Raw genomic sequence first — 57,671 nt, forward strand, 5'->3', positions numbered from 1 at the left:
CCTTCTGCTTAGCGGGCCGCGCTGATCAGTCCCGACGGATGAGAAATCCGGTCGGAATCGGCGCGGCGTCCCCTCCTGTGCGAGGGGTTTTTTCGTTCACGGACCGGCACGGCGTTCGCCGGGCGCCGGAGCAGAGCCGAACCGCCGGCAGAGACGATCGATGGAGCTTCAGAGGACATGAGCGAGACGAATCCCGCTGCCGCCGAGCCGGCAGCGCCGCACCGCTACACGGCCGAGATGGCCGCCGGTATCGAGGCGCGCTGGCAGGACTTCTGGGAGGCCGAGGGGACGTACGAGGCGCCGAACCCCTCGGGCGAGCTGGCCGGTGACCCGGAGCTGGTCGCCAGGCCCAAGAAGTTCATCATGGACATGTTCCCCTACCCGTCCGGCGCCGGTCTCCACGTCGGACATCCGCTGGGCTATATCGCCACCGATGTGTTCGCCCGTCATCAGCGCATGACCGGCCACAACGTCCTGCACACACTGGGCTTTGACGCGTTCGGCCTGCCCGCCGAGCAGCACGCGGTCGCCACCGGCACGCATCCCCGGGTCTCGACCGAGGCCGCCATGGACAATATGAAGTCCCAGCTCCGCCGGCTGGGCCTGGGGCACGACAAGCGGCGGTCCGTGGCCACGATCGACCCGGACTACTACAAGTGGACCCAGTGGATCTTCGTACAGATTTTCAACTCCTGGTACGACAAGGACGCCGACCGGGCCCGCCCCATCGACACCCTGGTGGCGCAGTTCGAGAGCGGGGAGCGCGCCACTCCTGACGGGCGCCCCTGGAACGCGCTGAGCGCCCCCGAACGCGCCGACGTGCTGGGCGAGTACCGGCTGGCGTACGCCTCCGACGCGCCCGTCAACTGGTGTCCCGGACTGGGCACCGTCCTGGCCAACGAGGAAGTCACCGCGGACGGCCGCTCCGAGCGCGGGAACTTCCCGGTCTTCAAGGCGAAGCTGCGCCAGTGGAACATGCGCATCACCGCGTACGCCGACCGGCTGCTGAACGATCTGGACGCCCTGGACTGGCCCGAGGCCATCAAGCTCCAGCAGCGCAACTGGATCGGCAGGAGCGAGGGCGCGCGCGTCGACTTCCCGGTCGGTGACGCCGGCGCGATCACCGTCTTCACGACCCGTCAGGACACCCTGTTCGGCGCCACCTACATGGTGCTGGCGCCCGAGCACGACCTGGTCGAGAAGATCGTCCCGGCCGCCTGGCCCGAGGGCACGCACGAGGTGTGGACGGGCGGTCACGCGACCCCCGCCGACGCCGTCGGCGCGTACCGCAAGCAGGCCGCGTCCAAGTCCGATGTCGAGCGGCAGGCCGAGGCGAAGGACAAGACCGGTGTGTTCACCGGCGCGTACGCCACCAACCCGGTCAGCGGCGAGCCCGTACCCGTATTCATCGCCGACTATGTGCTGATGGGGTACGGAACGGGCGCGATCATGGCCGTACCGGCGCACGACAGCCGGGACTTCGCGTTCGCGCGCGCCTTCGAGCTCCCGATGCGCTGTGTGGTGGAGCCCTCGGACGGGCGCTCCACCGACCCGGCGGAGTGGGACGACGCGTTCGCCTCGTACGACGCGCACATCGTCAACTCGGCGGGTACGGACATCTCGCTGGACGGCCTGAGCGTGACCGAGGCCAAGGCGAAGATCACCGAGTGGCTGGCCGAGCGCGGTATCGGCGAGGGCACGGTCAACTTCCGGCTGCGCGACTGGCTGTTCAGCCGCCAGCGCTACTGGGGCGAGCCCTTCCCGATCGTGTACGACGAGGACGGCACCGCGCACGCGCTGCCCGAGTCAATGCTGCCGCTGGAACTGCCCGAGGTCGACGACTACTCGCCGCGTACGTTCGACCCGGACGACGCGGACACCCAGCCCGAGACACCGCTGTCGCGGAACGCGGAGTGGGTGGACGTCGAACTGGACCTGGGCCGTGGCGAGGGCGTCAGGCGCTACCGCCGTGAGACCAACACCATGCCGAACTGGGCCGGTTCGTGCTGGTACGAGCTGCGCTATCTGGACCCGCACAACAGCGAGAAGCTGGTCGACCCGGACATCGAGCGGTACTGGATGGGCCCCCGCGAGGGGCAGCCGCACGGCGGTGTCGACCTGTATGTGGGCGGCGCCGAACACGCCGTACTGCACCTGCTGTACGCGCGCTTCTGGTCCAAGGTGCTGTACGACCTGGGGCACATCTCCTCGGTCGAGCCGTTCCACAAGCTGTACAACCAGGGCATGATCCAGGCCTTCGTGTACCGGGACGGCCGCGGTATCGCGGTGCCCGCGGCCGAGGTCGAGGAGCGGGACGGCGGGTACTGGTACCAGGGCGAGAAGGTCAGCCGGGTCCTGGGCAAGATGGGCAAGTCCCTGAAGAACGCGGTCACCCCGGACGAGATCTTCGCCGAGTTCGGAGCGGACACGCTGCGGCTGTACGAGATGGCCATGGGGCCGCTGGACGTCTCGCGGCCCTGGGACACGCGCGCGGTGGTCGGGCAGTACCGGCTGCTCCAGCGGCTGTGGCGCAATGTGGTCGACGAGACGACCGGCGGGGTCACCGTCGTGGACACCGAGCCTGGCGAGGAGACGCTGCGCGCGCTGCACAAGGCGATCGACGGTGTCACCCAGGACATGACCGGGCTGCGGTTCAACACCGCCATCGCCAAGATCACCGAACTGAACAACCAGCTCACCAAGGCGGGCGGCCCGGTGCCGCGCTCCGTCGCCGAGCGGCTGGTGCTGCTGGTGGCGCCGCTGGCCCCGCATGTCGCCGAGGAGCTGTGGCACCGGCTGGGCCACTCCGACTCGGTCGTGTACCAGGACTTCCCGGTCGCGGACCCGGCGTATGTGGTGGACGAGGCCGTGACCTGCGTGGTGCAGATCAAGGGCAAGGTCAAGGCGCGGCTGGAGGTCTCCCCGTCGATCTCGGACGAGGAGCTGGAGGCGCTGGCGCTGGGTGACGAGGCGGTGGTCGCGGCACTGGGCGGCGCGGGCATCCGCAAGGTGATCGTACGGGCGCCGAAACTGGTGAACATCGTTCCGGCGTGACGTTTCCCGCCCGCTGGCCGGCGGGCCTGAGCGGTCGGCCCGCGGGCCGGCGGCAGGGGTGCCGGGCGGCACCAGGGGTGTCCCTTACGGGCAGGTTGGGGGTTCTCGACAGGAACCCTTAACCTGCCTGTTCCGTTTACCGTGGAGGGAGCGGGAACGGACGGAGCGGGACCGACGACGAAGGGGCGCCCATGGAGGTCGCAATCTTGATCCTGGCGCTGCTCTTCGTCGCCTTCGTGTCGCTCGGGGTGTACGCGAGCGTCAAGGCGGTGGGTGCCGCCAAGCGCCGTGTCGACCGTACGATCTCGCAGGCGCGGCGCACGGTCGAGGAGACCACGCTGCGGGCGAGAAGCATCGGTCAGACGGGTCTGGCCGGTGAGCTGGCCCAGCTCAGGATGAAGCTGCGTACGTCGATACGGTCGACGCAGGAAGCGCTTGAGGCGGGCGTCGCCGAGGACGCCTCGCTGTCGGAGTCGGTCGCGCTCTTCCAGCGGCTGGGCGGGCACGCCCGGGAGCTGGACGACGAACTGCGCCAGCTCGAACGGGACCCGGACCGGGCGAGAGTGGCCGAGCGGCTGCCCGAGCTGCGCGAGCGTACGGAGCGGATCACGCATTCGGCGGACTCGCTGCGCTGGGCGGCGCGGGACAGGGCGCGGAAGTTCGCGGAGGACGATCTCGCGTCGCTGAGCGAGCAGATCGACATGGAGTCGGGAGCGCTGCGGCACTGGTCGACGGCTGACCCGGGTCCCGGCCCGGCGGTTGACCCCGCGTCGGACGCGGGAGGTGCTGGGACTGCGCGTTCTGCGGGGTCCGGAGGGCCGCGGACGGGGGCTCAGGAGGGTGCCGGGGTGCCTGCCCCGGAGTCCGGTCCGGGGCAGTCGGCCTCCGCTCCGGCTCAGGCCCCGGAGTCCGCTCCGGCTCAGTCGGCCGCCGGCCGTCGCGAGGCCGTACAGGAGCCGACGCAGGCCATTGAGCCGCCGAAGCCGGCCGATCCACGGCAGCGGTTCGCGTACCCCTGGCAGAAGCGGACCGGACAGGCCAGACCCGAGGCCACGAACTGACCGGACAGGATCGGGGGCCGGTCGGAATTGATCATTGTGCCGGGCCCGGGCTGCCGACCGGGGGCGACGACGGGTAACCTCCCGCTCATGTCCCGCCATGTCGCTATCGTCACCGATTCCACGGCCTACTTGCCGCCGCAGACGATGGAGCGGCACGGCATCACCGCGGTGCCGCTGACCGTGGTGCTCGGTGACCGCGCGCTGGAGGAGGGCACCGAGATCTCGGCGCGTTCGCTGGCCTTGGCGCTCCAGAAGCGGCGGTCCGTCACCACCTCGCGCCCGAGCCCCGATGTCTTCGCGGCGGCCTATCGCACGGCGGCGGAGGCCGGGGCGACCGGGATCGCCTCCCTCCACCTTTCGGCCGAGTTCTCCGGGACGTACGACGCCGCCGTGCTCGCGGCGAAGGAGGCGCCCGTGCCGGTCAGGGTGGTGGACACCGGGATGGTGGCGATGGCCCTCGGGTTCTGCGCGCTGGCCGCCGCCGAGGCCGCGGAGGGCGACGGCACGCTGGACGAGGCGGTGGCCGCCGCCGAGAAGCGGGCCGCGGGCACCTCCGCGTACTTCTATGTCGACACGCTCGACTATCTGCGCCGGGGAGGCCGGATCGGAGCCGCCCAGGCCCTGTTGGGCTCGGCGCTGGCGGTGAAGCCGCTGCTGCAACTGGACGGCGGGCGGATCGAGCTGCTGGAGAAGGTACGGACGGCCTCGAAGGCGATCGCGCGGCTGGAGGAGGTCGTCGCCGAGCGGGCGGCCACGGGCCGGGTGGACATCGCCGTACACCATCTCGCGGCGCCGGAACGGGCCATGACGCTCGCCGAGCGGCTGCGCGAGCGGGTGCCGGGGCTGGTGGATCTGCATGTGAGCGAGGTGGGCGCGGTGATCGGAGCGCACACGGGGCCGGGGCTGCTGGGAGCTGTGATCTCACCGCGCTGAGGGGCGGGGCGCCGACGGGTTCTCGGCGGGCCTTTGGGCTGGGGCACTGGTGGGGACGTCGGCCGGGGAGCTGGGCGGGGGCGTTGCTCGGGGCCGGGCTTGGCGGGGATGCCGGCCGGGTGTCGGTGAGGCTTGCGCGGGGCTCCGACGGGGATGTCGGCCGGGGTGCCGGCGAGGCTTGGCCGGGGCTCCGGCGGGGGCGTCGTGTGGGTGCTGGCCGCTCTTATGGGTGAGCGGGTTTTCCACAATCCCTTGGTTGTCCACGGAAATGCGGCCCGCTCAGCGGGGCCGGACGGATGTGCCTACCGTCTGTGACATGACTCTCCGAACACGCTCCGTAACCAGCGGCCCGGGTCGCGCCCCGGGCTCCGATCTCCGCGCCCGGCATGGCCGGGCCCGCGTCCGGACCCGTGCGGCTCTGCCGCATGCCGGGCGCGTGGACGGTACGGCTCCGCCCCCGCCGGATCCGCGCCGCCGTGCGGACGCGCTCTTCGCCCGTGCGCGGGTGCCGGTGGTGACGGCTGTGGATCCACCGGCCTTTCCCGGAGGCGGAGACGACGGCGGGGCAGGTCAGGTGGTGCGTGGGCGGGCACGGGTGGGGCCCGCGCTGCGGGAGCGGCTGCCGCTGTGGATCCAGCTCAGATGCGGTCTCGAACCCAGGACCCTCGCGGCACTCGCGGTGGTCCTGGTGGTGGCCGCGATCCTCGCGGCTCAGCACTTCTGGACCGGGCGTCCCCAGTCCGTCGAGGTGCCGGAAGCGGTCGGTGCGGGGGCCCCGGTGCCACGGATGCCGCCGCGTTCGTCACCCTCGGTGGAGCGGGGCCGGGTGGTCGTGGATGTCGGGGGGAAGGTACGGAAGCCGGGGGTGCTGCGGCTGCCGACCGGTTCGCGGGTCGCCGACGCACTGCGCGCGGCCGGGGGTGTGAAGCCCGGCGCGGACATCACGGGGCTCAACCGGGCGCGGGTGCTGATGGACGGCGAACAGGTCGTGGTGGGCGGCCCGGCCCCACCGGGCGGGGGCCTCACGGGAGTTGGCACCGCCGTCGGTCCGGGTACCGGCACGGGCGGCGGTGCCGCGGCGGGGCCCGCCGCGCCGGTGAGTCTCAACTCCGCCACGGTGGAACAGCTCGACACACTCCCCGGAGTGGGGCCCGTACTCGCCCGGCACATCATCGACTACCGCACCGAGCACGGCGGATTCCGGTCCATCGAGGAGCTTCGCGAGGTAAACGGGATCGGCGCGCGCAGGTTCGCGGACCTCCAACCGCTCGTACGGCCATGACGCGCCCCATGGTTCAGGGGCCGGACGGTCTTCGCCCGGACCCCGCGGAGCCGCGCTGGAGGGAGGGGCCGGCCGACCTCCGGCTGGTTCCGCTCGCGCTGGCGGCCTGGGGCGCGGCCGCCCTCGCGGCAGGTGCTCCAGGACTCTGGACGGCTGTCGGTGTGCTGGTGTGTCTGGCGCTGGCGGGGCTGCTGCTCGCCTGGTGCGGTGCCGGGCGGCGGCGGCCGCTGGGTGGTGTCGCCGTCGCGGGGGCGCTGCTGTGTGCGGCGGCCGGAGCGGCGTCCGCCGGGCTGCACAGCGCGGACGCGCACCGGGGACCCGTGCCCGGCCTCGCGGAGCGGTATGCCCGTGTCTCGGTGGAATTGACGGTCACCTCCGATCCCCGGTCCACCCGTCCCAGGGTCTTCGGCGACCGGATGACCGGCGGAGGGTTTGTGCTCGACGCGGATCTCACCCGGGTGACGGGACCGGGCGGGAGGACCACCATGGGCCGCACACCTGTCCTGGTGATCGCCGGGCCCGGTGAGCACGCCGGCCGGTGGCAGCGGCTGCTGCCCTCCACCCGGCTGCGGCTGACCGGGCGGCTCTCGCCCCCGCTGCACGGCAACGACCCCTATGCGGCGGCCCTGCGGGTGGAAGGCAAGGGGCCACCGCGTGTCATCGGACAGCCAACTCGTGTACAGCGCATGGCCGGAGACCTCCGTGCCGGGCTGCGCGAGGCGACCGAGAAGCTCGCGCCGGACGCCCGGGCGCTGCTGCCGGGACTGGTCGTCGGCGACACCTCCCGGGTGACCCCTGAGCTGCACGAGGCCTTTACGGCGACCGATCTCACCCATCTGCTGGCCGTCTCCGGAAGCAATCTGACCATTGTGCTCGCCCTGCTGATCGGGCCACCGGGGCTGGCCGTACGGGCGGAGCGGCGCGGGCTCGCACCGCTTCTGCGGATCCCGCTGCGGTGGACCGCGCTGGGCGGCGGGGCGCTCACACTCGGCTTTGTGGTCGTCTGCCGGCCGGAGCCCAGTGTGCTGCGGGCCGCCGCCTGCGGGCTGATCACCCTGCTGGCCATCGGTACGGGCCGGCGCAGGACGCTGATTCCCGCGCTGGCCGCGGCCGTCCTGCTGCTGGTGCTGTACGACCCGGCGCTGGCCCGCAGTTACGGCTTCCTCCTCTCCGTACTGGCCACCGGCTCCCTGCTCGTCATCGGGCCGCGGTGGGCCGACGCGCTGCGGCGGCGCGGGGTGCCTGCCCGGCTGGCGGAGGCGCTGGCCGCGGCGGGGGCGGCGCAGGCGGTGTGCGCGCCGGTGGTGGCGGTGTTCGCGGCCCGGGTCAGTCTGGTGGCCGTCCCGTGCAATCTCCTCGCCGAACTGGCCGTCGCCCCGGCCACGGTTCTCGGGTTCGCGGCCCTCGCCATGGCGCCGGTCGCGATGCCGGTGGCGGAGGCGCTGGCCCGGTGCGGCGGCTGGCCCGCGGGCTGGATCGCGTCCGTCGCCCGCGGTGGCGCGGCCCTGCCGGGTGCGGGGATCACCTGGCCGGGCGGCTGGCGGGGCGGGCTGCTGCTGGCCGCGCTGACGGTCCTGGTCGTGCTCGCCGTACGACGGGTCCCGCGCCATCCCTGGACGGCCGCAGCCTGCGCGGTGTTCCTGCTGCTCGCGGTTCTGCGGCCGCCGCCGTTCACCCGGATCGTCACCGGCTGGCCGCCGCCGGGCTGGGCGTTCGCGATGTGCGACGTGGGGCAGGGCGACATGGCGGTGCTCGCGGCCGGGGAGGGGACGGCGGTGGTGGTGGACACCGGTCCCGAGCCCGGGCCGGCCGACCGGTGTCTGCGGGATCTCGGGGTCACACGCGTTCCGCTGCTGCTGCTCACCCACTTCCACGCCGACCATGTGGCCGGGCTGCCCGGTGTGCTGCGGGGCAGGGCGGTCGGCGCGATCCAGACGACGACCTCCGAAGAGCCGCCGGAGCAGGCCGCGTTCGTACGGAGGACCGCCGCCGGGGCGGGGGTGCCCGTCGTCCGAGCGGAGCCGGGGGAGCGGCGGCGGACCGGGCCGCTCACCTGGCGGGTGCTGTGGCCCCGGGCCGGGCCGGGGCCGGCCGGCGGGGAGCCCAACGACTCCAGCGTCACGCTGTTCGTAGGGGTCGAGCGTGGGCCCGCGCTGCTGCTGCTCGGTGATCTTGAACCACCCGCTCAGCAGGGCCTGTTGAGTGACTGGCCGGTGCTGCCGCCGGTGGATGTGCTCAAAGTGGCCCATCATGGTTCGCCGTTCCAGGATCCGGGGCTGCTCCGGGCGGTCCGGCCCCGGCTCGCGCTGATCTCCGTCGGCCGGGACAACCCGTACGGCCATCCGTCACCCCGCACGGTCGGGGCGCTGCGTGCCGGGGGAGCAGCGGTGCTGCGGACGGACACGGACGGGGCGATCGCGGTGGTGGGAGCGGGCGCGGGGCTGCGTGCGGTGCCCCGGGGCCGGTCCGGTCCGGAGGCCGCCCGGGCCGGGAGCGCGGGGCATATGACGCGGGGTCCGCCCGGGGCGGGGGTCTCCGGCAATCTTCCGTCGGCGGTGTGTAGTACCTGAGTTCGCTATCTGTCCGTACGTTTGCCTCGAACGGGGCACGGGTGGTCGAATGCCTACTCGTCATGGGTCGCCGCCCCGACAAGGATGTCCGGCCGTGCGCGGCCCCGCAGAGCACGATCGCACAGGGGTACGTACAGCATGATGAGCCGCCTTCTCGGCCGACGGACGGCCACGCAGCAGAGAAACAACCCGCTCGCGGGACTGTCCGTGCCGCCCGGAGCGGGCCTGCTGACCTGCCGGGTCCTCGACCCGGTCAACGATCCTGTCGTACGGGCCGAGTTCACGGTGAGCGACAGTGGCGGCCGCAAGATCGTGAGCGGGGAGACCGATCCGTTCGGCATGATCGTGGCGATGGTCCCCTTCGGGGAGTACCGGGTGGCCATCTCGGCTGACAGCTTCACCCCGTACCGGGGCAACGCGTGGATCACCGACGGAGCGGACTCCTCGGGCCTGGGGGACATCACCCTTCAAGTGGCGCCCTCGCTCCCGCTGCCCGCTCCCGGTGAGTGGGAGATCGAACCGGCCCACTCCCGGATCGGTTTCATCGCCCGTCACATCGGACTCGCCCGGGTCCACGGGCGGTTCGACAACTTCGCCGGGGCGATCAGGATCGGCGAGACGATGGACGAGTCGGCGATGCATGTGGTCATCGGCGCCGCGTCGATCGACACCAGTGTGCAGATGCGTGACGACCATCTGCGGTCGGCGGATTTCCTCGATGTGGCCAACTACCCGACGCTGGAGTTCTACAGCGACCGCTTCATCCACCGGGGCGGCAACAACTGGGCGATCACCGGGGCGCTCACCCTGCACGGCGTGACCCGGACCATCACCCTCGACACCCACTACCTGGGCATAGGCAATGGAATGGAGGGCGAGACCCGCGCGGCCGTCCGCGCCACCACCGAACTGCACCGCGAGGACTACACCGTCAACTGGCAGTCGATGCTCGCGCGGGGCATCGCCGTCGTCGGGTCCAGCATCAAGATCGAGATGGATATCCAGATCGTCCCCAAGGGCTGACCGACCGCCCCGGCGGGCGGTCCGGCCGGGGCGACCGCCGGGGCGACCGGCTGGGACAATACGGCCGTGAGCGATGTGAGACATGTACTGGTCCTGCCCGACCGCGAGGCCGCGGAAGAAGTGGCGCAGGCGCTGGGTGAGCGGTTCGGCGCGGACGACGAACCGCGGGTGATACGGGACGCCCTGGCCGGCGAGGACGACGCCGAGGACGCCCAGTGGCTGGTGGTCGTGGAGGACCCGGAGGCGCGGATGGACGGCGCGGCGCTGGACGAGTTCGTGGCGGACTGGGACGGCTGGCGGGAAGCGTACTGAGCCGGGCCCGGCGCCGGCTCGCACCAACAGCCGGGCAACCCGACCGATCCGACCGGCGCTGAGCGACCTGACCGGCGCTGAGCGACCTGACCGGCGCTGAGCGACCTGGGCCGCCCCCGGTCGGTGTCCGGGCGTGAGTTGGCCCCTGGGCTGACCCCGGGCCGACGGCCCGCGTTGTCAGTGGTGCGTGCCATGCTGGACCGCGATGGCCACCAGAAAGTCTTCCCCCGACGATCTCCTCGCCCCGGTCACGCTCGCCGTGGGCCAGGAGGACCTGCTGCTCGACCGCGCCGTGCAGCAGGTCGTGGCGGCGGCCCGCGCCGCCGACGCCGACACGGACGTCCGCGACCTCGCCCCGGACCAGCTCCAGCCCGGCACCCTGGCCGAGCTGACCAGCCCGTCGCTGTTCGCCGAGCGCAAGGTCGTCGTCGTACGGAACGCGCAGGACCTCTCCGCCGACACGGTCAAGGACGTCAAGGCGTATCTCGGCGCCCCGGTCGAGGAGATCACCCTCGTCCTGCTGCACGCGGGAGGAGCCAAGGGCAAGGCGCTGCTGGACGCGGCGCGCAAGGCGGGGGCCCGTGAGGTGGCCTGCCCCAAGACGACCAAGCCCGCCGAGCGGCTCACCTTCGTACGCTCCGAGTTCCGCGCGCTGGGCCGCTCGGCCACCCCCGAGGCCTGCCAGGCACTCGTCGACTCCATCGGCAGCGACCTGCGCGAGCTGGCGAGCGCCGTCTCCCAGCTCGCCGCCGATGTCGAGGGCACGATCGACGAGGCGGTCGTCGGGCGGTACTACACGGGCCGGGCCGAGGCGTCGAGCTTCACCGTCGCCGATCGCGCGGTCGAGGGCAGGGCGGCCGACGCGCTCGAAGCGCTGCGCTGGTCGCTGTCGACGGGCGTCGCTCCCGTACTGATCACCAGTGCCCTCGCCCAGGGCGTGCGGGCCATCGGCAAGCTGTCGTCGGCGCGCGGCGGCAGGCCCGCGGATCTCGCCCGCGAGCTGGGGATGCCGCCCTGGAAGATCGACCGGGTGCGCCAGCAGATGCGCGGCTGGACCCCGGACGGAGTGGCGGTGGCGCTGCGAGCCGTCGCCGAGGCCGACGCCGGAGTCAAGGGCGGCGGCGACGATCCGGAGTACGCGCTGGAGAAGGCGGTCGTCGCGATCGCCCGCGCCGCCCGCTCCGGCCGCGGAAACTGACCGTCGCCGGCCGGGCGCCGGGACCCTCGTACGCCGTACGCCGCACTCCTCCGCTCACGTCGGCCTCGTACACCGCCGGTAGCGCCCGCCACAGCGCGTACACATGCGTACACACACGCAGGACAAAGCACACGCACGACGAAGCACACGCATGACGAAGGCCCCGGTGCCGTCCTGGGGAAGGGCGGCGCCGGGGCCCGGCGTCTTGAGACTGGACTCGTACCCGCGTGGCGAACGCAGTCGCGTACGAGTCCGGAGTGCCGGTCAGGAGCGGTAGAGAGGGCCCGCTGAGTCCCTTCCGGCGGTCAAATCAAGTGGAGCGGAAACAGCTCAGCCCTGAAGGGAGGCGACCTTGACAGCCAGCGCCGACTTCTTGTTGGCGGCGGTGTTCTTGTGGATGACACCCTTCGAGACGGCCTTGTCGAGCTTGCGGGACGCCTCGCGAGCGGCCACGGTGGCCTTCTCGACGTCGCCCTCGGCAGCGGCCTCACGGGCCTTGCGGATCGCGGTCTTCAGCGACGACTTGACAGCCTTGTTGCGCAGGCGTGCCTTCTCGTTGGTCTTGTTCCGCTTGATCTGGGACTTGATGTTCGCCACGTTTTTACAGCCTTCTCAGCTTTGATGAATCACTAGCGTCGATGAGCCGGTGAACCGAGCCGGTGAACCGCTCATCCGTCCCGAACCGAGGTGGCGCGAGACACAGCGCACCACGCTACCAGCCACCCTCGGACCCGCCCAAACCCGGCGCAGTCCCGCACCCATGGGACCATGGAGGCTACGTATCGATCCGCGTCCACCCGAGACGAGACGCCGCGCGTCTCAAGAATCAGGACCCCGCGTGCCCGCGACCCCTACCCACGTGCCCGAGCCGAGCCGCACGGACCCTGCGCTGCTCCGCAACTTCTGCATCATCGCGCACATCGACCACGGCAAGTCGACGCTCGCCGACCGGATGCTCCAGCTCACCGGAGTCGTCGACTCGCGGCAGATGCGTGCTCAATACCTCGACCGTATGGACATCGAGCGCGAGCGCGGCATCACGATCAAGTCCCAGGCGGTCCGGCTGCCCTGGGCCCCCCGCACGGGTGAGGACCAGGGCACGACCCATATCCTCAATATGATCGACACGCCGGGCCACGTGGACTTCACGTACGAGGTGTCCCGTTCGCTCGCGGCCTGTGAAGGCACGATCCTCCTGGTGGACGCCGCCCAGGGTATCGAGGCGCAGACACTCGCCAACCTCTATCTGGCGATGGAGAACGACCTCACCATCGTCCCGGTGCTGAACAAGATCGATCTCCCGGCCGCGCAGCCGGAGAAGTTCTCCGAGGAGCTGGCGAACCTCATCGGCTGCGGCCCCGAGGACGTCCTCAAGGTCTCGGCGAAGACGGGTGTCGGTGTGGACGCCCTGCTCGACCGGGTGGTCGCGGACGTTCCGGCGCCGGTCGGGGTCGCGGACGCCCCCGCCCGCGCGATGATCTTCGACTCGGTCTACGACTCGTACCGCGGTGTCGTGACGTATGTACGAGTCATCGACGGCCAGCTCAACAAGCGCGAGCGGATCCGGATGATGTCCACCGGGGCCGCGCACGAGCTGCTGGAGATCGGTACGAACTCCCCGGAGATGCTGCCGGCGGACGGCCTCGGCGTCGGCGAGGTCGGCTATCTGATCACCGGTGTGAAGGACGTACGCCAGTCCAAGGTCGGTGACACGATCACCACGCTCACCCGTGGGGCCACCGAGGCGCTCGGCGGCTACAAGGACCCGAAGCCGATGGTGTTCTCCGGCCTCTATCCGCTGGACGGCTCGGACTACCCCGAGCTGCGCGACGCCCTCGACAAGCTCCAGCTCAATGACGCGGCCCTGGTCTACGAGCCCGAGACCTCCGCGGCCCTCGGCTTCGGCTTCCGCGTCGGCTTCCTCGGGCTGCTGCACCTCGATGTGATCAGGGAGCGGCTGGAGCGCGAGTTCGGCCTCGATCTGATCGCTACCGCCCCCAACGTCGTCTACCGCGTACTGATGGAGGACGGTAAGGAGCACACGGTCACCAATCCGAGTGAATTCCCCGAGGGGAAAATTGACTCGGTGCATGAGCCGGTCGTGCGGGCCACGATCCTCGCCCCCAGCGAGTTCATCGGCTCGATCATGGAGCTGTGCCAGAACCGCCGCGGCACCCTGCTGGGCATGGACTATCTCTCCGAGGACCGGGTCGAGATCCGCTACACCCTGCCGCTCGCCGAGATCGTCTTCGACTTCTTCGACCAGCTCAAGTCAAAGACCCGGGGCTATGCCTCGCTGGACTACGAGCCCACGGGCGAGCAGACCGCCCAGCTCGTCAAGGTCGACATCCTGCTGCACGGCGACAAGGTCGACGCCTTCTCGGCGATCACCCACCGGGACCAGGCGTACGCGTACGGGGTGCGGCTCGTCGCCAAGCTGCGCGAGCTGATCCCGCGCCAGGCGTTCGAGGTGCCCATCCAGGCCGCGATCGGCTCCCGGGTGATCGCCCGCGAGACGATCCGCGCCATCCGCAAGGACGTCCTCGCCAAGTGCTACGGCGGTGACATCTCCCGGAAGCGGAAGCTGCTGGAGAAGCAGAAGGAGGGCAAGAAGCGGATGAAGATGGTCGGCAGCGTGGAGGTCCCGCAGGAGGCCTTCATCGCGGTGCTGTCCAGCGACGAGTCCGGCGGCAAGGCGAAGAAGTAGCGGCGGCGCCGCCCGCTGCGGGCGCCGTCGGCGAGGGCCCTGTACACCGCGGTGTGCAGGGCCCTCGCCCGTCACCCCCTCCCTCAATCCCTTTGCCAATCCCTCCGCATCGCCCTTCGACGCTCCTCATCGCTTTTCAAGCGGCTCCGTACTGCCTCTTACGCACCGGCCGGGTCCCCTCTAGTCTGATCACTGAGCCGTAGTTACTCGCCGGTTAGTTACCCGGCGGTCACCCGGCGGTCATGGTTCAGCCGGACGGTTCAGTTCAGTCACGCAGCGCAGCCGCGGGCCCGGAGGATGTCGTGAGCGACACACAGACCTTGATCGAGAACCGGCCGCCCTCCGTGGCGACCCTCTTCATTGAGCGCGTGGCTGCCACGCCGGACGCGGAGGCCTACCGCTACCCCGTCCCCCGCCCGTCCGGCCGGGGCCCCGACGAATGGCGCTCGCTGAGCTGGAGCGAGGCGGCGGAACGCGTGTACGCCATCGCCGCCGGTCTGATCGCGCTGGGCGTGGAGCCGGAGGAGCGCGTCGCGCTCGCCGCCGCCACCCGCGTCGAATGGATCCTCGCGGACTTCGGGGTGATGTGCGCGGGCGCCGCGACCACCACGGTCTACCCCTCGACCAACACCGAGGAGTCCGCGTACATCCTCGCCGACTCCGACAGCCGGGTCCTGATCGCGGAGGACGCCGCCCAGCTCGCCAAGGCCCGTGAGCGCCGGGCCGAACTGCCGCGGCTCGCTCATGTCGTGGTGATCGACACCGCCGACGCGCTGCCGGCCGAGGGTGACCCGGACGGCTGGGTGCTGTCCCTGGCCGATCTGGAGACGCGCGGCACCGAGTATCTGCTCACCCACCCGGAAGCGGTCAAGGAGCGGGTCGGCGCCATCACCGCCACCCAGCTCGCCACTCTGATCTACACCTCGGGGACCACAGGCCGCCCCAAGGGCGTACGGCTGGCACACGACAGTTGGTCGTACATGGCCAAGGCCATCGCCGCCACCAATCTGCTCAGCAAGGACGATGTGCAGTATCTGTGGCTGCCGCTCGCCCATGTCTTCGGCAAGGTGCTGACCTCGGGGCATGTCGAGGTCGGGCACATCACCGCCGTGGACGGCCGTGTCGACAAGATCATCGAGAATCTGCCGGTCGTCCAGCCGACCTATATGGCGGCCGTGCCGCGCATCTTCGAGAAGGTCTACAACGGGGTCGCGGCCAAGGCCCGGGCCGGCGGTCCCGCCAAGTACCGGATCTTCAAATGGGCCGCCGGGATCGCCCGCGAGTACGCCAGGATTGGCCAGGACAACTTCCGCCGTACGGGCACCGCGTCCGTACCGTTCGCCCTCAACGCGCAGCACAAGGTCGCCGACGCGCTCGTCTACGCCAAGCTGCGCGAGGCGTTCGGCGGGCGGCTGCGCGCCGCGATCTCCGGTTCCGCCGCGCTGGCACCCGACATCGGCTACTTCTTCTCCGGCGCGGGCATCCACATCCTGGAGGGATACGGACTGACCGAGTCCAGCGCCGCCAGCTTTGTGAACCCGGGGGAGGCGTACCGTACCGGCACGGTCGGCAAGCCGCTGCCCGGCACCGAGGTACGGATCGCGGACGACGGCGAGATCCTGCTGCGCAGCCCGGGGATCATGGCCGGGTACCACGGACTGCCCGAGAAGACCGCCGAAGTGCTGGAGCCCGACGGCTGGTTCCACACCGGCGACATCGGCGAGCTGTCCCCCGACGGCTATCTGCGGATCACCGACCGCAAGAAGGACCTGATCAAGACGTCGGGCGGCAAGTACATCGCGCCGGCGGAGGTCGAGGGCCAGTTCAAGGCGGTGTGCCCGTTCGTCTCCAACATCCTGGTGCACGGCGCTGACCGCAATTTCTGTACGGCGCTGATCGCGCTCGACGAGCCGACGATCCTCGGCTGGGCGGCGGAGAACGGCATGGGCGGCAGGCCGTACGCCGATGTGGTCGCGTCCGCGCAGGTGCGGCAGCTCATCGACGGCTATGTGCGGAGGCTCAACGCGGGGCTCCAGCGCTGGCAGACCATCAAGAAGTTCCGGCTGCTGCCGCGCGATCTGGATGTCGAGCACGGCGAGCTGACGCCGAGCCTCAAGCTCAAGCGGCCGGTGGTGGAGCGGGAGTACAAGGACCTGATCGAGGAGATGTACGAGGGGACGCGGGAGGTCTGAGGGTTCGGCGCGGCTTGAGGTGCCCGGGCGGCTTGAGGTGCGTGAGGTGCCCGGGCGGCTTGAGGTGCGCGAGGTGCCCGGGACGCTTGAGGTGCTTGGGGTGCACGGGCGGCCTCGGGGGTTCTGGGTGGCCTGAGTGCTCCGTGTGGCTGAGAGCTCCGGGTGGCCTGAGCGCGGTGCCCAACCGCCGCTGTTACTGCTCCTGTTCCCGTCGCAGCTCACAGAGCGTCTCGCCGATACAGGCGAGCTGCTTGCCCAGCGCCGCGAGATCGTCCGGCGCGCCCCGCCGCAGCGCCTCCTCGATCGACGACAGCCGGCCCGCTATCTCCCCCAACTGCTCGCGTTCCCGCGCCAGCAGCCGCTCCACCTCCCTGTTCTTGCGGTGCAGATCCAGGAAGACGCTGACCTTGGCGCGTAACACCCAGGGGTCGAATGGCTTGTTGAGGAAGTCCGCCGCGCCCGTGGCATACCCGTGGAAGGCATAACCCCCGCCGGACTCGGGCCCGTTCAGAAAGATGATCGGGATGTCCTTGGCGCGGTCGAGCCGTTTGATGCGGTAGGCCGTCTCGAAACCGTCCATGCCCGGCATCCGGACATCGAGCAGGATCACCGCGAACGGCCGCAGCAGCAGCTCCCGTACCGCCTCCTCGCCGGAGCGGGCCCGTACGAGCGTCTGGTCCAGCGAGGCCAGGACCGCCTCCAGCGCGTCGAGATTGTCCTCCATGTCGTCGACGAGAAGGATGCTCGCCCGCTCGGTGGTGCCTGTTGACCTGTTCATCCCGGTCTCCTTGTCGGCCTTCGGCGGCCCTTCGCTCTCGGCCCCCGGCCTTCGACAGCCCAGGGCCCCCTGCCCCCGCCCCCGGCTGTCGTCCGGCGGGGCAAGACTGCTCTGTCCGGCGCGGTTTCGCACGTCGTTCCCGGGGTTTGAGACCGTGTCGCCGACGCCCGTCCCGGGTTGCACCCCGGCGTCTCCGGGAGCTGGCTGTTCTGCCAACTTCAAGCAAATATCTGCCCACTTCGATGACTCGGCGCATATGAGCGCGCTCCGTCTGTCACTCTGTCGGGATCGTAAGTGGCACAACTCCAGAACGGGATCAGGAGCCGCAGTGGGGCCCATTCCGATTCCGCGCGAGCCGTCGCACCGTCCGGCACTTCCGGTGCCGTTACGGCAGGACGCGCGGTCGACATCACGTACCAGCCTGCCCGGCAACCCGCTCGCGCCGTCCGCCGCGCGCCGTTTCGCCCGCGCGGCACTGGCCGACTGGACCGGCCAGGGCCTGCTGGCCACCTGTACCTTCTGCCGGGGCGACGGGGGGTGCGCCCCCGGGCGGCACAGCACCGACCTGCTCGCGGACGACGCGGCGGTGATCGTCAGCGAACTCGTCACCAACGCCGTGGTGCACGCCGGGACCACCGTCGAACTGCTCTGCCGCCTCGAAGACGCCTCCGAGGACGCCTCGGGAGCGGTGGAGGAACCGGCCGCCCTGGTCCTCGAAGTCTCCGACCACCATCCCGCGCGCGTCATACAGAGCGACGCGGAGGGGCAGGGGCCGTCCGGGACGCCCGAGTACGGCCGGGGGCTGCACCTCGTCGCCTCCCTCGCCGAACGGTGGGGCATCACCTACCGCCCCGGGCTCAAGACCGTGTGGGCCCGGCTGCCGCTCGAAGGCCGGGACGCGGGGCCGGGGCAGCCGGCCGAACCCGCGGTGCGCCGGGGGCTCCGGGCCGCGGAGATCCTGGCGCCCGCGTCGCGGCGCGCTGTACGGGACGACCCCGAGTGGGTCGGCCGGGGCGCGCTGTCCTTTCTCGCGGAGGCCTCCGAGCTGCTCGCGGGGCAGCTCGACGAGGACCTGATCGCGGCGCTGGCGGGGCAGTTGCTGGTGCCGCGGCTCGCGGACTGGTGCGCGGTCTGGCTGGACGGCGAGGGCGGACAGGCGGGCAACGCGCCCCGGCTCGCACGGGTCTGGCACGCCGACGAGTCCAGAACCGGCGAGCTGCGGGCGGTCCTGGAGAAGGAGCCACCGCGGCTGCCGGATCTGCCACGGGGCGGTGCGGTACGGGTGCCATGGTCGGGCGGCGGCGGTACGGGCGCCGGTACGGGTAATACCGGCACGGGTGGTACGGGCACGGGCGGTACGGGCACGGGCGGGGGCGGTACGGGTACCACGGGCGCCGGTACGGCCGGTCCCGGGGCGGGCGCGGGCGCGAACTCCACGGACTCGGGCGCTGCTGCCGCCAGGGGCGACGGCGTCGGCTGCGAGGGCGCGCTCGCCTGCCGGCTCGTCGCGAACGGGCGCGCGCTCGGCACCCTCATGCTCGGCAGACCCGGCGGGGCCGGCGTCCCCGACGAAGTGACCGCCCTCGTGGAGGATTTCGCGCGCCGTGTCGCCCTCGCCATCGGCGCGGCCCGCCGCTACAGCCGCCAGGTCACCATCAGCCGTGTCCTGCAACGCGGTCTGCTGCCCAGCCAGGTCGCCCGTATCCCCGGTGTCGCCAGCTCCCTGGTGTACGAACCGAGCGACGAGGGGCTCGCGGGTGGCGACTTCTACGACGTCTTCCCGTGCCCGCCGGGCAACCGCTGGTGCTTCATGCTCGGCGACGTCCAGGGCAGCGGCCCCGAGGCGGCCGTCGTCACCGGCCTGGCCCGCCCGTGGCTGCGGCTGCTGGCCCGCGAGGGCTACCGCGTCGGCGGGGTCCTCGACCGGCTCAACCGGCTGCTCCTCGACGATGCCACGGAGGCGGCCGAGTCGGCGTCCCTGGTCGTCGCCGCGGCGACCGGGACCGGTCCTGGTACCAGTACCGGCGGTGTCGCCGGTGGGGCAGGCACGGGTACGGGTATGGGTGCGGGTGCGCCGGGTTCCGTGCCGGCTCCGGGCGAGGGCGGCGGGCAGGCGCGCTTCCTGTCGCTGCTGTACGGCGAACTGATGCCGCTGCCGGGCGCCGGAGGCGGCGTACGGTGCACCCTCGCCAGCGCCGGCCATCCGCTGCCGCTGCTCCTGCGGCCCGACGGGACGGTACGGACGGCCGCGGAGCCGCAGCTTCTGCTCGGGGTCGAGGAGGACGTCACGTATGAGAGCCGTACGTTCGACCTGGAGCCCGGCGACACCCTGCTCTGTGTCACCGACGGGGTGACGGAGCGGCGCTCGGGGCCGCGGATGTTCGACGACGGCGACGGGCTCGCGCGGGTCCTGGCGGGGTGTACGGGGCTGACGGCGCAGGGGGTCGCGGACCGGATACGGAAAGCGGTGCACGACTTCGCGGAGACACCGCCGGGGGACGATCTGGCGCTGCTGGTGCTCCAGGCGGAGTGACACCGGAGCGGGACAGCGTCGGGGCGGCATGACTTCAGGAGAGTGACTCCGGGGCCGGACGGCGCCGGAACCGCGCCGGAACCGCGCGGACCGAGCAGCCCGGCTCGTACGGGACACTGGACGCATGCCTTCCGCACTGCCAGACGGCGAGCCCGTACCCGAGACCGGAGCGCTGCCCGCACATGCGCTGACGGGCGCGGCGGACCGGCCGCTCGGCTTCTACCTGCACGTTCCGTACTGCGCGAGCCGCTGCGGCTACTGCGATTTCAATACGTACACGGCGACCGAGCTGCGCGGCTCGGGCGGTGTGCTGGCCTCCCGCGACAACTACGCCGCGGCCCTCATCGACGAGGTACGGCTGGCCAGGAAGGTACTGGGCGACGACCCGAGGCCCGTACGTACGGTCTTCGTCGGCGGCGGTACGCCCACGCTGCTGGCGGTCGGCGATCTGGTGCGGATGCTGGGGGCGGTCCGGGACGAGTTCGGGCTGACGGACGACGCCGAGATCACCACGGAGGCCAATCCGGAATCCGTCGGTCCGGAGTATCTGGCGGCGCTGCGGGAGGGCGGCTTCAACCGGATCTCCTTCGGTATGCAGAGCGCGAAGCAGCACGTACTGAAGGTGCTGGACCGTACGCACACGCCCGGGCGGCCGGAGGAGTGCGTGGCGGAGGCCCGCGCGGCCGGGTTCGAGCATGTGAACCTCGATCTGATCTACGGCACGCCGGGGGAGAGCGACGACGACTGGCGCGACTCGCTGGCGGCGGCGGTGGGGGCGGGGCCCGACCATGTCTCGGCGTACGCGCTGATCGTGGAGGAGGGTACGGGGCTGGCGCGGCGGATCCGGCGCGGCGAGGTCCCGATGACGGACGACGACGAGCACGCGGACCGGTATCTGATCGCGGACGCGGTGCTGGCGGAGGCGGGCTTCTCCTGGTACGAGGTGTCCAACTGGGCCACTTCGGAGGCGGCCCGCTGTCTGCACAACGAGCTGTACTGGCGCGGCGCGGACTGGTGGGGCGCGGGGCCGGGGGCGCACAGCCATGTGGGCGGGGTGCGGTGGTGGAACGTGAAGCACCCGGGTGCGTACGCGGCGGCGCTGGCGGCGGGGCGGTCGCCGGGGGCGGGGCGGGAGATCCTCTCGGCGGAGGACCGCCGGGTGGAGCGCATCCTCCTGGAACTCCGGCTGTCCGCGGGCTGCGAGCTGTCCCTGCTGACCCGCGAGGGCCTGGCGGCGGCCGGCCGCGCGGTGACGGCGGGCCTGCTGTCGGGGGAGCGGTTCGAGGAGGGGCGGGCGGTACTGACGCTGAGGGGCCGCCTACTGGCGGACGCGGTGGTGCGGGACCTGGTGGACTGAAGGGGCGCGGGCCGCGCCCGCAGGTCGCCCGCCTGGCGCGGGCCCAACCTCGGCCCGGCGCCGACGTCTGCGGGGGGCGTGGTGGTGCGCCCGCCTGGCGGCGGGCCGGTGTTCCCCACCGGCTCCGCCTGTGCGGGTGGGATGGCCACTGTCCGCGCTGTCACCGGCGAGATCAACGCTCCGCCCGTGCGGGTGGGATGCGTGGGTGCGGGTTTTCCTGTGGCTGGTTGCCACCGTTGGCGTCTGCGGGACGTGGTGGTGCGCGGGCTGCGGTGGGCCGGGGCTACCCCCCGCTCCGCCTGTGCAGGCGGGATGCAGAGGTGCGGGTCTTCCCAGGGCGGTCGCTCGCCGCTGGCGTCTGCGGGCGCGTTGTGGTGCGTGGACTGTGCCCGTGTGGGGGCACCTGGCGCGAGCGCTGTGCGCTCACAGCGCGCCCGGCGCCATGGCGCGGCGGCTGCCCTCGCCCTTCGGGCGGCTGCGCGGCACGGAGCCGGCGCTGCTGGGGGCTCGGGGGTACTCGTACCCCCGAACGCACCTCCCGCGCCCGCAGGGCGCGGTTCGGGGTCCCGGGGCTCGCCCCGGGTTCGGGAAGGGGCGGGGTTGGGGAAAACCTCCCGCTCAAACCTCCGGCGCCGTGACGAAGTCGATCAGTTCCTCCACCCGCCCCAGCAGCGCCGGCTCCAGGTCGCGGTAGGTCCGGACCCGGGAGAGCACGTGCTGCCACGCCGCCCCCGTGTTCTCCCCCCACCCCAGCGTCCGGCAGACGCCCGTCTTCCAGTCCTCGCCCCTCGGGACCGCCGGCCATTCGGGGATGCCCAGGGACGACGGTTTCACCGCCTGCCAGATGTCGACGTACGGGTGGCCGACGACCAGCACGTCCGGGCCGGTGACCTGCGCCGCGATGCGGGACTCCTTCGAGCCCGGGACCAGATGGTCCACCAGGACGCCCAGCCGGGCGTCGGGGGCGGGGCCGAACTCGGCGACGACGGCGGGCAGATCGTCGATGCCGCCCAGATACTCGACGACCACACCCTCCACGCGCAGATCGTCGCCCCACACCTTCTCCACCAGCTCTGCGTCATGGCGGCCCTCGACATAGATCCGGCCCGCCCGCGCCACCCGCGCCCGGACCCCCGGCACGGCCACCGAACCGGACGCCGTACGGGCCGGCCGGACCGGGCCCGCCGCCGTCGGGCGGACCAGGGTGACCACCCGCCCCTCCAGCAGGAACCCGCCCGGCACCAGCGGGAACACCCGGTGCTTGCCGAACCGGTCCTCCAGGGTGACCGTCGGCCCCTCCGCGGTCCGCTCGCAGCGGATCACCGCGCCGCAGAAGCCCGTCGACACCTCCTCGACCACCAGATCCGGTTCCGCGGGGACCTCGGGCGCGGGCGTGGACTTCTTCCACGGCGGCGTCAGATCGGGGCTGTAGCTACGCATTCGCAAGACGATAGGCCGCCCGCGCCACTACGGCTACGACCCCCGGGCCCCGCTTCGGGCCCCGGGCCGGCCCCCGGCCACGCGCCCGGCCGGCCCCCGGCCCCCGGCCCGCCGCCCCCTGCCGGCCACGCGCCCCCGCCTCCTACGACCCTCCGAACCGCCGCGCCAGCGCCTCGCGTTGTGCCCGTACGAACGCCGCGTCCACCACCGCCCCGTGCCCCGGCACATACACCGCGTCCTCGCCGCCCAGCGCCAGCAGCCGGTCCAGGGCCGCGGGCCAGCGGGCCGGGATCGCGTCCGGGCCCGCCTGCGGCTCACCCGACTCCTCCACCAGATCGCCGCAGAAGACCACAGGAGGAGCCACCGAAGTCCCCGCAGCCCGCGCCGAAGCCACCCCCGCCCCCGCCGAGTCCGCACCCGCACCCGCCCGAGCCGAAGCCACCCCCGCCCCCGCCGAAGCCACACCCGCCCGTGCCGAATTTGCCCCCCGCTCCCACCCCCGCCGAAGCCCCCGGCACCAGCACCGCCAGATCGTGCGCCGTATGCCCAGGCCCGACATTCACCAGCACCGCCCGCCGCCCCCCGCCCAGTTCCAGCACCAGTTCCCCCGACACCTCGTGCCGCGGCACCACCAGCACCTCCACCGCCCGCGCGGTCTCGCCCGCGTCGGCCCCCAGCCGTACCGCCTCCTCGTACAGCCCCGGCCCGCCCCCCGACAGCAGCCGCGCCAGCCCCACCGCCCCGTACACCTCCACCCCCGAGAACACCGCCGTGCCCAACACATGGTCGAAGTGCGGATGGCTCAGTGCGACATGCGTCACGCGCCGCTCGCCCAGCAGCGACCGCACCCCCGCCCGCAGCCCCGCGCCCTCGTGCAGCGTCGCGCCCGTGTCGTACAGCAGGACGGAGTCCTCGCCGACGACCAGTCCGGCCGTCGCGTCCCATCCCGGCAGCCGGCGCCGCCCCACCCCGGGAGCCAGCCGCTCCCATCCGTGCTCTTCCCAGCGGAGATCCCAGCAGAGGTCCATACCAGGACGCTACGGGACGCTACGGAAACCGCGCCCCCGCCGACCGGCGCGATCGGGCGTTACCGTGCCCGGCCACCCTTGCTAGGGGTGTACCCCACGGCCGTACACTGACGGGGGGAGTGTTGGCACTCCCTGTGAGCGAGTGCCAAGAACGAGTACCGATGAGTACCAGAGCAAGTATCAGAGCAAGTACCAAGCAGTGACACGGCAAGCAGTGGTACGGCAAGAAGTGATACGGCCCGGGACGACGACCGTAGCTGGAGGTGTGCGCGATGCTCAGCGAACGCAGACTCGAGGTCCTGCGCGCCATCGTCCAGGACTATGTCGGCACGGAGGAGCCCGTCGGCTCCAAGGCGCTCACCGAGCGCCACAAGCTCGGTGTCTCGCCGGCCACTGTCCGCAATGACATGGCGGTCCTGGAGGACGAGGGCTTCATCGCCCAGCCGCACACCAGCGCGGGACGCATCCCGACCGACAAGGGCTACCGGCTCTTCGTCGACAAGCTGGCCGGTGTGAAGCCGCTGTCCTCGCCGGAGCGCCGCGCCATCCAGAACTTCCTGGACGGCGCCGTCGACCTCGACGATGTCGTGGGCCGTACGGTACGGCTGCTCGCCCAGCTCACCCGGCAGGTCGCCGTCGTGCAGTACCCCTCGCTGACCCGTTCGACGGTGCGGCATGTGGAGCTGCTGGCGCTCGCGCCCGCCCGGCTCATGCTCGTCCTGATCACGGACACGGGACGGGTCGAACAGCGCATGATCGACGCGCCCGCGCCCTTCGGCGAGACCTCGCTCGCGGATCTCCGCGCCCGGCTCAACAGCCGGATCGTCGGGCGCCGGTTCGCGGACGTGCCGCAGCTTGTGCAGGACCTGCCCGACTCGTTCGAGCAGGAGGACCGCGGCGCGGTGTCCACCGTGCTCGCCACCCTGCTCGAAACTCTGGTCGAGGAGACCGAGGAGCGGCTGATGATCGGCGGTACGGCCAACATCACCCGCTTCGGACACGACTTCCCCCTGACCATCCGGCCGGTGCTGGAGGCGCTGGAGGAGCATGTGGTGCTCCTCAAGCTGCTCGGCGAGGCCAAGGACCCGGGCATGACCGTACGTATCGGGCACGAGAACGCCCATGAGGGGCTCAACTCCACGTCCGTCGTCGCGGTCGGCTACGGTTCGGGCGACGAGGCAGTCGCCAAACTCGGCGTGGTCGGACCGACCCGCATGGACTACCCCGGAACGATGGGAGCGGTACGCGCAGTGGCACGTTACGTCGGACAGATCCTGGCGGAGTCGTAAGTGGCCACGGACTATTACGCCGTACTCGGCGTACGCCGCGACGCATCTCAGGACGAGATCAAGAAGGCATTCCGGAGACTCGCGCGCGAGCTCCATCCGGATGTCAATCCCGATCCCAAGACGCAGGAGCGTTTCAAGGAGATCAACGCGGCCTACGAGGTGCTGTCGGACCCGCAGAAGAAGCAGGTCTACGACCTCGGCGGGGACCCGCTCTCGGCGAACGGGGGCGGGGGCGGCGCCGGTGGCTTCGGGGCCGGTGGCTTCGGCAACTTCTCGGACATCATGGACGCGTTCTTCGGCACGGCGTCGCAGCGCGGCCCGCGCTCGCGGACGCGGCGCGGCCAGGACGCGATGATCCGGCTGGAGATCGACCTCAACGAGGCGGCCTTCGGTACGACCAAGGACATCCAGGTCGACACGGCCGTGGTCTGCACGACCTGTTCCGGCGAGGGCGCCGCGCCCGGCACCTCGGCGCAGACCTGTGACATGTGCCGTGGCCGCGGCGAGGTCTCGCAGGTCACCCGGTCCTTCCTGGGCCAGGTCATGACCTCGCGGCCGTGCCCGCAGTGCCAGGGCTTCGGTACGGTCGTGCCGACGCCGTGCCCCGAGTGCGCGGGCGACGGGCGCATCCGCTCTCGCCGTACGCTCACGGTCAAGATCCCGGCCGGTGTCGACAACGGCACCCGGATCCAGCTCGCGGGCGAGGGCGAGGTCGGGCCCGGCGGCGGTCCCGCAGGCGATCTGTATGTCGAGATCCATGAGCTGGCGCACTCGGTGTTCCAGCGGCGCGGTGACGATCTGCACTGCACGGTGACCATTCCGATGACGGCGGCGGCGCTCGGTACGAAGTGCCCGCTGGAGACGCTGGACGGGATGGAGGAGATCGACGTACGGCCTGGTACACAGTCGGGCCAGTCGATCCCGCTGCACGGGCGCGGCATCACGCATCTGCGGGGTGGCGGCCGGGGCGACCTGATCGTGCATGTCGAGGTGATGACCCCGGCGAAGCTGGACCCGGAGCAGGAGCGGCTCCTGCGGGAACTGGCGAAACTGCGGGGCGAGGAACGCCCGACGGGCCAGTTCCAGCCCGGTCAGCAGGGCCTGTTCTCCCGCCTGAAGGACGCCTTCAACGGGCGGTAGCGCGGCCGGGGGTCCGGGGGTTGTCCCCCGGGAGTGCACAGCCAACGGGCGGTAGCGGGGCCGAGTGGTACGGGGGTCGTCCTCCGGGAGTGCACAGCCAACGGGCGCTGGGCGCGTGGTTTGTCGTCCTCAATCGCCGGACGGGCGGCTTTTTGCAGCCCGTCCGGCGATTGTAGACAACCCCCGGACCGATTCGGAGCTGTCCCGGAGGGCATGGCACCATGCCTCCATGTCCTCCGCGCTGACCGATCTCTGCCGGTATCCGATCGTGCAGGCACCCATGGCGGGTGGTGCCTCCTGCCCGCAGCTCGCCGCGGCCGTCTGCGAGGCCGGCGGCCTCGGATTCCTCGCCGCCGGCTACAAGACCGCGGACGGCATGTACGAAGAGGTCAAACAGTTGCGCGGGCTGACCGGCCAGCCCTTCGGGATCAACCTCTTCATGCCCCAGACGCAGTCCGCCGACCGCGCGGCCGTGGAGGTCTACCGCAACCAGCTCGCCGGTGAGGCCACCTGGTACGAGACACCGCTCGGCGACCCCGAGGCCGGCCGGGACGACGGCTACGAGGCCAAGTTGGCGATCCTGCTCGACGACCCCGTACCCGTGGTCTCCTTCACCTTCGGCTGCCCGAGCAGGTCGACCCTGGACGCCTTCGCCCGCGCCGGCACGTACACCGTGGTCACGGTGACGACCCCCGAAGAGGCCCAGGCCGCGCAGTGGTCGGGTGCCGACGCCGTCTGTGTCCAGGGCATCGAGGCCGGCGGCCACCAGGGCACACACCGCGACGACCCGGGCACCGACGGCGCCGGCATCGGGCTGCTGTCGCTCGTGACCCAGGTCAAGGAGGCCGTACAGCTTCCGATCGTGGCCGCGGGCGGGCTGATGCGCGGCGGTCAGATCGCGGCCGTGCTCGCGGCGGGCGCCGACGCGGCCCAGCTCGGTACGGCGTTCCTGGTGTGCCCGGAGTCCGGCGCGAATGTGGTGCACAAGCAGGCCATGACCAATCCGCTGTTCGTACGGACCGAGCTGACCCGGGCGTTCTCCGGCCGGCCCGCCCGTGGCCTGGTCAACCGCTTCATGCGGGAGCACGGCCGGTACGCCCCGGCCGCCTACCCCGAGGTCCACCACCTCACCTCCGGGCTGCGCAAGGCCGCGGCCCGGGTGGGCGACCCGCAGGGGATGGCGCTCTGGGCGGGGCAGGGCCACCGTATGGCCCGCGAACTGCCGGCGGGACAGCTTGTCGAGGTCCTGGAGACCGAACTCGAAGCGACGCGCGCGTCCTTGGCGGGCAGTGCCTCGTGACCGCCCCGGTTTTTCTCGTCGAGGGCGGCGCGCCGCGCGTCGGTACGGTCGTCCTCGACGGCCCCGAGGGGCGCCACGCCGTATCCGTACGGAGGCTGCGTGTCGGCGAGGAGATCGTCCTGACGGACGGCGCGGGCACCGGCGGGTACGGGACGGTCGCCGCCGTCGAGGGCAAGGACCGGCTGGAGGTCGCGGTCACGGAGGTACGGACCGAGCCCGAGCCCTCGCCCTCGATCACCGTCGTCCAGGCGCTGCCCAAGGGCGACCGCGGCGAACTGGCCGTCGAGACGATGACCGAGACGGGCGCCGACACGATCGTGCCCTGGCAGGCGGCGCGCTGTGTCACCCAGTGGAAGGGCGAGCGGGGCGCCAAGTCGCTCGCGAAGTGGCGGGCCACGGCACGCGAGGCGGGCAAGCAGTCGCGCAGGCTGCGGTTCCCGGAGGTCATGGACGCCATGACCGGCAAGCAGGTGGCGGCACTGCTCGCGGACGCGGACTTCGCCGCCGTTCTGCACGAGGAGGGCAGTGAGCCGCTGGCCGCCGCGCCGCTGCCCGCCGCGGGCCGGATCGTCCTGGTGGTGGGGCCCGAAGGGGGCGTGTCCCCCGAGGAGTTGGCGGCTTTCGCGGAGGCGGGGGCGAAGCCGTACCGGCTGGGCCGTACGGTCCTGCGCACCTCGACGGCCGGAACGGCCGCCACGGCCCTGCTGCTCGGCCGCACGGGCCGCTGGTCCTGAGCGGCCTGGCCGCTGAGACCCCTGGCCCCCCTGGCCTCCGAGCCTTCCGCGCTTTTCTGTGGCCGGACGCGCGGCCCGTACTCGCCACCCACTGGACAGCGGCCCACCGCCGCTTCATAGGGTGGTGGACATGTCCGACGAGTCCCCGCTGATCCGGAGCCTGCGCGCCGCCGTGGCCGCGGCCCCCGACGACGTACCGCTGCGGATCCATCTCGCCGAGCTGCTGCTCGGCGCGGGACACGCGGAGGAGGCGGTGACCGAGGCGGCCGTCGCGCTCCAGCACGCTCCGGGGGACGCCGAAGCGCGGGCGCTGATGCTGCGCGCCATGGGAGTGCCGGCTCCGCCGGCACCGCCACCCTCAACCCCCTCAATGCCGCCGCCCTCCGTGGAGTCGCCCCCATTTCCTTCGCCTCCTGAAGAAGGCGGCGCTTCCCGTCAACCTCCGTCCGGCGCGGGCGAATTCGACTGGACCGCGGCCGAGCGGGAGATCAGCGACGCGATCCCGCCCCGCTTCGTCGCTCCGGAGGAGTCCGCGCGGTCCCGGACCCCCGAACCGCCCCTCGCCTCCGACGGCGGCGGCGAGGACTCCACCACCGCCTCCGCCTGGGACATCGACGCTCCGGGTGCCGTGACCCTCGCCGATGTCGGCGGGATGCGGGAGGTCAAGGACCGCCTCGAAGCCGCCTTCCTCGCCCCCATGCGCAACCCCGAACTGCGCAGGCTGTTCGGCAAGAGCCTGCGCGGCGGGCTGCTTCTCTACGGGCCTCCCGGCTGCGGCAAGACCTTTGTGGCCCGGGCCGTCGCGGGCGAACTGGGCGCGAGTTTCCTGTCCGTGTCGGTCAATGACGTCCTGGACATGTGGATCGGCAACTCCGAGCGCAATATGCACGAGGTGTTCGAGACCGCCCGCCGTCAGGCGCCCTGTGTGGTGTTCCTGGACGAGCTGGACGCACTGGGCGCCAAGAGGAGCCGTACGCACCACAATGGGATGCGCAATACCGTCAACCAGTTGTTGACCGAACTGGATGGCGTGGACGCGGTCAATGAAGGCGTGTTCGTGCTGGCCGCCACCAATGTCCCCTGGGATGTGGACCTCGCCCTGCGCAGGCCCGGCAGGCTCGACCGCACCCTGCTCGTGCTGCCGCCCGACGCGCCCGCGCGCGAGGCGATCCTCAAGTACCACCTGCGCGACCGGCCCATCGAATCCGTCGATCTCGGCCGGCTCGTCAAGGTCACCGAGGACTTCTCCGGCGCCGATCTCGCCCATCTCTGCGAATCCGCCTCGGAGAGCGCCCTGCTGGACTCGGCCCGTACCGGCACGGTCCGCATGATCAATATGACGGACCTGCTGGCGGCGGCCAAGGAGATACGGCCGTCCACGGAGCCCTGGTTCGCGGCGGCCCGCAATGTCGCCATGTTCGCCAACGACGGCGGGATGTACGACGATCTGCTGGCCTATCTGAAGAAGAAGCGGAAGCTGTGACCACCGGCCGCCGCCTCGCTCGTCCCGGCCGCCCCGGCGCCGCCCGTGCACTGACCGCCCGTGCACTGACCGCCCGTGCACTGACCGCCCGTGCGCTCGCCGCCCGTTCGCTCACCGGCCGTTTCCGGTGAGCGAGGCGCTGACACGGGCCGGCGCGCTCCATGAGATCGGCCGGTACGAACAGGCCTCCGTCTCCGTCTCCGCCCATCTCGCCGGCCACCCGGACGACGCGCGCGCCTGGGTCCTGCTCGCCCGCTGCGCCCTCGCGCTCGACGACCGGCCCACCGCGCTGCACGCGGTCGACGAGGCGCTGCGCGCCGACCCCCGCCAGCTCTCCGGCTGGATCGTGCGCGCCGAACTGCTCGCCGGGGCGCGCCGGTACGCCGAGGCCGAGGCGGCGGCCCGCGAGTCGATCAGGCTCGCCCCGCACTTCTGGGGCGCGTACCAGGCCCTCGCCTGGGTCCTGGACCGCTCCGGCGACCGCTCCCGCCGCCCGGAGGCGTACGCCGTCGCCCGGCGCGCCGCGGAACTGGCGCCGGAGCACGACTCGGCGCACTTCCTCGTCGGGGTCACCGCCCACCGGCTGCGGGACTTCCGTACCGCCGAACTCGCCTACCGCACCGCGCTCCGGCTCAACCCGCAGAGCGGCGAGGCGCACAACAACCTGGCGATGCTCCGGATGCGGCGCCGGTGGTGGCGGCGCGGTGCGTGGACCGCGGCGGCGGAGGGCTTCGCGACGGCCGCCGCCCTCGACGGCGAGGACCGTGACGCCCGGTTCAATCTGGAGTCCATGGCCTGGGGCGTGGCGGCGGGCGCCCGCTGGGTCGCGCTGGCCGGGTTCGTCGTCGCGGTCCTCGGTACGGTACGGGTCCCCGGCGACGACAGCGCGACGGCGGCCCAGGTGACGGCCGCGCTGATGCTGCTGGCGCTCTGGGGCGGCTGGGCGGTGTGGGTACGCCGCAGGACGCCCGCGCGGCTGCGCCGGCCGATGCTGCTGCTGGCCCGCCGCTGCCGGCCGGTGGTCGCGATGGGCGCCGCCGTGGGACTGCTGGGGCTCCATTCGCTGATCGTGGTCGCCGTGCCCGGCGCGGGATCGAGCGCCATGGGCGGGCTGGGCGTGTCCCTGTTCTGGCTCATGCTTCTCACGTACTGGTTCAGCAGGGCCGCTCTCAACAGGCGGCGCCCCGCGGACGGATAGCATGCGTCCGTAGCGAACCGATCACCGGCGGCGTCGAGGAGGCCCGGACCATGACCGGAGAACCACAGGCCGACTGCCTGTTCTGCAAGATCGTCTCGGGGGAGGTGCCGGCCACCGTCGTCCGGGAGACGCCGACCACCGTCGCCTTCCGTGACATCAACCCGCAGGCCCCGACCCATGTGCTGGTCATCCCCCGGGTGCACTACCCGGACGCGGGCACCCTCGCCGCCGCCGAGCCCGCCGTCGCCGCCGATGTGCTGCGCGAGGCCGCCGCGGTCGCCGTCGACGACAAGACCGACGGCAGCGGCTACCGGATCGTCTTCAACACCGGAGCGGGCGCCGGACAGACCGTCTTCCACGCACACGCCCATGTGCTGGGCGGGCGCGGCTTCAACTGGCCTCCCGGGTAGGCGTCTTGTCCGTACGTGAGCTCGTGGTGCTCGGCACGGCCAGCCAGGTGCCCACCCGCCACCGCAACCACAACGGCTATCTGCTGCGCTGGGACGGCGAAGGCCTGCTCTTCGACCCGGGCGAGGGCACCCAGCGCCAGATGCTGCGCGCCGGGGTGGCCGCGCACGACATCAACCGCATCTGTGTCACGCACTTCCACGGCGACCACTCGCTCGGCCTGGCCGGGGTCATCCAGCGCATCAATCTCGATCAGGTGCCGCACCGGGTCACCGCGCACTACCCGGCGAGCGGGCAGCACTTCTTCGAGCGGCTGCGGTACGCGACGGCGTACCGCGAGTCCGTCCCGCTGGCCGAGGCGCCGGTCACGGATGACGGTGTGCTCGCGCGGACCCCCGCGTACACCCTGGAGGCCCACCGGCTCTCGCACCCCGTCGAGTCGTACGGTTACCGGCTGATCGAGCCCGACGGACGGCGGATGATCCCGGCGCTGCTGGCGGAGCACGGGATCGGAGGCCCCGATGTGGGCCGTCTCCGGCGCGAGGGCACGCTGAACGGGGTCACGCTCGACGAGGTCAGCGAACTCCGCAGGGGCCAGCGCTTCGCGTTCGTCATGGACACCCGGCTCTGTGCCGGGGTACGCACCCTGGCCGAGGGCTGCGATCTTCTGGTCATCGAGTCGACATTCCTGGACGAGGACGAACGGCTGGCGACCGAATACGGTCATCTCACGGCAGGCCAGGCAGGACGAGTGGCGCGCGAGGCCGGCGTACGGCATCTCGTACTGACGCACTTCTCGCAGCGCTACCCCGATCCCGACGAGTTCGAACGGCAGGCGCGGGCGGCCGGGTTCGTCGGGGAAGTGACCGTCGCGGCCGATCTTGTACGCGTACCGCTGCCCAAACGTTCCTGCTGAGACCGGTTCGCCCGAGCGTCAGCCGAGGTTCCCAGGATCGGGCAGACTGTCCGGATCCGCACGCGACCGGGAGCCCGCCGTGATCACACCCAATGGAGAAATCGAACACACCGTCCACGTCGATGCCCATGTCGATCCGCTGGGCGCCGTACGCGCCCCGGACGACCCGGACTGCGACGTCTACCTCACGGGTACGGTCTTCCTCGACATCATCTTCACCGGCCTGGACAGCGCACCCGTACGCGGTACGGAGTCCTGGGCGCGCGGCATGGGGTCGAGCCCCGGCGGCATCGCCAACATGGCCACCGCGCTGGCCCGGCTCGGACTGCACACCTCCCTCGCCGCGGCCTTCGGCGACGACCACTACGGCGAGTACTGCTGGGACGCGCTGGAGCAGGGCGAGGGCATCGACCTGTCCCGCTCCCGCACCGTCCCCGGCTGGCACTCGCCCGTCACCGTCTCCATGGCGTACGAGGGCGAGCGGACCATGGTGTCGCACGGCCACGAGGCCCCGCCGCCCGAGGGCGCCCTGCCCGAGTGCCCGCCCCGCGCCCGCGCCGCCGTCGCCGCGCTCACCCCCGGCCGCCGGGACGAGTGGATCGCCCGTGCCACCCGCCACGGGGCCCGGATCTTCGCCGATGTCGGCTGGGACGACTCGGGCCGCTGGGATCTCGCGGGGCTGGCCGACCTGGAGCACTGCGAGGCATTCCTGCCCAACGCCGAGGAGGCGATGCGCTACACCCGTACCGACTGCCCCAGGGCCGCCGCCCGGGTGCTCGCCGACCGGGTCCCGGTCGCCGTTGTCACGCTGGGCTCGGAGGGCGCGTACGCGGTGGACGGCGCGAGCGGCGAGACCGCCGAGGTGCCCGCCATCGCGGTGGAGGCACTGGACCCGACGGGCGCGGGCGATGTCTTCGTGGCCGGCTATGTCACCGGCACGCTCGCCGGCTGGCCGCTCGCGGACCGGCTGGCCTTCGCCGGGCTGACCGCCGCGCTGTCGGTCCAGGAGTTCGGCGGCTCGCTCTCCGCGCCCGGCTGGTCGGAGATCGCGGCCTGGTGGCAGTACGTACAGGCCTGCTCGGACCAGGACCCGGCGGCGCTGCGGCGCTATGCCTTCCTGGAGGAGCTGCTGCCCGCGCCCAGCAGGCCGTGGCCCCTGCGCAGGGCCGTGCCGACGATCGGCTTCGGGCGCTCGGGCTGAGAGCAGCGGCCGGGCCGCCGCAAGGTTCCCGGTACGGCGCAGGTAAAAGCCCTAGGGCGTTGTCAGTGCGGAGCCGTAGGCTGGTAGCTCAGAGGTTGTCGAGCGGCGAGAACCCTGCAACGGGAGGTATGCGCAGGCCACAGAGCCGGCCCATGACTCAGACACCTACAGCCCGGACCCCCGCAGAGGGGCAGGCACGTGCCCACTTCACCGTCCCCGCCAGCCATCCGATGGTGACGGTCCTGGGCTCAGGGGATTCCCTGCTGCGTGTGATCGAGAACGCGTTCCCGGCGGCCGACATTCACGTACGGGGCAACAAGATCAGTGCGAGCGGCAGCGCGGCGGACGTCGCGCTCGTCCAGCGCCTGCTCGACGAGATGATGCTGGTGCTCCGCACCGGTCAGCCGATGACGGAGGACGCAGTGGAACGTTCCATCGCCATGCTCAGGGCGAGCGAGAACGGCGGCGCGGACGGTCCCGAGACCCCCGCCGAAGTGCTCACGCAGAACATCCTGTCCAGCCGGGGCCGGACGATCCGCCCCAAGACCCTCAACCAGAAGCGGTACGTCGACGCGATCGACCGGCACACGATCGTCTTCGGCATCGGCCCCGCGGGCACGGGCAAGACGTATCTCGCCATGGCCAAGGCGGTCCAGGCGCTCCAGGCCAAGCAGGTCACCCGGATCATTCTGACCAGGCCCGCCGTCGAGGCCGGTGAGCGGCTCGGCTTCCTGCCGGGCACGCTCTACGAGAAGATCGACCCGTATCTGCGCCCGCTCTACGACGCGCTGCACGACATGCTCGACCCCGACTCCATCCCGCGGCTCATGGCGGCGGGCACGATCGAGGTCGCGCCGCTGGCGTACATGCGCGGCCGGACGCTCAACGACGCGTTCATCATTCTCGACGAGGCCCAGAACACCAGCCCCGAGCAGATGAAGATGTTCCTCACCCGGCTCGGGTTCGAATCGAAGATAGTCATCACCGGAGACATCACCCAGGTCGACCTGCCCGGCGGCACGAAGAGCGGTCTGCGCCAGGTCCAGGACATCCTGGAAGGCGTCGACGACGTCCACTTCTCCCGTCTCACCTCGCAGGATGTCGTACGGCACAAGCTCGTCGGCCGTATCGTCGACGCGTACGAGCAGTACGACAGCCGCAACGGGAAGTAGAACAAGAGCGCACCATGTCGATCGACGTCAACAACGAGTCAGGCACCGAGGTCGACGAGCAGGCGATCCTCGACGTCGCCCGCTACGCGCTCACCCGGATGCGGATCCACCCGCTCTCCGAGCTGTCGGTGATCGTGGTGGACGAGGCGGCCATCGAGCAGCTCCATATGCAGTGGATGGATCTGCCGGGCCCCACGGATGTCATGTCCTTTCCGATGGATGAGCTGCGTCCGCCGGTGAAGGACGACGAGGAGCGCCCCGCAGGGGCTCCTCGGTGACATCGTCCTCTGCCCCGAAGTGGCCAGGAAACAGGGCGAGGAAGCCCCGACGCGGCACACCATGGACGAGGAGCTCCAGCTCCTCACCGTCCATGGAGTGCTGCATCTGCTGGGGTACGACCATGAAGTGCCGGACGAGAAGGCCGAGATGTTCGGACTCCAGGCGGCGATCATCGACGGCTGGCGTTCCGAACAGGGGCTCACGGGACCGTCCCCCGCGCCCACGGTCTCGTGACCGCGCAACTGATCGTCGGAGCGGTCGCCCTGGTCGTCGTGGCCTGGCTGGCGGCCTCGGCGGAGGCCGGCATCGCCCGGGTCTCCAGCTTCCGGGCGGCCGAGGCCGTACGGTCCGGGCGGCGCGGGGCGGCCAGGCTGGAGCAGGTCGCCGCCGATCCGACGCGCTATCTGAATGTGGCCCTGCTGGTCCGGGTCGCCTGCGAGATGGCCGCCGGGGTGCTGGTCACCTATGTCTGCATCAAGGAGTTCGCGGAGACCTGGACCGCGCTGGTGGTCGCGATCGGGGTGATGGTCCTGGTCTCGTATGTCGCGGTGGGTGTCTCGCCGCGCACCATCGGACGGCAGCATCCGCTCAACACCGCCACGGCCTCGGCGTATGTCCTGCTGCCGCTCGCCAGGATCATGGGGCCGATCCCGCAGTTGCTGATCCTCCTCGGCAATGCCCTCACCCCCGGCAAGGGCTTCCGCAAGGGGCCGTTCGCGAGCGAGGCCGAGCTGCGGGCCATGGTCGACCTCGCCGAGCAGGAGTCCCTGATCGAGGACGAGGAGCGCCGAATGGTGCACTCCGTTTTCGAACTGGGCGACACGCTCGTACGGGAGGTGATGGTGCCGCGTACGGACCTGGTCTCCATCGAGCGCTACAAGACGATCCGGCAGGCGCTGACCCTGGCGCTGCGGTCCGGCTTCTCGCGGATCCCGGTGACCGGTGAGAACGAGGACGACATCGTCGGCATCGTCTATCTGAAGGACCTGGTCAGAAAGACCCATATCAACCGGGACTCCGAGAACGACCTGGTGTCCACGGCGATACGCCCCGCCGCCTTCGTCCCCGACACCAAGAACGCGGGCGATCTGCTGCGGGAGATGCAGCAGGAGCGCAGCCATGTCGCGGTCGTCATCGACGAGTACGGCGGCACGGCCGGGATCGTCACCATCGAGGACATCCTGGAGGAGATCGTCGGCGAGATCACCGACGAGTACGACCGTGAGCTGCCGCCGGTCGAGGAGATCGGCGACGGCTCGTACCGGGTCACCGCCCGGCTCGACATCGGCGACCTCGGGGAGCTGTTCGGACTCGACGAGTACGACGACGAGGACGTGGAGACGGTCGGCGGGCTGCTCGCGAAGGCGCTGGGCAGGGTGCCGATCGCCGGGGCCAGCGCCAGGGTCGAGCTGCCCGACGGGCGCGGGCTGCTGCTGACGGCGGAGTCCCCGGCGGGCCGCCGCAACAAGATCGTCACGGTCCTGGTCGAGCCGGTGCGCGAGGAGGCCCAGGCTTCGTGACCTCCGAGGACGTGATGGCGCCCGGCGATGTGGGGGTACCTGAGGACGTGGGGGCACCCGAGGACGCCATGACCGCGGAGGAGCTGGCGGCCTGGTGTCTGGGGCTGAACGGGACGTCCAGCGATGTGCCGTTCCCGCGCAGCCCCGGGCTCACCGTCTTCCGGGTCGGCGGCCGGATCTTCGCGTTCTGCTCGCTGGAGGAACGGCCGCTGAAGATCGCCCTCAAGTGCGATCCGGAGGAGGCGGTCCGGCTCCGCGAGGCCCATCCGGCGATCGTGCCCGGCTGGCATCTCAACAAGCGGCACTGGAACACCGTGACGGTCGGCGGGCTGCCCGCGCGGATGGTACGGGAGCTGGTCGAGGACTCGTACGACCTGGTGGTGGCCGGTCTGCCGAAGGCGGAGCGGCTGCGGCTCGACCGGCCCTGAGGCGTACGCTCACGGGCCGCCGGGCTCGGGTGCACGGCAGGGCGTGGACGGTCTCAGGGCGGTCGCGGGGCCGCCGGGCGCGCTGCCTATGCTCGGCACATGACTGAGAGCACCGATCCCGGCACCGGCCTCGGCCCCGAGGACCGCAAGATCATCACCCTGGCCCGCAGCGCCCGCGCCCGCAACGGCGTACCGGAGGGCGCGGCGGTACGGGACGAGACCGGGCGTACCTATGTCGCCGGGACCGTCGAGCTGGCCTCCCTCAGACTCAGCGCGCTGCGGACCGCGGTCGCGATGGCCGTCGCCAGCGGCGCCACTTCGCTGGAGGCGGCGGCGGTCGTCACCGAGGCGGAGACGGCGACCGACGAGGACCGCGCGGCCGTGCGCGACCTGGGCGGACCGGCCACCCCGCTGCTGGTGGCGGCCCCCGACGGCACGCTCCGTACGACCGTCGAAGCGGGCGGGACCGTCTGACCCGGCGGTGCGGCCCCGGGCACCGGGGACAGGCCGTACGCGACAGCCCGAGGCGATCTGGTCGGCGGCGGGTGAACGATCGGGGAGAATGGGCGCCATGAGCGCTCGTACCCCCTCTCCCGAGACGGCCGAAGCCCCCCACCGGGCCGGCTTCGCCTGCTTCGTCGGCCGCCCCAACGCCGGCAAGTCCACCCTCACGAACGCTCTGGTCGGCCAGAAGGTGGCCATCACCTCGAACCGGCCGCAGACCACCCGGCACACGGTCCGCGGCATTGTGCACCGGCCCGAGGCGCAGCTCATCCTCGTCGACACCCCGGGCCTCCACAAACCGCGCACCCTGCTGGGCGAGCGGCTCAACGACGTCGTACGGACGACCTGGGCGGAGGTCGATGTGATCGGCTTCTGTCTGCCCGCGGACCAGAAGCTCGGTCCCGGTGACCGGTTCATCGCCAAGGAACTGGCGGCGATCAAGAAGACGCCCAAGGTCGCCGTGGTCACCAAGACGGACCTGGTCGACTCCAAGACGCTCGCCGAGCAGCTTCTCGCGATCGACCAGCTCGGCAAGGAACTCGATCTGGAGTGGGCGGAGATCGTCCCGGTCTCGGCCGTCGGCGACCGCCAGGTCGGCCTGCTGGCGGATCTGCTGGTCCCCCTGCTCCCTGAGAGCCCCCCGCTCTACCCGGAGGGCGATCTCACCGACGAGCCCGAGCAAGTCATGGTGGCGGAACTGATCCGCGAGGCGGCGCTCGAAGGCGTACGGGACGAACTGCCGCACTCCATCGCGGTGGTGGTCGAGGAGATGCTCCCCCGCGAGGACCGCCCGGCGGACAAGCCGCTCCTCGACATCCATGCGAACGTCTATATCGAGCGCCCCAGCCAGAAGGGCATCATCATCGGCCCGAAGGGCAAGCGCCTCAAGGAAGTCGGCACCAAGTCCCGCAAACACATCGAAGCCTTGCTGGGCACCCCGGTCTTCCTGGACCTCCATGTGAAGGTCGCCAAAGACTGGCAGCGCGACCCCAAGCAGCTCCGCAAACTGGGCTTCTGAGCGATACGGCTGCGCGCGCCCAGGCCTCTTCAGGCCCCTCAGGTCTCTTCAGGTTCCTTGAGGGCTCTTTCAGGCTCCTTCCTTGAGGACTCGGGAGATCAGGGTGCGCTGGGAGGCGGAGAGGTGGGGGTCGGCGCAGTGGATGGTCCGGGTGCCGACGGTGATCCAGTAGTGGAAGCCGTCCGGGACTCCGAGGTCGGCGGGGTCCGCCGCGGCGTCCGACAGGGCCTGTTCCGCCAGGGACTGCCAGGCGGGCGCGTCCGGGAGGTGTGAGGTGTCCACCTCGGCCCGGCGCTCGATGCCCGCGAAACCGCCTGTACGACGCACTTCGATATGCATGTGTCCTGTCTAGCGGCTGGCGGGGGCGGGCGGTAGGCGCCGCTCCCGGAGCAGGTCGTCATGATGTGGGGACGCCGACCTGGGACCAGGCCTTGACCACGGCCTCCAGCTCCGCCCCGTCCCCGAAACGGGCCCGCGCCGCCGACACGGTCAGCCGGGCGAAGTCCGCGAAGTCCGCGTCCCCCGCCAGCTCCCCGCCGGTCAGCACGTCGAACCAGATGCGGCCCGCGCGCTCCCACGCCTTGCCGCCCAGCCGGTCGGCGAGCAGATAGAACGCGTGGTTGGGGATACCGGAGTTGATGTGCACCCCGCCGTTGTCCTGGTTCGTCCGTACGTAGTCGTCCATCGTGGCCGGCTGCGGATCCTTGCCGAGGACATCGTCGTCGTACGCCGTGCCCGGCGCCTTCATGGAGCGCAGCGCGACCCCGGTGACCCGTGGAGCGAGCAGGCCCTGGCCGATCAGCCAGTCCGCCTGGTCGGCGGTCTGGTCCAGGGTGTACTGCTTGACCAGCGATCCGATGACGTCCGACATGGACTCGTTCAGGGCGCCCGGCTGCCCGTAGTAGGTCAGATTGGCGGTGTACTGCGTGACGCCGTGGGCCAGCTCATGGCCGATCACATCGACCGGGATCGTGAAGTCGAGGAAGATCTCTCCGTCCCCGTCGCCGAACACCATCTGCTCGCCGTCCCAGAACGCGTTCGCGTACTCCCGGTCGTAGTGGACGCTCGCGACCAGCGGCAGCCCCGCGCCGTCCAGCGAATCCCGCTCGTACGCCTTGAGCAGCAGCTCGAAGGTGGCGCCGAGCCCGGCGTACGCGCGGTTGACCGTGGCGTCCCTGCCCGGCGCGTCGCCCTCCCCGCGGACCTTCCGGCCCGGCAGGGCGGTGCCGTTGCCGCAGTCGTGGATGGTGCGGTCCGGCTTGCCCGTCGCCTCCGCGCCGCTCGGCGGCCCCGCGGCGCGGAACGCGGTGAGCCGGCGCCGGGTGCGCTGGGAGGAGTCGGCCTCCAGCGTGCGCCGGGCGGGCCCGGAGATGACGGGGTCGTCGGCCTGTGCGAGCTTGTCGAGGACGTGCGGCGGCACGATGGTGCAGAAGACGGGAGCGGGGCCACCCGCGATGGCGTCGGCGTGCGTGAAGGCGTTCATACAGGCAATGTGGCACTCCGTCATCGTCATGTCACCCATTGCGACCAATGTTGCTGAAATGGAGTGATCTCTCGGCATTCCGGGAACTCGACCGCATTCCGGAATCCCGGCCGCGCCGGTCCCGTACGCGCGGGTTCCGCATGCTGATACGGCCCGGCGTGCCCGGCCCGCCTCGGATATGCTCGCCTGCATCATGCGTTTCGGGCTGCTTCTCCTTAGCTGCCGCGGCGAGGGCCTGTAGTCGTAGGCCGACCCCCTCCCCGCGGAGTCTGGCGTTGCGGTGATCGCGCCCCGTCGGCCGTCCCAGTGGACACACGAGGAGCCCTACGCCATGTCCGATCCTTCTGTCGGCCGCCCGACGCCCGTCACCAACGCGACCCACACTCAGCGTCCGTCCGGGATGCCGATCCACAAGTACGGCCCGTACGAAGCCGTCGACATCCCCGACCGCACCTGGCCGGACAACCGGATCACCGTCGCCCCCCGCTGGCTCTCGACCGATCTGCGTGACGGGAACCAGGCGCTGATCGATCCCATGTCGCCAGCCCGTAAGCGTGAGATGTTCGATCTGCTGGTGCGGATGGGCTACAAGGAGATCGAGGTCGGCTTCCCGTCCTCCGGCGAGACCGATTTCGCGTTCGTACGGTCGATCATCGAAGAGGACGCGATCCCCGAGGACGTGACGATCTCCGTCCTGACGCAGGCGCGCGAGGAGCTGATCGAGCGGACGGTCGAGTCGCTGCGCGGTGCCCGCCGCGCGACCGTCCACCTCTACAACGCCACCGCCCCCACCTTCCGCCGCGTGGTTTTCCGCGGCACGAAGGAGCAGGTCAGGCAGATCGCCGTGGACGGCACCCGGCTGGTGATGGAGTACGCGGACAAGATCCTGGGTGCCGAGACCGTCTTCGGCTACCAGTACAGCCCGGAGATCTTCACCGACACCGAGCTGGACTTCGCCCTGGAGGTCTGCGAGGGCGTCATGGACGTCTGGCAGCCCGAGGCCGGCCGCGAGATCATCCTCAACCTGCCCGCCACCGTGGAGCGTTCGACCCCGTCCACACACGCCGACCGCTTCGAGTGGATGTCGCGGAACCTGTCCCGCCGCGAGTTCGTCTGTCTGTCCGTGCACCCGCACAACGACCGCGGCACGGCCGTCGCCGCCGCCGAGCTGGCGCTGATGGCGGGTGCGGACCGGATCGAGGGCTGCCTGTTCGGACAGGGCGAGCGCACCGGCAATGTCGACCTGGTGACGCTCGGCATGAACCTCTTCTCGCAGGGCGTCGACCCGCAGATCGACTTCTCGCAGATCGACGAGATCCGCAGGACCAGCGAGTACTGCAACCAGATGGAGATCCATCCGCGCCACCCCTACGCGGGCGATCTGGTCTACACCGCCTTCTCCGGCTCCCACCAGGACGCCATCAAGAAGGGCTTCGACGCGCGGGAGGCCGACGCCGCCGCACGGGGCGTCCCGGCCGGGGAGACCGTGTGGGCCGTGCCGTATCTGCCGATCGACCCCAAGGACGTGGGCCGCTCCTACGAGGCGGTCATCCGCGTCAACTCGCAGTCCGGCAAGGGCGGTATCGCGTACGTCCTGAAGAACGACCACAAGCTGGACCTGCCGCGCCGGATGCAGATCGAGTTCTCCCGCATCATTCAGGCCAAGACCGACGCCGAGGGCGGCGAGGTCACCCCCGGCCAGATCTGGTCGGTCTTCCAGGACGAGTACCTGCCCAACCCGGACAACGCCTGGGGCCGGATCCAGCTCCGCTCGGGACAGAGCACGACCGGCACGGACGGCCGGGACACCCTGACCGTACAGGCCGTCGTGGACGGTACGGAGACAGAGCTCACCGGCACCGGCAACGGTCCCATCTCCGCGTTCTTCGAGGCCCTGGCCTTCGTCGGGGTCGACGCCCGGCTGCTCGACTACCAGGAACACACGATGAGCCAGGGCGCGAGCGCACAGGCCGCCTCGTACATCGAGTGCGCCATCGACGGACAAGTCCTCTGGGGCATCGGGATCGACGCGAACACCACACGCGCTTCACTCAAGGCGGTCATCTCCGCGGTCAACCGCGCGACCCGCCGGTCCGGCTCCGCCGACGGCTGATTCCCGCTGATCCAGGCGTTCACCTGGGCGTTTACCGACCCCGTCCACCCGTAGCGGTGGGCGGGGTTCGGCCATGTCGTGGCGATCTCCTGCCGCGGTGCTGACGGGGCCCGGGTGGTGTGGCTAACATCACGTCAACGCGGCAATGTTGCCGGAGCGTTACGGAGGTGCGCGACGTGCTGCCAGCTCAGGGATCAAGCGGCCGAAAAGTGCGCATCTGCGGCATTCGTACGTCCTGGAACACCGTCGGGGACGGGGAGTTCTTCTGCCCCGACTGCGGCGGCGACCGCAACTACCGCCGCCGGACCGGTCGTCGCCGGTTCACCGTGCTCGGTGTTCCGCTGCTGGCGCGCGGACTGGCCGGGCCGGTGGTCGAATGTGCCGCCTGCCACTCCCACTTCGGTACGGACGTCCTCGACCACCCCACCACCCTCCGCTTCTCGGCGATGCTGCGCGACGCCGTGCACACCGTGGCGCTGGCCGTCCTCGCGGCCGGCGGGGTGTCCTCCCGTACGGTCAGGGAGACCGCGGTGCACGCCGTCCGCGCGGCCGGATTCGAGGACTGCACCGAGGACCGGCTGACCGATCTGGTGGAGGCGCTCGCCGCCGACACCGGGCGGTTCATCACGGACCCGGGACCGTGCGGCGCGGCGCTCGCCATCGAGCTGCACGAGGCGCTGGAGCCGCTGGCGCCCCACCTCGCCCCGGCGGGCCGCGAGTCGATCGTGCTCCAGGGCGCCAGGATCGCGGTGGCGGACGGACCGTACAGCGCGGCGGAGCGCGAGGTGCTCAGCATTGTCGGCGGCGCGCTGCTGCTGTGCTCGGACGACACGGAGAGACTGCTGCTGGCGGCCTCGGGCACGCCTTCCTGAGCCCTTCCCGGGGGGGCCGACGGCTCGGGGGCCCGCGCGCGTGCGGGAGAATGGGCCCATGAGTCTGTTCCGGGACGACGGCGTCGTGCTGCGTACCCAGAAGCTCGGTGAGGCCGACCGCATCATCACGCTTCTGACCCGCGGCCACGGGCGGGTCCGCGCCGTCGCCCGCGGAGTGCGCCGTACGAAATCCAAGTTCGGTGCCCGGCTGGAACCTTTCTCCCATGTCGACGTGCAGTTCTTCGCGCGCGGCAGCGATCTTGTCGGCCGTGGTCTGCCGCTGTGCACGCAGAGTGAGACCATCGCTCCGTACGGTGGCGGCATCGTCACCGACTACGCCCGCTACACCGCGGGGACGGCCATGCTGGAGACCGCCGAGCGCTTCACCGACCACGAGGGCGAGCCGGCCGTCCAGCAGTACCTGCTGCTCGTCGGCGGGCTGCGCACCCTCGCCCGCGGCGAGCACGCGCCCCATCTCGTCCTGGACGCCTTCCTGCTGCGCTCGCTCGCGGTCAACGGCTACGCGCCGAGCTTTGACGACTGCGCGAAATGCGGCCTCCAGGGCCCCAACCGCTTCTTCTCCGTGGCGGCGGGCGGGGTCGTCTGCGCCGACTGCCGGGTGCCCGGCAGCGTCGTACCCTCGGGTGAGGCCGTCGGACTGCTGAGCGCGCTGCTGACCGGCGACTGGGAGAAGGCCGACGCGTGCGAGGCGCGGTACGTCAGGGAGGGCAGCGGGCTGGTGTCCGCCTATCTGCACTGGCACCTGGAGCGTGGTCTGCGCTCGCTCAGATACGTGGAGAAGAACTGACACGCGGCGTACGCAGCCGGCGCCGGTACATACGCACAGACACAGCCGCACGGCTGCACAGCGACAGCGAGACTTGGGAGAGAGAGCGCATGGCACGACGCGGAATCCTGGGACGTTCCCGCCGCGAGTACAAGACGCCCGAACCGCACCCCTCCGGCGCCCGGCCGCCGAAGATCCCGGCCGAACTGGTGCCGCGGCATGTGGCGTGCGTCATGGACGGGAACGGCCGCTGGGCCAAGGAACGCGGTCTGCCGCGCACCGAGGGCCACAAGGTCGGCGAGGGTGTCGTCCTCGATGTGCTCAAGGGCTGTCTGGAGATGGGCGTCAAGAACCTCTCCCTGTACGCCTTCTCCACCGAGAACTGGAAGCGCACGCCCGACGAGGTGCGTTTCCTGATGAACTTCAACCGCGATGTCATCCGGCGGCGCCGGGACGAGATGGACGAACTGGGCATCCGTATCCGCTGGGTCGGCCGGATGCCCAAGATGTGGAAGTCGGTCGTCCAGGAACTCCAGGTCGCGCAGGAGCAGACCAAGGACAACGACGCCATGACGCTCTACTTCTGCGTCAATTACGGCGGTCGCGCGGAGATCGCGGACGCGGCGCAGGCGCTCGCGGCGGATGTGGCGGCCGGGAAGCTCGACCCGTCGAAGGTCAATGAGAAGACCTTCGCGAAGTACCTCTACTACCCCGACATGCCGGACGTGGATCTCTTCCTGCGGCCCAGCGGGGAGCAGCGCACCTCCAACTATCTGATCTGGCAGAGCAGTTACGCGGAGATGGTCTTCCAGGACGTGCTGTGGCCGGACTTCGACCGCAGGGATCTGTGGCGGGCCTGCCTCGAATACGCCTCCAGGGACCGGCGCTTCGGCGGGGCACTGCCCAACCCGGAACAGGCGGAGGCGGATGCGAAGGCGGAAGCCGATGCGCGGGCCGCAGCGGATGCCCAGGCGGCAGAGGCCGCGGTTCCGCGGGGCTGAGGGGTCCGCAGGGCTGAGAGGTTCCGCAGGGCTGAGACGGCTTCCCGGGCGCCGGACGGCCCCGAAAACCAGGTGCCGGACGGGCGCGCTGCGCACCCGTCCGGCACCCGGGAGTGACCGGACTCAGTTCTTGGCGGCCCGGCCGGTGCACTCCGCGCACTCCGCGCAGGTACCGAAGATCTCCACCGTGTGCGCCACGCTCACATAGCCGTGCTGCGCGGCGATCGTCTCGGCCCACTGCTCCACCGCGGGCCCCTCGACCTCGACGGCCTTTCCGCAGACCCGGCAGACGAGATGGTGGTGGTGGTCGCCGGTCGAGCAGCGGCGGTAGACGGACTCGCCGTCGTTGGTCCGCAGCACATCGACCTCGCCCGCGTCGGCGAGGGACTGGAGCGTGCGGTAGACCGTGGTCAGGCCCACCGAGTCACCGCGGTGCTTGAGCATGTCGTGGAGCTCCTGCGCGCTGCGGAACTCGTCCACCTCGTCGAGCGCCGCCGCCACCGCGGCACGCTGGCGGGTCGATCGGCCGCGCACGGGGGCCGCACTTGATCCACCGCTGGGCGCAGTCGTCACAGGTGCCTCCTTGCCTCTGCCCGTATCCACCGGGCGTTGCCCGCTTCCCTCGGGCCATTCTGCCAGTTCGTCACCGGCTCGCGGTCAGACCGTGAGGTCGTCCGTGGGTCGATGGGCGGCGGGTACGCCCGGGGCGCCCGTCACACCGGGTACGGGCGCGGTCACCGGCACCGCCGCGGTCTCCTCGGCCGCCTCCTCGGTCCGCAGCGCCCCGGCCCGCCGTCTGGCCAGGGGAGTGGCCAGGACCGTCAGGACCACGAAGACCGCGATCGCCATCAGCACGATTGTCGCTCCGGGCGGTACGTCCTGGTAGTACGAGGTGACCGTACCGGCGAGCGTCACCGCCGTACCGATCACCACCGCCAGCACGAACGTGACCACGAACGACCGGGTGATCTGCTGGGCCGCCGCCACCGGCACCACCATCAGCGCGCTGACCAGCAGCAGCCCCACCACCCGCATGGCGACGGTGACGGTCACCGCGGCCGTGACGGCGATCAGCAGATTCAGCGCGCGGACCGGCAGCCCGGTGACCCGGGCGAACTCCTCGTCCTGGCTGACCGCGAAGAGCTGCCGCCGCAGCCCCACCGTGACCAGCACGACGAACGCGGCGAGCAGCGAGATCGCGGTCACGTCGGACGGCGAGACCGTGGAGAGCGAGCCGAAGAGATACGAACTGAGGTTGGCGTTCGAGCCGTTGGGCGCGAGATTGATCAGCAGGACACCGCCCGCCATCCCGCCGTAGAAGAGCATGGCCAGCGCGATGTCGCCGCGCGTCCGTCCGTACGCCCTGATCAGCTCCATGGTGATGGCCCCGGCGACCGAGACCAGCGTCGCCATCCACACCGGGCTGGCGGAGAGCAGAAAGCCCAGGCCGACCCCGGTCATGGCGACATGGCCGATGCCGTCGCCCATCAGCGCCTGGCGCCGCTGGACGAGATAGATGCCGACGGCGGGCGCGGTGATCCCGACCAGTACCGCCGCGATCAGCGCGCGCTGCATGAACGCGGTCTCAAGGAAGTCCATGGTCAGGTCAGCAGTCCTGTACGGAGCGGCTCGCCGGCCGCGTGGGGGTGGACATGGTCGTGGCCGGGCAGGGCGTGCTGGCCGAGAGCGGGGGGCGGCGGCCCGTCATGGGTGACGCAGCCGTCGCGGAGCACCACCGCGCGGTCGATCAGCGGCTCCAGCGGGCCCAGCTCATGGAGGACGAGGAGGACGGTCGTACCGGCGGCGACCTGTTCGCGCAGGGCCGTGGCGAGGATGTCCTGGCTGGCGAGGTCGACGCCCGCCATCGGCTCGTCCATCAGCAGCAGCTCGGGTTCGGCGGCGAGCGCCCTGGCTATCAGCACGCGCTGGTGCTGGCCGCCGGAGAGCGCGCTCACGGAGTCCTTGGCACGGTCGGCGAGGCCCACCAGCTCGATGGCCCGCTGGACGGCCGCCTTGTCGGCCTTGGAGGGGCGGCCGAGCCGTGTGTGCGAGAGCCGGCCGGAGGAGACGACCTCGCGGACGGTCGCGGGCACGCCACCGGCGGCGGTGGTGCGCTGCGGTACGTAGCCGACCCGCGCCCAGTCGCGGAAGCGGCGCAGCGGGGTCTCGAAGAGCGAGATCTCACCGCCGATGAGCGGGACCTGGCCGATCATGGCGCGGACGGCGGTGGACTTGCCGGAGCCGTTGGCGCCCAGCAGGGCGACGACCTCACCGCGGCGCACGGTGAGGTCGATGCCGCGCAGCACGGTGCGCGAGCCGAGGACGGCGGTGGCACCGCGGACGGAGACGACCGGCGCGAGGCGCTGAGCAACGACAGGTTCTCCGTCCGCGGCGGCTGTGGTCCCGGCCGGCTCCGAGGTGTGCCGGGGGCCGGGAGCGGAGGGCCGGTCCCCGGCGCCGGCGGGCGCCGGGGGGCGGGGCCGGGGGTCGGCGGGGCCGGACGGCGGCGCGGTCTCGGGCGCTCTCGCCTCGGGGGCCTGTTCGTCGCTCTCCATGGTCGCCATGTGCGGCGCCTCCGTTGCTGCCGTCGGCCGGTTCACTTCGCGCCGAGTGCCTTCCGCAGCGCGGCGAGGTTGGACTGCATGACCTCGATGTAGTCATCGCCCTTGGACTTGTCCGTAATTCCCTCCAGCGGGTCCAGGACATCGGTCTTCAGTCCTGAGTCCGCGGCGATGGTCTTGGCGGTCTTGTCGCTGGCGAGTGTCTCGAAGAATACGGTGCTGACCTTGTCCTGCTCGGCGATGGTCTCCAGTTCCCTGATCCGGGCGGGGCTGGGCTCGGCCTCGGGGTCGATACCGGCGATCGCCTCCTGCTCCAGGCCGTAGCGCTCGGCGAGATAGCCGAAGGCGGCGTGGGTGGTGATGAAGGTCTTGGTCGCGGTGTCCGTGAGGCCCTGCTTGAACGCGGTGTCCAGTTCGCCGAGCCGGCCGACCAGCGTGTCCGTGTTCTTCCGGTACTCGGCGGCGTTGTCCGGGTCGGCCTTCTCCAGGGCCGCGCCGACGCCCTTGGCGACCTCGGCGTATCTCACCGGGTCGAGCCAGATGTGCGGGTCTCTGCCGTCCGTGGCGGCCTCCTCCTCGCCCGCGTGTTCCTCACCGGCGTGCTCGTCGCCGCCGTGCGCGTGCCCGACTTCGGTGCCGTGCTTCTCCAGAGTGGTGAGGGTGGCCGCGTCGACGACGGTCCGCACGCCGGACTGGGTGATGGCCTCGTCCACGGCGGGCTGGATACCCTTGAGATACAGAATGACGTCCGCTTCGCCCAGCTCGGCGGTCTGCCGGGGCTTGAGTTCAAGATCGTGCGGCTCCACACCCGGCTTGGTGAGGGTGGTGACGGAGACGTGATCGCCGCCGATCCGCTGGGCCAGGAACTGCATGGGATAGAACGACGCGGTGACCGCGAGCTTGTCACCGCTCGTCCTGTCGGCGGCGTCAGAAGAGGAGCAGGCGGACAGTGCCACCAGACCGAGCGAGACCGCTCCGGCGAGGGTGGCGGTGGGTATCAGGCGTCGTACGTTCATGACAGTCATTTTCAACAAAGCTGGAAACGATTGTCAACAAGGGATGGGTATGTCTCTTGTCCCGCACCGATTTGATCGAAGGGGTGCGACCGCCGCTAATCTGAAGCATTCGCGTTCGTCGTCGTTATGAAGAGAGCACCGTGGCCGCCGACAAGATCGACACCATCGTCAACCTGAGCAAGCGCCGTGGCTTCGTCTACCCGTCCAGTGAGATCTACGGTGGACAGCGCGCCGCCTGGGACTACGGGCCGCTCGGAGTCGAGCTGAAGGAGAACATCAAGCGTCAGTGGTGGCGCTACATGGTCACCTCGCGCGAGGACGTCGTCGGTATCGACTCGTCGGTGATCCTGGCCACCGAGGTCTGGGAGGCGTCGGGGCATGTCGCGACCTTCACCGACCCGCTGACCGAGTGCACCTCCTGCCACAAGCGGTTCCGCGCGGACCATCTGGAAGAGGCGTACGAGGAGAAGCACGGCAAGGCTCCCGCGAATGGCCTCGCCGACCTCAACTGCCCCAACTGCGGCAACAAGGGCACCTTCACCGAGCCCAAGCAGTTCTCCGGTCTGCTCTCCACCCACCTCGGCCCCACCCAGGACACCGGCTCGGTCGCCTATCTCCGGCCCGAGACCGCACAGGGCATCTTCACCAACTTCGCGCAGGTGCAGCAGACTTCGCGCAAGAAGCCGCCGTTCGGCATCGCGCAGACGGGCAAGTCCTTCCGGAACGAGATCACTCCGGGCAACTTCATCTTCCGCACCCGTGAGTTCGAGCAGATGGAGATGGAGTTCTTCGTCAAGCCGGGCGAGGACGAGCAGTGGCAGGAATACTGGATGGAGCAGCGCTGGAACTGGTACCGCGACCTGGGTCTCCGCGAGGAGAACATGCGCTGGTACGAGCACCCCAAGGAGAAGCTCTCCCACTACTCCAAGCGCACCGCCGACATCGAGTACCGCTTCCAGTTCGGCGGCAGCGAGTGGGGCGAGCTGGAGGGTGTGGCCAACCGCACCGACTACGACCTCACCGCTCACTCCAAGGCGTCCGGCCATGACCTGTCGTACTTCGACCAGGAGGCCGGCGAGCGCTGGACTCCGTATGTGATCGAGCCGGCCGCCGGTGTCGGCCGCGCGATGCTCGCCTTCCTCCTCGACGCGTACAACGAGGACGAGGCGCCCAACGCCAAGGGCGTGCTGGAGAAGCGCACCGTGATGCGGCTCGACCCGCGTCTCGCGCCGGTCAAGGTGGCCGTGCTGCCCCTCTCCCGCAACCCGCAGCTCTCGCCCAAGGCCAAGGGCCTCGCCGAGGACCTGCGGCGCAACTGGAACATCGAGTTCGACGACGCGGGCGCCATCGGCCGCCGCTACCGGCGCCAGGACGAGATCGGCACCCCGTTCTGTGTGACCGTCGACTTCGACACTCTTGACGACAACGCGGTGACCGTGCGTGAGCGCGACACGATGAAGCAGGAGCGTGTCTCGCTGGACCAGATCCAGAGCTACCTGGGCGGCCGGCTCCTCGGCTGCTGACGGGTCACGGTCGTGGCTCGAAGCCCCCGGTTCCGCGACGGAACCGGGGGCTTCGTTGCACACTGGGCGCACGCGTCAACAGGAGGCACGGATGCCGTCCCCGACCACCAGCAAGGTCAGCAGATGGGATCAGCATGGGCGTGAGCATGTCGTACGCGTCCAGAAGGCGGGCGTGCAGCGGTCGTTGGTCTGCGACACCTGCGGCTGGCAGAAGAACGCCCAGTTCCTGCCCTGGCTGAAGGCACAGGAACATCTCACCGAGGCCCACCAGGCCACGGTGGACCCGGCCGGCGGCTAGGCCCTGTCCGGCGGGCCATAAGAGCGGGGCCGCGGGCCCTGGGACCGGCTCGGTGCCGGTGCTCAGGGCCCGCGCCGCCGCTCATGGCCTGTTCAGGGTCTGCCTCATGGCCGCAGTCCGCGCAGCACCAGATCGCAGACGGCCGTGAACTCGGCGTCGATGGTGGGCTTCTGCCACTCCGGGGCGTACGACGGGTCATGGAAGCGCGCGGTCGCCGCGAAGACCGCGCCCGCCGTGCTCGCCGGGTCGTCCGCGGCGAACTCGCCCGCCCGCACGCCCTCTTCGACGATCCGGGTGAGCTGCCGGGTCAGCTCGGTTATATGGGCGTCGACCACACCGCTGCTCTCGCCGATGAGCACCGAGAAGGTCGCGAACAGCTCGGGATCGTCCCCCGCCTTGTGGCGCTTGGTGTCGAACAGCTTCACCAGCCAGTCACGCAGCTTCTCCGGTCCCGGCCCGGGACCCGGCCCCTCCTCCGGCTCCCCCTCCCGCACGGCTGCTGTCCTGGCCCTGTCCTCGCGCGCGGCGTCGGTGATCCGGGCCAGTGCCAGCTCCGTACGGGTCAGCCAGCGTGCGGTGACGGCCTCGCGCAGCGCCGCCTTCGTACGGAAGTGCCGGTAGACACTGCCATGGCTGACGCCCAGCGCCCGGGCCACATCGACGACCGTGGCCTTCGCCGGGCCGTAGCGGCGCAGCACCTCCTCGGTGGCTTCGAGGATGCGCTCGGCGGTCAGGGTCTCGGGGGCCACGGGATCCGACCTTTCATGACCAGTACGGCGAGAGGCCCGTACGCGACGGCTCGTACGACGGGACGTGACGGATGACATTACCTGTCAGGTCCGGTGACGGGACCGGGAGTCTCAGGCCCTGTCCGGCGGCCTGTGCTCAGCGCTCGCTGTCGAGATGTGACATCTGGGCGGCCGAATAGCGGTCGCCCGCCGCGGCGCCCGGCGGCACCGCCCGCTCGATCGCGGCCAGATCCTCCGCGTCGAGCGTGACCTCGACGGCGCTCAGGGCCTCGGCCAACCGGTCCCTGCGGCGCGCGCCGACCAGCGGCACGATGTCCTCGCCCCGCGAGAGCACCCAGGCGATGGCGGTCTGGGCGACGGTGACGCCCTTCTGCTCGGCGATCTTGCGCAGGGAGTCCACAAGGCCGAGATTGTGCGCGAGATTCTCCCCCTGGAAGCGCGGGCTCGTCGAACGGAAGTCGCCGGGCCCCAGCGTCCGGTCACGGGTGAAGTGGCCGCTGATCAGTCCGCGCGAGAGCACTCCGTACGCCGTGATGCCGATGCCCAACTCGCGGACCGTGGGCAGGATCTCGGCCTCGATGGAGCGCGAGATCAGTGAATACTCGATCTGGAGGTCGGCGATGGGGGCGGTGGCGGCCGCGCGGCGGATGGTCGCGGCGCCCGCCTCGGAGAGGCCGATATGGCGGACATGGCCGGCCCGGACCAGCTCGGCGATGGCGCCGACCGTCTCCTCGATCGGGACATCGGGGTCGATCCTGGCGATCCGGTAGATGTCGATGTGATCGGTGCCGAGACGCCGCAGGGAGTACGCGGCGAAGTTCTTCACCGCCGCAGGGCGGCCGTCATAGCCGGTCCAGCCGCCGTCCGGATCGCGCAGCGCGCCGAACTTGACGCTGATCAGGGCCTGTTCGCGCGCGGCGGCGGGGGCGGTGCGCAGCGCCTCGCCGATCAGCAGCTCATTGTGGCCCACTCCATAGAAATCGCCCGTGTCGAGCAGGGTGACTCCCGCGTCCAGGGCGGCGTGGATGGTGGCGATGGATTCGGCGCGGTCCGCCTCCCCGTACATCGCGGACATGCCCATGCAGCCGAGGCCGAGGGCGGAGGTGCGGGGCCCGGTGGCGCCGAGGCGGCGGGCGGGGAGGCCGGGGGTGGCGGGTGTGCCGGAGACGGGGGTCATGAGGGGTTCCTCCAGAGGGTTCGCCCAGCGGGGAGTGACACCCACGACTATGGCATGACGGCTGACAGATTTCAATTTCTGTCAGCCGTCATGGCTGGTGCTCGCCAAAAATGCGTTACGTCCCGGTCGCGCCCGGTGGTAGCGTCTCGGGCATGTTCTTCCAGATCTACGAGTGAGAGCGCGGCGGCCACGGCCTGCCCCCCACCGACGAATCCGCAGATCACTTCACATCACTTCGGGAGAACCCCGTGGCAAAGAGCCGCAACAACCTTCTCGGCGTGGGCGGACAGCGCAAGAAGCTGTCCCGCGCCGACCAGCAGGGCAACGGCCCCGCACGCAATGCCGACCGCAAGGCCGCCGCCGACCAGAAGGCGGAGCTGCTGCGCAAGATGCGTGAGCGCGCCGCCGGCCAGGGGCAGAGCGAGGACGATCAGACGGAGCAGAGCGGCCAGGGCAGTGCGCCGACCGGCGAAGGATCCGCCGCGCAGGACTGACCGCGCTCAACCGCCCCGCCGCACACACGTTGGGCCCGGACCACCACCCCGAGGTGGTCCGGGCCCAACGCCGTGCGGGGGCGGTACGGGTGCTGTCAGCCGATCGAGCGCGGCAGCCGCAGACTGAGCAGTCCGGTCAGGACGACCAGCCCGAACTGTGTCAGCAACGTGATCACCAGCGCGTCCCGCATCCCCGTCGCCGCGGCCAGCGAGAGGAAGAGCGAGCCGAGTGTCGCCACCCCCAGCGCCAGTGCGGACTGCTGCGTGGTGACCATGACGCCGCTGCCCACCCCGGCCCGCTCCGACGGGATGTCGGAGAGCATGATCCGGATCATCACCGGCAGTTGGAGGCCCTGGCCGAGCCCGGCCAGCGCGACCCCCGGCGCCAGATCCAGCAGGCTGACGGACGGCCAGTCGTGCCGGAGGGTGAGAACCAGCAGGGCGACACCGGCCAACTGGGACACCGCGCCCGCCGTCACCACCAGGCTGCCGTACCGCCGTACCAGCCGGGGCCCCGCCAGCGAGGCGCCGAAGAACGCCACCGCCATCGGCGCCAGCGCGAGTCCGGCCGTCACCGCGCCCATGCCGAGGCCCTGTTGGAGCGCGATCGCGATCACGAACATGAAGCCGCCGAACCCGATCGAGAACGGCAGGAGCAGCGCGAGACCGCGCCGGAGCGTCACCAGCGCGAGCAGGCTCGGCGGCACGAGCGGGATCCTGCCCTGCCGGTCGGCCTGCTTCTCCACGCGGAGGAAGGCGTACGAGACGAGCGGGAAGGCCGCGAGGGAGACCCAGGTCCAGACGGGCCAGCCGGCCGCGCGGCCCTCGGTGAGCGGTGCCAGCAGGGTCATCAGCGCGGCGGCCAGCAGGACCGTCCCCGGTACGTCGATGGGCGCGGGCTTCTGGGAGCGCGTTTCGGGCACCGAACGCACCGCCAGGACCAGCCCCAGCAGCGCCACCGGCACATTCACCAGGAAGATCGCGCGCCATCCGCTGCCCGCGATGTCCGCCGCGACCAGGACGCCGCCCAGGATCTGGCCCGCCACCATCGCGAGCCCGGCGGTCGCTCCGTACAGGCTCACCGCCTTGGCGCGGCGCTGCCCCGAAGTCGCGGAGTGGATGGTGGCCAGCACCTGCGGAAGCATCAGCGCGGCCGCGGCTCCCTGCGCGACCCGGGCCCCGACGAGCGTCCAGGCGTCGGGCGCGACACCACAGGCGAGCGAGGTGAGGCCGAACGCCGCCATACCGGCCAGGAAGAGTCTGCGCCGCCCGAACATGTCCCCGAGCCGGCCGCCCAGCACCAGCAGCACGGCATACGCGAGGCCGTACCCGGCCACGACCAGTTCGAGGAGCGCGGGTCCCGCGGCCAGATCGTGGTCGATCGTCGGCAGGGCTACATTGACGATGAAGAAGTCGATCAGAGGGAGCGCCGCGCCGAGCAGCACGGTGAAGAGCCCGAGCGTGCCGAGCACCGAACCGTGGTCATGGATGACGGGGCCGGCTGATTCACCGGAGGGCCCGCCGGGAACGGCCGCGGACGAGGTCGTCGCCGGGCCCGTTGCCGCGTTGGAGGTGTGTTTCGCGGATGCTGTACTCACACATCCGACGATCGCGCGTCACGCAGCCTGGTACCAGAGTGTCTTTATCCTGGTAGATGAACTACCCGGCAATGGGCTGAGGCGCTTCCGGACGACACGGAACCGGACATTCCGTACACTGGCGATCACGGTCAGTGACTGGGATGGCAGCGTCGACGAGCGGCTTGGGAGTGCGGGATGAAAGCGAGCAAGGGTGACCGCCTGGTGATGCACGGCAGGGTGGTCGGCAAGCACGACCGTGTGGTGGAAGTCGTGGAGGTGCTGGGACCCAACGGCACACCGCCCTTCAAGGTACGCGGCGCGGACGGCCATGAAACGATCGTCTCGCCGGGCCCCGACACGGCAGTGGAGACGCGCGGAAAGCGCAAGTGACACGGCCCCTGCAAGGCGACCTCTGTAAGGCAAGAGGCAAGGCAGGACAAGGCCTCCGTAAGGACGGGACACGGCCTCTGTAAGAAGGGCGCCGGAAACGTCAACATCGCTCATCGCCCGGCCGGCGCCGACCGGCCGGGCGGTGGGCGTACGGCCCGTTGGCCGCCGTGGTGCTCAGCCTGGTATCGGAGCGGCTCATCCTGGTACTCGCACCACCTGGCAACGGGCTGGGACCTGCGGCACGCTGGAAGCCATGAGCATGGCTGTGCAGGAGACCGACATCCGGCGCCATGAGCTGGCCGCTTTTCTCCGCAGCCGGCGCGAGCGCATCACACCCGAGCAGGTCGGCCTCGCCCGCGGGAGCCGCCGCCGTACGCCAGGGCTGCGGCGCGAGGAGGTCGCCCAGCTCTCCGCTGTCGGAGTCACCTGGTACACCTGGCTCGAGCAGGCCCGTTCCATCCAGGTCTCCGCCCAGGTGCTCGACGCGCTCGCCCGCGCCCTGCTGCTCGACCGCAGCGAGCGCGCGCATCTCTTCGCACTCGCGGGCGCCGTCGACCCCGCCCCCGGGACGCCCTGCCCGACCATCACGCCCGCGCTGCGGCAGATGCTGGAGCGCCTTGAGCCGTATCCGGCCTGTGTGCAGAACGGGCGGTACGACATCCTCGCGTACAACCGCGTGTACGGGCACCTCATGTGCGATCTGGACGCGCTGCCGCCCGAGGACCGCAACGCCATGTGGCTCGCCTTCACCAATGACGAGTGGCGCGCCGCGCTCGTCCACCGGGACGAGACGATCCGGATGATGGCGGCCAAGTTCCGGGCCGCCATGGCCGAGCATCTCGCGGAGCCCGCGTGGAAGACGCTGCTGCGGCGGCTGCGGTCGGCCTCGTCCGAGTTCCGGGAGATCTGGGAGCAGCACGAGGTGGTCGCGGTCGTCGGCGACAAGACCAAGCGGTTCGCCAACCCCCGGGTGGGGCTGCTCAATCTGGAGTACACCAACCTCTGGCTCGGCCCGTCCTCGGGGCCGCGGCTGGTCAGTTACATCCCCGTGGACGACGAGTCCAGGGACCGGCTGGAGCGGCTGCACAGCCTGGTGCCCGCGTCGGCCTGAGCCCTGAATCCCGAACACCCTGGCCCTGGGTTCCAGCGCGGGACTCGCACCGCCCGCACTTTCCGTGCCGCCTCGGCGCGGCGTCAGCGCCCGGTCTCCACGGAGGCCCGGGCGGCGGCCGGTTCCAGCCGTTCCGCCGTACGCCGCGCCGTCCCGCGCGCCCATGCCCCGCTGGTCAGCGCCCCCACCAGCAGTACGCAGAGACCGCAGGCCGTGATGATCCACCAGGCCGGACCGCTCGCGGCAGTGAAGGCCGCGGTGTACGAGGCCGACGGCGCGTGCGGTGCGGACGAGGTGACACCGACGACGCCGCCCGCCAGTACCGCCCCGATCACGGCGACCCCCAGCGTCGAGCCGATCTGCCGGCTGGTGGAGGCGACCGCGGCGGCGACACCCGCCTGGGAGCGGGGCATTCCGGCGACGGCGGTATTGGTGATCGGCGCGTTCACCATGCCGAAGCCCAGGCCGAACAGCACATAGCCGGTGAAGAGCAGCGCGTTGGTGGCCTCCGCGTCCGTCGCGGCGAACAGGGCACCGCTGGCCGTCATCGTCGTCCCGGCGATCAGCAGCGAGAGCCGGGGCCCCCGGCTGCCGATGAGCCGCCCTGACAGCGGCGCGCAGAGGAAGGTCAGGGTCGCCATGGGCAGCATGTACAGCCCGGCGTGCAGTGCGGACATCCCCCGTACGTTCTGCAGATAGAGCGTGTTGAGGAAGAGGAACCCGCCGAGCGCGGCGAAGGCGCAGATGGCGATCACCGTCGCCCCGCTGAACGGCGCGCTGTTGAAGAACCGCAGATCGATCAGCGGCTCCTCGCGCCTCGGTTCGTACAGCAGCAGCCCGGTCAGCGAGAGGGCCGCGACGGCGGCGAACGCCAGGATCCGGGGCGAGGTCAGCCCGGCGGTGGGCGCCTCGATGATCGCGTACGTCAGCGCGCCGAGGACGCCGACGACCAGGAGCTGTCCGACCGGGTCGGGGCGGCGCGGCTTCGGGGCGCGGGACTCGGGAACGTACCGCCAGGTCAGCACGAGCGCGGCGACCCCGATCGGGAGGTTGATCCAGAAGATCGACCGCCAGCCCACCGAGTCCACCAGCAGCCCGCCGACCAGCGGGCCCGCCGCCATGGAGATTCCTACGACCGCGCCCCAGACCCCGATGGCGCGGGCGCGCTCGCGGGGTTCGGTGAAGGTGTTGGTGATGATCGACATCGCGACCGGGTTGAGCATCGAGCCGCCGACGGCCTGCACCATGCGGAACGCGACCAGCGATTCGAGACTCGGCGCGAGAGAGCAGAGCAGGGAGCCGAGGGTGAAGAGGACGAGCCCGGTCTTGAAGACCCGGCGGCGCCCGATCCGGTCGGCGGTGGAGCCCGAGAGCATCAGCAGGGAGGCCAGGACCAGGGTGTAGGCGTCGATGGTCCACTGGAGCCCGGCGACACTGGCGTGCAGCTCCCGCTGCATGGAGGGGAGGGCGACATTGAGGACGGTGTTGTCCAGGCTGACTATCAACAGGCTCATACAGCAGATGGCCAGGACCAGGACGCGCCGCCGATGACTCAGCTCGGGCATATGTCGATAGTACGACTAACTAATGACTGCCGTCGTGCGCGACAATGGGCGGATGACCGCTTCGCTCGACACCCTCACCACCTCTTCACCCGCCACGCCTTCCCTCGCGGTCGGGCCGCACACCGTGCGTCCGCCGGTGGTGCTCGCCCCCATGGCCGGGATCACGAACGCGCCGTTCCGGACGCTGTGCCGTGAATTCAGCGGGGGCAAAGGGCTGTTCGTGAGCGAGATGATCACCACGCGGGCGCTGGTCGAGCGCAATGAGAAGACCATGCAGCTCATCCGTTTCGACGCGGCCGAGACCCCGCGCTCGATCCAGTTGTACGGAGTGGATCCGGTCACCGTCGGCAAGGCGGTCCGGATGATCGCGGACGAGGATCTGGCCGATCACATCGATCTCAACTTCGGCTGCCCGGTCCCCAAGGTGACCCGTAAGGGCGGCGGTTCGGCCCTGCCGTACAAGCGGCCCCTGCTGCGGGCGATCCTGCACGAGGCGGTCTCCAACGCCGGGGACCTACCCGTCACGATGAAGATGCGCAAGGGCATCGACGACGACCACCTGACATATCTGGACGCCGGGCGGATCGCGGTCGACGAAGGCGTCACGGCGATCGCCCTGCACGGCAGGACGGCCGCGCAGCACTACGGCGGTACGGCGGACTGGGACGCCATCGCGCGGCTCAAGGAGCATGTCCCGGAGATCCCGGTGCTGGGCAACGGCGACATCTGGTCGGCGGACGACGCGCTGCGGATGGTGCGCGAGACCGGCTGCGACGGGGTCGTCGTGGGGCGCGGCTGCCTGGGGCGGCCCTGGCTCTTCGCCGATCTGGTGGCGGCCTTCGAGGGTACGGGCGCGCCCGCGCGGCCTTCACTGCGGGAGGTCGCGGGGATCA

At 71.0% G+C, this 57,671-nt stretch carries 50 protein-coding genes and 2 pseudogenes (1 of these 52 only partly in view); 37 read left to right on the top strand and 15 right to left on the bottom strand.

Annotated elements, in window-relative coordinates:
- The first annotated feature begins 177 nt into the window (after positions 1–177).
- From leuS to holA, 8 genes are all read left to right on the top strand, one after another.
- The gene (leuS, locus tag KQY30_RS24325) at positions 178–3,054 is read left to right on the top strand and encodes a leucine--tRNA ligase (protein WP_217308642.1); all 2,877 of its coding nucleotides are present in this window, start codon (positions 178–180) and stop codon (positions 3,052–3,054) included.
- A gap of 191 nt (positions 3,055–3,245) precedes the next feature.
- Complete coding sequence (locus tag KQY30_RS24330; RefSeq protein ID WP_217308643.1) at positions 3,246–4,115, top strand: hypothetical protein; 870 nt, start codon at positions 3,246–3,248, stop codon at positions 4,113–4,115.
- Positions 4,116–4,202: 87 nt separating this feature from the next.
- Positions 4,203–5,048 carry a DegV family protein gene (locus KQY30_RS24335; protein WP_217308644.1) on the top strand — a complete coding sequence of 282 codons (846 nt, stop codon included), beginning with the start codon at positions 4,203–4,205 and terminating at the stop codon, positions 5,046–5,048.
- Between the two features lie 316 nt (positions 5,049–5,364).
- Positions 5,365–6,330 carry a helix-hairpin-helix domain-containing protein gene (locus tag KQY30_RS24340; RefSeq protein ID WP_217308645.1) on the top strand — a complete coding sequence of 322 codons (966 nt, stop codon included), beginning with the start codon at positions 5,365–5,367 and terminating at the stop codon, positions 6,328–6,330.
- Positions 6,331–6,338: 8 nt separating this feature from the next.
- Entirely contained in the window at positions 6,339–8,900 is a 2,562-nt protein-coding gene (locus KQY30_RS24345; protein WP_254407679.1) for a ComEC/Rec2 family competence protein, read from the top strand.
- Between the two features lie 138 nt (positions 8,901–9,038).
- Positions 9,039–9,923 carry a YceI family protein gene (locus KQY30_RS24350; protein ID WP_217308647.1) on the top strand — a complete coding sequence of 295 codons (885 nt, stop codon included), beginning with the start codon at positions 9,039–9,041 and terminating at the stop codon, positions 9,921–9,923.
- A 66-nt stretch (positions 9,924–9,989) separates the two neighbouring features.
- Positions 9,990–10,235, top strand: coding sequence for a hypothetical protein (locus KQY30_RS24355; protein WP_217308648.1), 246 nt, complete (start codon positions 9,990–9,992; stop codon positions 10,233–10,235).
- 205 nt (positions 10,236–10,440) lie between these two features.
- A complete protein-coding gene (gene holA / locus KQY30_RS24360; protein ID WP_217308649.1) occupies positions 10,441–11,433 on the top strand; it encodes a DNA polymerase III subunit delta in 993 nt (330 codons plus the stop codon).
- Between the two features lie 330 nt (positions 11,434–11,763).
- On the opposite strand, the gene rpsT is transcribed toward holA, so the two are convergent.
- Positions 11,764–12,030 (bottom strand): 30S ribosomal protein S20, encoded by a 267-nt coding sequence (gene rpsT / locus KQY30_RS24365; RefSeq protein ID WP_046500452.1) that lies wholly within the window; start codon positions 12,028–12,030, stop codon positions 11,764–11,766.
- A 241-nt stretch (positions 12,031–12,271) separates the two neighbouring features.
- Here rpsT and lepA point away from each other — a divergent pair, with 241 nt between their 5' ends.
- On the top strand, positions 12,272–14,140 hold the full coding sequence (lepA, locus tag KQY30_RS24370; RefSeq protein WP_217308650.1) for a translation elongation factor 4: 1,869 nt from the start codon (positions 12,272–12,274) through the stop codon (positions 14,138–14,140).
- Between the two features lie 302 nt (positions 14,141–14,442).
- The gene (locus KQY30_RS24375) at positions 14,443–16,332 is read left to right on the top strand and encodes a long-chain fatty acid--CoA ligase (protein WP_217308651.1); all 1,890 of its coding nucleotides are present in this window, start codon (positions 14,443–14,445) and stop codon (positions 16,330–16,332) included.
- Positions 16,333–16,525: 193 nt separating this feature from the next.
- Here KQY30_RS24375 and KQY30_RS24380 read toward each other — a convergent pair whose 3' ends face one another.
- Positions 16,526–17,110: a two-component system response regulator gene (locus tag KQY30_RS24380; protein WP_217308652.1), complete on the bottom strand. Its 585-nt coding sequence runs from the start codon at positions 17,108–17,110 to the stop codon at positions 16,526–16,528.
- Between the two features lie 328 nt (positions 17,111–17,438).
- On the opposite strand from KQY30_RS24380, the gene KQY30_RS24385 reads away from it, so the two are divergent.
- Together KQY30_RS24385 and hemW are read left to right on the top strand one after the other, a co-directional pair.
- Positions 17,439–19,643 (top strand): ATP-binding SpoIIE family protein phosphatase, encoded by a 2,205-nt coding sequence (locus KQY30_RS24385; protein WP_254407307.1) that lies wholly within the window; start codon positions 17,439–17,441, stop codon positions 19,641–19,643.
- Positions 19,644–19,767: 124 nt separating this feature from the next.
- On the top strand, positions 19,768–21,000 hold the full coding sequence (hemW, locus tag KQY30_RS24390; protein ID WP_217308654.1) for a radical SAM family heme chaperone HemW: 1,233 nt from the start codon (positions 19,768–19,770) through the stop codon (positions 20,998–21,000).
- A gap of 618 nt (positions 21,001–21,618) precedes the next feature.
- Here hemW and KQY30_RS24395 read toward each other — a convergent pair.
- The 3 genes and pseudogenes from KQY30_RS24395 to KQY30_RS24405 all read right to left on the bottom strand — a co-directional run bounded on the left by KQY30_RS24395 (position 21,619) and on the right by KQY30_RS24405 (position 23,468).
- Positions 21,619–22,440, bottom strand: a complete 822-nt coding sequence (locus KQY30_RS24395; RefSeq protein WP_217308655.1) for a DUF3097 domain-containing protein — start codon at positions 22,438–22,440, stop codon at positions 21,619–21,621.
- Between the two features lie 142 nt (positions 22,441–22,582).
- Positions 22,583–22,798: pseudogene (locus KQY30_RS24400) on the bottom strand (MBL fold metallo-hydrolase); the annotation flags it as partial.
- The gene (locus tag KQY30_RS24405; RefSeq protein WP_217308656.1) at positions 22,755–23,468 is read right to left on the bottom strand and encodes an MBL fold metallo-hydrolase; all 714 of its coding nucleotides are present in this window, start codon (positions 23,466–23,468) and stop codon (positions 22,755–22,757) included. The gene KQY30_RS24405 and the pseudogene KQY30_RS24400, both read right to left, overlap by 44 nt.
- A gap of 272 nt (positions 23,469–23,740) precedes the next feature.
- On the opposite strand from KQY30_RS24405, the gene hrcA reads away from it, so the two are divergent.
- From hrcA to era, 15 genes and pseudogenes are all read left to right on the top strand, one after another.
- Entirely contained in the window at positions 23,741–24,757 is a 1,017-nt protein-coding gene (hrcA, locus tag KQY30_RS24410) for a heat-inducible transcriptional repressor HrcA (RefSeq protein ID WP_217308657.1), read from the top strand.
- The gene (gene dnaJ / locus KQY30_RS24415) at positions 24,758–25,897 is read left to right on the top strand and encodes a molecular chaperone DnaJ (protein ID WP_217308658.1); all 1,140 of its coding nucleotides are present in this window, start codon (positions 24,758–24,760) and stop codon (positions 25,895–25,897) included.
- Between the two features lie 229 nt (positions 25,898–26,126).
- Complete coding sequence (locus KQY30_RS24420; protein ID WP_217308659.1) at positions 26,127–27,197, top strand: nitronate monooxygenase; 1,071 nt, start codon at positions 26,127–26,129, stop codon at positions 27,195–27,197.
- Positions 27,194–27,931 carry a 16S rRNA (uracil(1498)-N(3))-methyltransferase gene (locus KQY30_RS24425; protein WP_217308660.1) on the top strand — a complete coding sequence of 246 codons (738 nt, stop codon included), beginning with the start codon at positions 27,194–27,196 and terminating at the stop codon, positions 27,929–27,931. Before KQY30_RS24420 ends, KQY30_RS24425 begins: the two co-directional genes overlap by 4 nt.
- Positions 27,932–28,061: 130 nt before the next feature.
- A complete protein-coding gene (locus tag KQY30_RS24430) occupies positions 28,062–29,414 on the top strand; it encodes a 26S protease regulatory subunit (protein WP_217308661.1) in 1,353 nt (450 codons plus the stop codon).
- Between the two features lie 127 nt (positions 29,415–29,541).
- Positions 29,542–30,612: a tetratricopeptide repeat protein gene (locus KQY30_RS24435; protein ID WP_217308662.1), complete on the top strand. Its 1,071-nt coding sequence runs from the start codon at positions 29,542–29,544 to the stop codon at positions 30,610–30,612.
- Positions 30,613–30,662: 50 nt separating this feature from the next.
- A complete protein-coding gene (locus KQY30_RS24440; protein WP_217308663.1) occupies positions 30,663–31,022 on the top strand; it encodes a histidine triad nucleotide-binding protein in 360 nt (119 codons plus the stop codon).
- Positions 31,023–31,027: 5 nt separating this feature from the next.
- Positions 31,028–31,936, top strand: a complete 909-nt coding sequence (locus KQY30_RS24445) for a ribonuclease Z (RefSeq protein ID WP_217308664.1) — start codon at positions 31,028–31,030, stop codon at positions 31,934–31,936.
- Between the two features lie 79 nt (positions 31,937–32,015).
- The gene (locus KQY30_RS24450; RefSeq protein WP_254407308.1) at positions 32,016–33,137 is read left to right on the top strand and encodes a carbohydrate kinase family protein; all 1,122 of its coding nucleotides are present in this window, start codon (positions 32,016–32,018) and stop codon (positions 33,135–33,137) included.
- A 152-nt stretch (positions 33,138–33,289) separates the two neighbouring features.
- On the top strand, positions 33,290–34,309 hold the full coding sequence (locus KQY30_RS24455; RefSeq protein ID WP_217308665.1) for a PhoH family protein: 1,020 nt from the start codon (positions 33,290–33,292) through the stop codon (positions 34,307–34,309).
- Positions 34,310–34,323: 14 nt separating this feature from the next.
- Positions 34,324–34,822 (top strand): annotated as a pseudogene (gene ybeY / locus KQY30_RS24460) (rRNA maturation RNase YbeY).
- Positions 34,819–36,108, top strand: a complete 1,290-nt coding sequence (locus tag KQY30_RS24465) for a hemolysin family protein (protein WP_217308666.1) — start codon at positions 34,819–34,821, stop codon at positions 36,106–36,108. The pseudogene ybeY and the gene KQY30_RS24465 overlap by 4 nt, the downstream one beginning before the upstream one ends.
- A gap of 68 nt (positions 36,109–36,176) precedes the next feature.
- On the top strand, positions 36,177–36,536 hold the full coding sequence (locus KQY30_RS24470; protein ID WP_046506147.1) for an MmcQ/YjbR family DNA-binding protein: 360 nt from the start codon (positions 36,177–36,179) through the stop codon (positions 36,534–36,536).
- A gap of 99 nt (positions 36,537–36,635) precedes the next feature.
- Complete coding sequence (locus KQY30_RS24475; protein ID WP_217308667.1) at positions 36,636–37,010, top strand: cytidine deaminase; 375 nt, start codon at positions 36,636–36,638, stop codon at positions 37,008–37,010.
- A gap of 97 nt (positions 37,011–37,107) precedes the next feature.
- The gene (gene era, locus KQY30_RS24480) at positions 37,108–38,058 is read left to right on the top strand and encodes a GTPase Era (protein WP_106409702.1); all 951 of its coding nucleotides are present in this window, start codon (positions 37,108–37,110) and stop codon (positions 38,056–38,058) included.
- 69 nt (positions 38,059–38,127) lie between these two features.
- Here era and KQY30_RS24485 read toward each other — a convergent pair whose 3' ends face one another.
- Positions 38,128–38,397 carry a protealysin inhibitor emfourin gene (locus KQY30_RS24485; RefSeq protein WP_217308668.1) on the bottom strand — a complete coding sequence of 90 codons (270 nt, stop codon included), beginning with the start codon at positions 38,395–38,397 and terminating at the stop codon, positions 38,128–38,130.
- 58 nt (positions 38,398–38,455) lie between these two features.
- Positions 38,456–39,541 (bottom strand): M4 family metallopeptidase, encoded by a 1,086-nt coding sequence (locus KQY30_RS24490; RefSeq protein ID WP_254407309.1) that lies wholly within the window; start codon positions 39,539–39,541, stop codon positions 38,456–38,458.
- A 331-nt stretch (positions 39,542–39,872) separates the two neighbouring features.
- Here KQY30_RS24490 and leuA point away from each other — a divergent pair, with 331 nt between their 5' ends.
- The 4 genes from leuA (at position 39,873) to KQY30_RS24510 (ending at position 44,314) form a co-directional block, all read left to right on the top strand.
- The gene (leuA, locus tag KQY30_RS24495; RefSeq protein WP_217308669.1) at positions 39,873–41,654 is read left to right on the top strand and encodes a 2-isopropylmalate synthase; all 1,782 of its coding nucleotides are present in this window, start codon (positions 39,873–39,875) and stop codon (positions 41,652–41,654) included.
- Positions 41,655–41,830: 176 nt separating this feature from the next.
- Entirely contained in the window at positions 41,831–42,526 is a 696-nt protein-coding gene (locus KQY30_RS24500; protein ID WP_217308670.1) for a TerB family tellurite resistance protein, read from the top strand.
- Between the two features lie 58 nt (positions 42,527–42,584).
- Complete coding sequence (gene recO / locus KQY30_RS24505; protein WP_217308671.1) at positions 42,585–43,334, top strand: DNA repair protein RecO; 750 nt, start codon at positions 42,585–42,587, stop codon at positions 43,332–43,334.
- Between the two features lie 89 nt (positions 43,335–43,423).
- Complete coding sequence (locus tag KQY30_RS24510) at positions 43,424–44,314, top strand: isoprenyl transferase (protein ID WP_217308672.1); 891 nt, start codon at positions 43,424–43,426, stop codon at positions 44,312–44,314.
- Positions 44,315–44,437: 123 nt separating this feature from the next.
- On the opposite strand, the gene KQY30_RS24515 is transcribed toward KQY30_RS24510, so the two are convergent.
- The 4 genes from KQY30_RS24515 to KQY30_RS24530 all read right to left on the bottom strand — a co-directional run bounded on the left by KQY30_RS24515 (position 44,438) and on the right by KQY30_RS24530 (position 47,891).
- Positions 44,438–44,887, bottom strand: a complete 450-nt coding sequence (locus KQY30_RS24515) for a Fur family transcriptional regulator (protein WP_046506141.1) — start codon at positions 44,885–44,887, stop codon at positions 44,438–44,440.
- An 84-nt stretch (positions 44,888–44,971) separates the two neighbouring features.
- Positions 44,972–45,913, bottom strand: a complete 942-nt coding sequence (locus tag KQY30_RS24520) for a metal ABC transporter permease (RefSeq protein WP_217308673.1) — start codon at positions 45,911–45,913, stop codon at positions 44,972–44,974.
- A gap of 2 nt (positions 45,914–45,915) precedes the next feature.
- On the bottom strand, positions 45,916–46,878 hold the full coding sequence (locus tag KQY30_RS24525; RefSeq protein WP_254407310.1) for a metal ABC transporter ATP-binding protein: 963 nt from the start codon (positions 46,876–46,878) through the stop codon (positions 45,916–45,918).
- 32 nt (positions 46,879–46,910) lie between these two features.
- Positions 46,911–47,891 (bottom strand): metal ABC transporter substrate-binding protein, encoded by a 981-nt coding sequence (locus KQY30_RS24530; RefSeq protein WP_217308674.1) that lies wholly within the window; start codon positions 47,889–47,891, stop codon positions 46,911–46,913.
- Between the two features lie 140 nt (positions 47,892–48,031).
- Here KQY30_RS24530 and KQY30_RS24535 point away from each other — a divergent pair, with 140 nt between their 5' ends.
- Complete coding sequence (locus tag KQY30_RS24535; protein ID WP_046505683.1) at positions 48,032–49,414, top strand: glycine--tRNA ligase; 1,383 nt, start codon at positions 48,032–48,034, stop codon at positions 49,412–49,414.
- 91 nt (positions 49,415–49,505) lie between these two features.
- Positions 49,506–49,712, top strand: a complete 207-nt coding sequence (locus KQY30_RS24540; protein WP_046505686.1) for a hypothetical protein — start codon at positions 49,506–49,508, stop codon at positions 49,710–49,712.
- A gap of 104 nt (positions 49,713–49,816) precedes the next feature.
- On the opposite strand, the gene KQY30_RS24545 is transcribed toward KQY30_RS24540, so the two are convergent.
- Both KQY30_RS24545 and KQY30_RS24550 read right to left on the bottom strand, forming a co-directional pair.
- Positions 49,817–50,461, bottom strand: a complete 645-nt coding sequence (locus KQY30_RS24545; RefSeq protein ID WP_254407311.1) for a TetR/AcrR family transcriptional regulator — start codon at positions 50,459–50,461, stop codon at positions 49,817–49,819.
- 136 nt (positions 50,462–50,597) lie between these two features.
- Complete coding sequence (locus KQY30_RS24550; RefSeq protein ID WP_217308676.1) at positions 50,598–51,638, bottom strand: aldo/keto reductase; 1,041 nt, start codon at positions 51,636–51,638, stop codon at positions 50,598–50,600.
- A 248-nt stretch (positions 51,639–51,886) separates the two neighbouring features.
- On the opposite strand from KQY30_RS24550, the gene KQY30_RS24555 reads away from it, so the two are divergent.
- Positions 51,887–52,132 (top strand): DUF6243 family protein, encoded by a 246-nt coding sequence (locus KQY30_RS24555; RefSeq protein ID WP_217308677.1) that lies wholly within the window; start codon positions 51,887–51,889, stop codon positions 52,130–52,132.
- Between the two features lie 95 nt (positions 52,133–52,227).
- Here KQY30_RS24555 and KQY30_RS24560 read toward each other — a convergent pair whose 3' ends face one another.
- The gene (locus KQY30_RS24560) at positions 52,228–53,622 is read right to left on the bottom strand and encodes an MFS transporter (RefSeq protein ID WP_367997485.1); all 1,395 of its coding nucleotides are present in this window, start codon (positions 53,620–53,622) and stop codon (positions 52,228–52,230) included.
- A 285-nt stretch (positions 53,623–53,907) separates the two neighbouring features.
- On the opposite strand from KQY30_RS24560, the gene KQY30_RS24565 reads away from it, so the two are divergent.
- Entirely contained in the window at positions 53,908–54,102 is a 195-nt protein-coding gene (locus tag KQY30_RS24565; RefSeq protein WP_217308679.1) for a DUF1918 domain-containing protein, read from the top strand.
- A 253-nt stretch (positions 54,103–54,355) separates the two neighbouring features.
- Entirely contained in the window at positions 54,356–55,213 is an 858-nt protein-coding gene (locus KQY30_RS24570; RefSeq protein WP_217308680.1) for a helix-turn-helix transcriptional regulator, read from the top strand.
- Between the two features lie 83 nt (positions 55,214–55,296).
- Here the strand turns inward: KQY30_RS24570 and KQY30_RS24575 are convergent, their stop codons facing one another.
- Positions 55,297–56,778 (bottom strand): MFS transporter, encoded by a 1,482-nt coding sequence (locus KQY30_RS24575; RefSeq protein WP_217308681.1) that lies wholly within the window; start codon positions 56,776–56,778, stop codon positions 55,297–55,299.
- Between the two features lie 52 nt (positions 56,779–56,830).
- On the opposite strand from KQY30_RS24575, the gene dusB reads away from it, so the two are divergent.
- A protein-coding gene (dusB, locus tag KQY30_RS24580; protein ID WP_217308682.1) for a tRNA dihydrouridine synthase DusB crosses the window boundary here: on the top strand, positions 56,831–57,671 show its 5' portion. The gene runs 329 nt beyond the window's last position; the window shows 841 of its 1,170 coding nt (coding positions 1–841); it begins with the start codon at positions 56,831–56,833; its stop codon lies beyond the right edge, outside the window.

Origin of the sequence: Streptomyces sp. GMY02 (assembly GCF_019056675.1) — a bacterium.
GTDB lineage: Bacteria > Actinomycetota > Actinomycetes > Streptomycetales > Streptomycetaceae > Streptomyces > Streptomyces odonnellii.

Coding starts and splice junctions, on each gene's coding strand:
- leuS (WP_217308642.1), top strand. CDS start 178: ATGAGCGAGACGAATCCCGCTGCCGCCGAGCCGGCAGCGCCGCACCGC.
- KQY30_RS24330 (WP_217308643.1), top strand. CDS start 3,246: ATGGAGGTCGCAATCTTGATCCTGGCGCTGCTCTTCGTCGCCTTCGTG.
- KQY30_RS24335 (WP_217308644.1), top strand. CDS start 4,203: ATGTCCCGCCATGTCGCTATCGTCACCGATTCCACGGCCTACTTGCCG.
- KQY30_RS24340 (WP_217308645.1), top strand. CDS start 5,365: ATGACTCTCCGAACACGCTCCGTAACCAGCGGCCCGGGTCGCGCCCCG.
- KQY30_RS24345 (WP_254407679.1), top strand. CDS start 6,339: ATGGTTCAGGGGCCGGACGGTCTTCGCCCGGACCCCGCGGAGCCGCGC.
- KQY30_RS24350 (WP_217308647.1), top strand. CDS start 9,039: ATGATGAGCCGCCTTCTCGGCCGACGGACGGCCACGCAGCAGAGAAAC.
- holA (WP_217308649.1), top strand. CDS start 10,441: ATGGCCACCAGAAAGTCTTCCCCCGACGATCTCCTCGCCCCGGTCACG.
- KQY30_RS24380 (WP_217308652.1), bottom strand. CDS start 17,110: ATGAACAGGTCAACAGGCACCACCGAGCGGGCGAGCATCCTTCTCGTC.
- hemW (WP_217308654.1), top strand. CDS start 19,768: ATGCCTTCCGCACTGCCAGACGGCGAGCCCGTACCCGAGACCGGAGCG.
- KQY30_RS24395 (WP_217308655.1), bottom strand. CDS start 22,440: ATGCGTAGCTACAGCCCCGATCTGACGCCGCCGTGGAAGAAGTCCACG.
- KQY30_RS24405 (WP_217308656.1), bottom strand. CDS start 23,468: ATGGACCTCTGCTGGGATCTCCGCTGGGAAGAGCACGGATGGGAGCGG.
- hrcA (WP_217308657.1), top strand. CDS start 23,741: ATGCTCAGCGAACGCAGACTCGAGGTCCTGCGCGCCATCGTCCAGGAC.
- KQY30_RS24420 (WP_217308659.1), top strand. CDS start 26,127: ATGTCCTCCGCGCTGACCGATCTCTGCCGGTATCCGATCGTGCAGGCA.
- KQY30_RS24430 (WP_217308661.1), top strand. CDS start 28,062: ATGTCCGACGAGTCCCCGCTGATCCGGAGCCTGCGCGCCGCCGTGGCC.
- KQY30_RS24440 (WP_217308663.1), top strand. CDS start 30,663: ATGACCGGAGAACCACAGGCCGACTGCCTGTTCTGCAAGATCGTCTCG.
- KQY30_RS24455 (WP_217308665.1), top strand. CDS start 33,290: ATGACTCAGACACCTACAGCCCGGACCCCCGCAGAGGGGCAGGCACGT.
- KQY30_RS24470 (WP_046506147.1), top strand. CDS start 36,177: ATGACCGCGGAGGAGCTGGCGGCCTGGTGTCTGGGGCTGAACGGGACG.
- KQY30_RS24475 (WP_217308667.1), top strand. CDS start 36,636: ATGACTGAGAGCACCGATCCCGGCACCGGCCTCGGCCCCGAGGACCGC.
- era (WP_106409702.1), top strand. CDS start 37,108: ATGAGCGCTCGTACCCCCTCTCCCGAGACGGCCGAAGCCCCCCACCGG.
- KQY30_RS24485 (WP_217308668.1), bottom strand. CDS start 38,397: ATGCATATCGAAGTGCGTCGTACAGGCGGTTTCGCGGGCATCGAGCGC.
- KQY30_RS24490 (WP_254407309.1), bottom strand. CDS start 39,541: ATGAACGCCTTCACGCACGCCGACGCCATCGCGGGTGGCCCCGCTCCC.
- leuA (WP_217308669.1), top strand. CDS start 39,873: ATGTCCGATCCTTCTGTCGGCCGCCCGACGCCCGTCACCAACGCGACC.
- recO (WP_217308671.1), top strand. CDS start 42,585: ATGAGTCTGTTCCGGGACGACGGCGTCGTGCTGCGTACCCAGAAGCTC.
- KQY30_RS24510 (WP_217308672.1), top strand. CDS start 43,424: ATGGCACGACGCGGAATCCTGGGACGTTCCCGCCGCGAGTACAAGACG.
- KQY30_RS24520 (WP_217308673.1), bottom strand. CDS start 45,913: ATGGACTTCCTTGAGACCGCGTTCATGCAGCGCGCGCTGATCGCGGCG.
- KQY30_RS24525 (WP_254407310.1), bottom strand. CDS start 46,878: ATGGCGACCATGGAGAGCGACGAACAGGCCCCCGAGGCGAGAGCGCCC.
- KQY30_RS24530 (WP_217308674.1), bottom strand. CDS start 47,891: ATGAACGTACGACGCCTGATACCCACCGCCACCCTCGCCGGAGCGGTC.
- KQY30_RS24540 (WP_046505686.1), top strand. CDS start 49,506: ATGCCGTCCCCGACCACCAGCAAGGTCAGCAGATGGGATCAGCATGGG.
- KQY30_RS24550 (WP_217308676.1), bottom strand. CDS start 51,638: ATGACCCCCGTCTCCGGCACACCCGCCACCCCCGGCCTCCCCGCCCGC.
- KQY30_RS24565 (WP_217308679.1), top strand. CDS start 53,908: ATGAAAGCGAGCAAGGGTGACCGCCTGGTGATGCACGGCAGGGTGGTC.
- KQY30_RS24570 (WP_217308680.1), top strand. CDS start 54,356: ATGAGCATGGCTGTGCAGGAGACCGACATCCGGCGCCATGAGCTGGCC.
- KQY30_RS24575 (WP_217308681.1), bottom strand. CDS start 56,778: ATGCCCGAGCTGAGTCATCGGCGGCGCGTCCTGGTCCTGGCCATCTGC.